57 protein-coding genes, 1 tRNA gene, 1 other RNA gene and 1 pseudogene (2 of these 60 cut by a window edge) are annotated in these 55567 nt (G+C 58.7%); 26 read left to right on the top strand and 34 right to left on the bottom strand.

Annotated elements, in window-relative coordinates; all coding sequences use genetic code 11:
* From ACR0AJ_RS04500 to ACR0AJ_RS04485, 4 genes are all read right to left on the bottom strand, one after another.
* Positions 1-411, bottom strand: the beginning of a protein-coding gene (locus tag ACR0AJ_RS04500; RefSeq protein ID WP_170347914.1) for a carbohydrate ABC transporter permease. 429 nt of this gene lie to the left of the window's left edge; only the first 411 of its 840 coding nucleotides appear in the window; the start codon lies at positions 409-411; the stop codon falls past the left edge of the window.
* Between the two features lie 10 nt (positions 412-421).
* Entirely contained in the window at positions 422-1336 is a 915-nt protein-coding gene (locus ACR0AJ_RS04495; protein WP_480740184.1) for a carbohydrate ABC transporter permease, read from the bottom strand.
* A gap of 65 nt (positions 1337-1401) precedes the next feature.
* Positions 1402-2655 (bottom strand): ABC transporter substrate-binding protein, encoded by a 1254-nt coding sequence (locus tag ACR0AJ_RS04490; protein WP_170347916.1) that lies wholly within the window; start codon positions 2653-2655, stop codon positions 1402-1404.
* A 23-nt stretch (positions 2656-2678) separates the two neighbouring features.
* The gene (locus ACR0AJ_RS04485) at positions 2679-3563 is read right to left on the bottom strand and encodes an N-acetylmuramic acid 6-phosphate etherase (protein WP_480740183.1); all 885 of its coding nucleotides are present in this window, start codon (positions 3561-3563) and stop codon (positions 2679-2681) included.
* A gap of 170 nt (positions 3564-3733) precedes the next feature.
* On the opposite strand from ACR0AJ_RS04485, the gene ACR0AJ_RS04480 reads away from it, so the two are divergent.
* The 8 genes from ACR0AJ_RS04480 to ACR0AJ_RS04445 all read left to right on the top strand — a co-directional run bounded on the left by ACR0AJ_RS04480 (position 3734) and on the right by ACR0AJ_RS04445 (position 12640).
* The gene (locus ACR0AJ_RS04480; RefSeq protein WP_170409023.1) at positions 3734-4609 is read left to right on the top strand and encodes a glucosamine kinase nucleotide-binding domain-containing protein; all 876 of its coding nucleotides are present in this window, start codon (positions 3734-3736) and stop codon (positions 4607-4609) included.
* Positions 4596-5345, top strand: a complete 750-nt coding sequence (locus tag ACR0AJ_RS04475) for a GntR family transcriptional regulator (RefSeq protein ID WP_170347919.1) — start codon at positions 4596-4598, stop codon at positions 5343-5345. Before ACR0AJ_RS04480 ends, ACR0AJ_RS04475 begins: the two co-directional genes overlap by 14 nt.
* An 18-nt stretch (positions 5346-5363) precedes the next feature.
* Complete coding sequence (locus ACR0AJ_RS04470) at positions 5364-6392, top strand: SIS domain-containing protein (RefSeq protein ID WP_480740181.1); 1029 nt, start codon at positions 5364-5366, stop codon at positions 6390-6392.
* Positions 6389-7525, top strand: coding sequence for an N-acetylglucosamine-6-phosphate deacetylase (gene nagA, locus ACR0AJ_RS04465; protein ID WP_480740179.1), 1137 nt, complete (start codon positions 6389-6391; stop codon positions 7523-7525). Before ACR0AJ_RS04470 ends, nagA begins: the two co-directional genes overlap by 4 nt.
* A gap of 108 nt (positions 7526-7633) precedes the next feature.
* Positions 7634-7708: transfer RNA gene (locus tag ACR0AJ_RS04460), tRNA-Gly, on the top strand.
* A 128-nt stretch (positions 7709-7836) separates the two neighbouring features.
* Positions 7837-9657: an ABC transporter transmembrane domain-containing protein gene (locus tag ACR0AJ_RS04455; protein WP_480687154.1), complete on the top strand. Its 1821-nt coding sequence runs from the start codon at positions 7837-7839 to the stop codon at positions 9655-9657.
* Between the two features lie 157 nt (positions 9658-9814).
* Positions 9815-11704: an acyl-CoA synthetase gene (locus ACR0AJ_RS04450; RefSeq protein WP_480740177.1), complete on the top strand. Its 1890-nt coding sequence runs from the start codon at positions 9815-9817 to the stop codon at positions 11702-11704.
* 12 nt (positions 11705-11716) lie between these two features.
* The gene (locus tag ACR0AJ_RS04445) at positions 11717-12640 is read left to right on the top strand and encodes an alpha/beta hydrolase (protein WP_480740176.1); all 924 of its coding nucleotides are present in this window, start codon (positions 11717-11719) and stop codon (positions 12638-12640) included.
* A gap of 4 nt (positions 12641-12644) precedes the next feature.
* On the opposite strand, the gene ACR0AJ_RS04440 is transcribed toward ACR0AJ_RS04445, so the two are convergent.
* The 15 genes and pseudogenes from ACR0AJ_RS04440 to ACR0AJ_RS04370 form a co-directional block, all read right to left on the bottom strand.
* Positions 12645-13481, bottom strand: a complete 837-nt coding sequence (locus ACR0AJ_RS04440) for an alkaline phosphatase family protein (RefSeq protein ID WP_170347925.1) — start codon at positions 13479-13481, stop codon at positions 12645-12647.
* Positions 13482-13631: 150 nt separating this feature from the next.
* Positions 13632-15269, bottom strand: coding sequence for an ABC transporter ATP-binding protein (locus tag ACR0AJ_RS04435; protein WP_170347926.1), 1638 nt, complete (start codon positions 15267-15269; stop codon positions 13632-13634).
* A complete protein-coding gene (locus tag ACR0AJ_RS04430; RefSeq protein WP_170347927.1) occupies positions 15266-16081 on the bottom strand; it encodes an ABC transporter permease in 816 nt (271 codons plus the stop codon). The genes ACR0AJ_RS04435 and ACR0AJ_RS04430 overlap by 4 nt, the downstream gene beginning before the upstream one ends.
* The gene (locus ACR0AJ_RS04425) at positions 16078-17034 is read right to left on the bottom strand and encodes an ABC transporter permease (RefSeq protein WP_170347928.1); all 957 of its coding nucleotides are present in this window, start codon (positions 17032-17034) and stop codon (positions 16078-16080) included. The genes ACR0AJ_RS04430 and ACR0AJ_RS04425 overlap by 4 nt, the downstream gene beginning before the upstream one ends.
* Before the next feature lie 15 nt (positions 17035-17049).
* Positions 17050-18636: an ABC transporter substrate-binding protein gene (locus tag ACR0AJ_RS04420; RefSeq protein ID WP_480740174.1), complete on the bottom strand. Its 1587-nt coding sequence runs from the start codon at positions 18634-18636 to the stop codon at positions 17050-17052.
* A 259-nt stretch (positions 18637-18895) separates the two neighbouring features.
* Positions 18896-19297 (bottom strand): hypothetical protein, encoded by a 402-nt coding sequence (locus ACR0AJ_RS04415; RefSeq protein ID WP_170347930.1) that lies wholly within the window; start codon positions 19295-19297, stop codon positions 18896-18898.
* 51 nt (positions 19298-19348) lie between these two features.
* The gene (locus tag ACR0AJ_RS04410; protein ID WP_170347931.1) at positions 19349-20452 is read right to left on the bottom strand and encodes a glycerate kinase type-2 family protein; all 1104 of its coding nucleotides are present in this window, start codon (positions 20450-20452) and stop codon (positions 19349-19351) included.
* Positions 20452-20889, bottom strand: coding sequence for a D-aminoacyl-tRNA deacylase (gene dtd / locus ACR0AJ_RS04405; RefSeq protein ID WP_170347932.1), 438 nt, complete (start codon positions 20887-20889; stop codon positions 20452-20454). The genes ACR0AJ_RS04410 and dtd overlap by 1 nt, the downstream gene beginning before the upstream one ends.
* Before the next feature lie 25 nt (positions 20890-20914).
* Complete coding sequence (locus ACR0AJ_RS04400) at positions 20915-21583, bottom strand: nitroreductase (RefSeq protein WP_480740173.1); 669 nt, start codon at positions 21581-21583, stop codon at positions 20915-20917.
* A gap of 103 nt (positions 21584-21686) precedes the next feature.
* Complete coding sequence (locus tag ACR0AJ_RS04395; protein ID WP_170347934.1) at positions 21687-22775, bottom strand: TFIIB-type zinc finger domain-containing protein; 1089 nt, start codon at positions 22773-22775, stop codon at positions 21687-21689.
* A gap of 35 nt (positions 22776-22810) precedes the next feature.
* Positions 22811-23959, bottom strand: a complete 1149-nt coding sequence (locus ACR0AJ_RS04390; protein WP_170360424.1) for an SPFH domain-containing protein — start codon at positions 23957-23959, stop codon at positions 22811-22813.
* A gap of 22 nt (positions 23960-23981) precedes the next feature.
* Positions 23982-24908: a DUF2927 domain-containing protein gene (locus tag ACR0AJ_RS04385; protein ID WP_480740172.1), complete on the bottom strand. Its 927-nt coding sequence runs from the start codon at positions 24906-24908 to the stop codon at positions 23982-23984.
* A gap of 43 nt (positions 24909-24951) precedes the next feature.
* Entirely contained in the window at positions 24952-26142 is a 1191-nt protein-coding gene (locus ACR0AJ_RS04380; RefSeq protein WP_170347936.1) for a toxic anion resistance protein, read from the bottom strand.
* A 30-nt stretch (positions 26143-26172) separates the two neighbouring features.
* Positions 26173-27087: a 5-bromo-4-chloroindolyl phosphate hydrolysis family protein gene (locus ACR0AJ_RS04375; protein ID WP_170395538.1), complete on the bottom strand. Its 915-nt coding sequence runs from the start codon at positions 27085-27087 to the stop codon at positions 26173-26175.
* A 177-nt stretch (positions 27088-27264) separates the two neighbouring features.
* A pseudogene (locus ACR0AJ_RS04370) lies at positions 27265-28071 on the bottom strand (pseudouridine synthase); the annotation flags it as partial.
* Positions 28072-28132: 61 nt separating this feature from the next.
* Here ACR0AJ_RS04370 and ACR0AJ_RS04365 point away from each other — a divergent pair.
* The gene (locus tag ACR0AJ_RS04365) at positions 28133-28594 is read left to right on the top strand and encodes a nucleoside deaminase (RefSeq protein ID WP_170347939.1); all 462 of its coding nucleotides are present in this window, start codon (positions 28133-28135) and stop codon (positions 28592-28594) included.
* Here the strand turns inward: ACR0AJ_RS04365 and ACR0AJ_RS04360 are convergent.
* Entirely contained in the window at positions 28584-29276 is a 693-nt protein-coding gene (locus ACR0AJ_RS04360; protein ID WP_170395542.1) for a metal-dependent hydrolase, read from the bottom strand. The two genes, ACR0AJ_RS04365 and ACR0AJ_RS04360, sit on opposite strands and share 11 nt — an antisense overlap.
* Before the next feature lie 60 nt (positions 29277-29336).
* Here ACR0AJ_RS04360 and ACR0AJ_RS04355 point away from each other — a divergent pair, with 60 nt between their 5' ends.
* On the top strand, positions 29337-29993 hold the full coding sequence (locus tag ACR0AJ_RS04355; RefSeq protein WP_170360414.1) for a ceramidase domain-containing protein: 657 nt from the start codon (positions 29337-29339) through the stop codon (positions 29991-29993).
* Here the strand turns inward: ACR0AJ_RS04355 and ACR0AJ_RS04350 are convergent.
* On the bottom strand, positions 29984-30547 hold the full coding sequence (locus ACR0AJ_RS04350) for a DUF4202 domain-containing protein (RefSeq protein WP_480646070.1): 564 nt from the start codon (positions 30545-30547) through the stop codon (positions 29984-29986). The two genes, ACR0AJ_RS04355 and ACR0AJ_RS04350, sit on opposite strands and share 10 nt — an antisense overlap.
* A 149-nt stretch (positions 30548-30696) precedes the next feature.
* Positions 30697-30855 carry a hypothetical protein gene (locus ACR0AJ_RS04345; protein WP_170347943.1) on the bottom strand — a complete coding sequence of 53 codons (159 nt, stop codon included), beginning with the start codon at positions 30853-30855 and terminating at the stop codon, positions 30697-30699.
* A gap of 228 nt (positions 30856-31083) precedes the next feature.
* Here ACR0AJ_RS04345 and gatC point away from each other — a divergent pair, with 228 nt between their 5' ends.
* The 5 genes from gatC to rnpB all read left to right on the top strand — a co-directional run bounded on the left by gatC (position 31084) and on the right by rnpB (position 34734).
* The gene (gatC, locus tag ACR0AJ_RS04340; protein WP_058280141.1) at positions 31084-31371 is read left to right on the top strand and encodes an Asp-tRNA(Asn)/Glu-tRNA(Gln) amidotransferase subunit GatC; all 288 of its coding nucleotides are present in this window, start codon (positions 31084-31086) and stop codon (positions 31369-31371) included.
* Between the two features lie 3 nt (positions 31372-31374).
* Entirely contained in the window at positions 31375-32862 is a 1488-nt protein-coding gene (gene gatA / locus ACR0AJ_RS04335; RefSeq protein ID WP_480662406.1) for an Asp-tRNA(Asn)/Glu-tRNA(Gln) amidotransferase subunit GatA, read from the top strand.
* A gap of 40 nt (positions 32863-32902) precedes the next feature.
* Positions 32903-33616, top strand: coding sequence for a hypothetical protein (locus ACR0AJ_RS04330; protein WP_480740169.1), 714 nt, complete (start codon positions 32903-32905; stop codon positions 33614-33616).
* Positions 33600-34274 (top strand): N-acetylmuramoyl-L-alanine amidase, encoded by a 675-nt coding sequence (locus tag ACR0AJ_RS04325; RefSeq protein ID WP_367648176.1) that lies wholly within the window; start codon positions 33600-33602, stop codon positions 34272-34274. Before ACR0AJ_RS04330 ends, ACR0AJ_RS04325 begins: the two co-directional genes overlap by 17 nt.
* Positions 34275-34318: 44 nt before the next feature.
* An RNA gene (gene rnpB / locus ACR0AJ_RS04320) (RNase P RNA component class A) lies at positions 34319-34734 on the top strand.
* Positions 34735-34743: 9 nt separating this feature from the next.
* Here rnpB and ACR0AJ_RS04315 read toward each other — a convergent pair.
* The 3 genes from ACR0AJ_RS04315 to ACR0AJ_RS04305 all read right to left on the bottom strand — a co-directional run bounded on the left by ACR0AJ_RS04315 (position 34744) and on the right by ACR0AJ_RS04305 (position 36630).
* Positions 34744-35076 carry a GYD domain-containing protein gene (locus ACR0AJ_RS04315; RefSeq protein ID WP_170347947.1) on the bottom strand — a complete coding sequence of 111 codons (333 nt, stop codon included), beginning with the start codon at positions 35074-35076 and terminating at the stop codon, positions 34744-34746.
* An 85-nt stretch (positions 35077-35161) separates the two neighbouring features.
* Entirely contained in the window at positions 35162-35983 is an 822-nt protein-coding gene (locus ACR0AJ_RS04310; RefSeq protein WP_480646074.1) for a DUF2182 domain-containing protein, read from the bottom strand.
* 11 nt (positions 35984-35994) lie between these two features.
* The gene (locus ACR0AJ_RS04305; protein WP_480740167.1) at positions 35995-36630 is read right to left on the bottom strand and encodes a DUF1326 domain-containing protein; all 636 of its coding nucleotides are present in this window, start codon (positions 36628-36630) and stop codon (positions 35995-35997) included.
* A gap of 280 nt (positions 36631-36910) precedes the next feature.
* On the opposite strand from ACR0AJ_RS04305, the gene rpmG reads away from it, so the two are divergent.
* Both rpmG and ACR0AJ_RS04295 read left to right on the top strand, forming a co-directional pair.
* The gene (rpmG, locus tag ACR0AJ_RS04300) at positions 36911-37078 is read left to right on the top strand and encodes a 50S ribosomal protein L33 (RefSeq protein ID WP_037309480.1); all 168 of its coding nucleotides are present in this window, start codon (positions 36911-36913) and stop codon (positions 37076-37078) included.
* Between the two features lie 206 nt (positions 37079-37284).
* On the top strand, positions 37285-37791 hold the full coding sequence (locus ACR0AJ_RS04295; protein WP_480740165.1) for a hypothetical protein: 507 nt from the start codon (positions 37285-37287) through the stop codon (positions 37789-37791).
* A gap of 167 nt (positions 37792-37958) precedes the next feature.
* Here the strand turns inward: ACR0AJ_RS04295 and ACR0AJ_RS04290 are convergent, their stop codons facing one another.
* The gene (locus tag ACR0AJ_RS04290; protein ID WP_170347951.1) at positions 37959-38738 is read right to left on the bottom strand and encodes a Bax inhibitor-1/YccA family protein; all 780 of its coding nucleotides are present in this window, start codon (positions 38736-38738) and stop codon (positions 37959-37961) included.
* Positions 38739-38920: 182 nt separating this feature from the next.
* Positions 38921-39130 carry a DUF1127 domain-containing protein gene (locus tag ACR0AJ_RS04285; protein WP_170347952.1) on the bottom strand — a complete coding sequence of 70 codons (210 nt, stop codon included), beginning with the start codon at positions 39128-39130 and terminating at the stop codon, positions 38921-38923.
* 127 nt (positions 39131-39257) lie between these two features.
* Here ACR0AJ_RS04285 and ACR0AJ_RS04280 point away from each other — a divergent pair, with 127 nt between their 5' ends.
* Positions 39258-40139 (top strand): LysR family transcriptional regulator, encoded by an 882-nt coding sequence (locus ACR0AJ_RS04280; protein WP_170347953.1) that lies wholly within the window; start codon positions 39258-39260, stop codon positions 40137-40139.
* On the opposite strand, the gene ACR0AJ_RS04275 is transcribed toward ACR0AJ_RS04280, so the two are convergent.
* Complete coding sequence (locus ACR0AJ_RS04275) at positions 40136-41092, bottom strand: NADPH:quinone oxidoreductase family protein (protein ID WP_480646076.1); 957 nt, start codon at positions 41090-41092, stop codon at positions 40136-40138. The genes ACR0AJ_RS04280 and ACR0AJ_RS04275 overlap by 4 nt on opposite strands.
* A 338-nt stretch (positions 41093-41430) precedes the next feature.
* Between ACR0AJ_RS04275 and ACR0AJ_RS04270 the strand changes: the two genes are divergently transcribed.
* The 3 genes from ACR0AJ_RS04270 to ACR0AJ_RS04260 all read left to right on the top strand — a co-directional run bounded on the left by ACR0AJ_RS04270 (position 41431) and on the right by ACR0AJ_RS04260 (position 44089).
* Positions 41431-41802, top strand: a complete 372-nt coding sequence (locus ACR0AJ_RS04270) for a helix-turn-helix domain-containing protein (protein WP_170347955.1) — start codon at positions 41431-41433, stop codon at positions 41800-41802.
* 46 nt (positions 41803-41848) lie between these two features.
* A complete protein-coding gene (gene hisN, locus ACR0AJ_RS04265) occupies positions 41849-42640 on the top strand; it encodes a histidinol-phosphatase (RefSeq protein ID WP_480646078.1) in 792 nt (263 codons plus the stop codon).
* A 114-nt stretch (positions 42641-42754) separates the two neighbouring features.
* Positions 42755-44089, top strand: a complete 1335-nt coding sequence (locus tag ACR0AJ_RS04260) for an 8-oxoguanine deaminase (RefSeq protein WP_480646079.1) — start codon at positions 42755-42757, stop codon at positions 44087-44089.
* On the opposite strand, the gene guaD is transcribed toward ACR0AJ_RS04260, so the two are convergent.
* Entirely contained in the window at positions 44086-45375 is a 1290-nt protein-coding gene (guaD, locus tag ACR0AJ_RS04255; protein ID WP_480646081.1) for a guanine deaminase, read from the bottom strand. The genes ACR0AJ_RS04260 and guaD overlap by 4 nt on opposite strands.
* 140 nt (positions 45376-45515) lie before the next feature.
* Here guaD and mgtE point away from each other — a divergent pair, with 140 nt between their 5' ends.
* Both mgtE and ACR0AJ_RS04245 read left to right on the top strand, forming a co-directional pair.
* Positions 45516-46910, top strand: coding sequence for a magnesium transporter (mgtE, locus tag ACR0AJ_RS04250; protein WP_170347958.1), 1395 nt, complete (start codon positions 45516-45518; stop codon positions 46908-46910).
* A complete protein-coding gene (locus ACR0AJ_RS04245) occupies positions 46907-47470 on the top strand; it encodes a 5-formyltetrahydrofolate cyclo-ligase (protein ID WP_170347959.1) in 564 nt (187 codons plus the stop codon). Before mgtE ends, ACR0AJ_RS04245 begins: the two co-directional genes overlap by 4 nt.
* Before the next feature lie 5 nt (positions 47471-47475).
* Here the strand turns inward: ACR0AJ_RS04245 and ACR0AJ_RS04240 are convergent, their stop codons facing one another.
* Positions 47476-47709, bottom strand: coding sequence for a putative hemolysin (locus ACR0AJ_RS04240; protein WP_170347960.1), 234 nt, complete (start codon positions 47707-47709; stop codon positions 47476-47478).
* 89 nt (positions 47710-47798) lie between these two features.
* Between ACR0AJ_RS04240 and ACR0AJ_RS04235 the strand changes: the two genes are divergently transcribed.
* The 3 genes from ACR0AJ_RS04235 to ACR0AJ_RS04225 all read left to right on the top strand — a co-directional run bounded on the left by ACR0AJ_RS04235 (position 47799) and on the right by ACR0AJ_RS04225 (position 51319).
* Positions 47799-48614 carry a TIGR00282 family metallophosphoesterase gene (locus ACR0AJ_RS04235; RefSeq protein WP_170347961.1) on the top strand — a complete coding sequence of 272 codons (816 nt, stop codon included), beginning with the start codon at positions 47799-47801 and terminating at the stop codon, positions 48612-48614.
* A gap of 90 nt (positions 48615-48704) precedes the next feature.
* Positions 48705-50483: an SLC13 family permease gene (locus tag ACR0AJ_RS04230; RefSeq protein ID WP_480646083.1), complete on the top strand. Its 1779-nt coding sequence runs from the start codon at positions 48705-48707 to the stop codon at positions 50481-50483.
* Between the two features lie 95 nt (positions 50484-50578).
* Complete coding sequence (locus ACR0AJ_RS04225; protein ID WP_170347963.1) at positions 50579-51319, top strand: YbaY family lipoprotein; 741 nt, start codon at positions 50579-50581, stop codon at positions 51317-51319.
* Positions 51320-51328: 9 nt separating this feature from the next.
* On the opposite strand, the gene ACR0AJ_RS04220 is transcribed toward ACR0AJ_RS04225, so the two are convergent.
* The 4 genes from ACR0AJ_RS04220 to ACR0AJ_RS04205 form a co-directional block, all read right to left on the bottom strand.
* Positions 51329-52990, bottom strand: coding sequence for an FAD-binding dehydrogenase (locus tag ACR0AJ_RS04220; RefSeq protein ID WP_480740162.1), 1662 nt, complete (start codon positions 52988-52990; stop codon positions 51329-51331).
* Positions 52991-53001: 11 nt separating this feature from the next.
* A complete protein-coding gene (locus ACR0AJ_RS04215; RefSeq protein ID WP_170347965.1) occupies positions 53002-53859 on the bottom strand; it encodes a bile acid:sodium symporter family protein in 858 nt (285 codons plus the stop codon).
* 72 nt (positions 53860-53931) lie between these two features.
* Positions 53932-54666 carry a glutamine amidotransferase gene (locus ACR0AJ_RS04210; protein WP_170347966.1) on the bottom strand — a complete coding sequence of 245 codons (735 nt, stop codon included), beginning with the start codon at positions 54664-54666 and terminating at the stop codon, positions 53932-53934.
* A gap of 16 nt (positions 54667-54682) precedes the next feature.
* Positions 54683-55567, bottom strand: the final stretch of a protein-coding gene (locus ACR0AJ_RS04205; protein WP_170347967.1) for an SLC13 family permease. The gene runs 888 nt beyond the window's last position; 885 of the gene's 1773 nt are visible here — the last part of the coding sequence; the start codon falls outside the window, past its right edge; the stop codon is at positions 54683-54685.

Genomic DNA, 55567 nt, shown 5'->3' with positions numbered 1-55567 from the left:
CCCGGTCGCCACCATCATCTCAAGGATCGCCACAGTGCCGATGCGGATAGGGATCATGATCCCCAGCGCCAGATAAAGCCCCATGAGCAGGTTGCCTTTGAACTGGTATTCAGACAGCGCATAGGCCGCCATGGCGCCAAGCAGTAGGATGAAGAACAGCGATGCGACCGTGACGATCATCGAGTTCTGGAAGTAGAGGAAGAAATCCCCCTGCTTCATCACCGTCTCGTACCCGATCAGTGAAAAGCTGTCTGCGCTGGGTAGGGCCAGGGGTTCGCGAAAGATCGCGCGGCGGGTTTTGAAGCTGTTGATCAGAATGACAAAGACCGGGAACAGGGCGATCAGCGTATACAGGATCAACGCACCGTGCATCGCGGTGGTGTTGAAGGGATTTTGGCGTGCTTTGTTCATCCGTTCACCCTCACAGTTGATACCGGCGCATCCGGGTCTGGATGCCAAACAGATAGAAGCAGACACCCACCAGGATGATGGCAAACATGGCCCCGGCGATGGCTGATCCCATATGGGGATCGCCCAGTTGCAATTGGAAGCCAAAGAAAGTGCGATACATGAATGTACCCAGAATATCTGTCGAGAAATCCGGCCCGGCCAGCGCGCCTTGAGACGCATAGATCAGGTCGAACGCGTTAAAATTGCCCACGAAGGTCAGGATCGAGATGATCCCAATCGACGGTAGGATCAGCGGCAGCTTGATTTTCCAAAAGGCCGAGGCCCCGGTGATGCCGTCAATCTCACCTGCCTCAAGGATTTCTTCGGGTATGGTCAACAAGGCGGCATAGATCAGCATCATCGGTATGCCCACGAACTGCCAAACCGAGATCAGCGCCAGCGTGGTCAGGGCGTATTCCTCTTTTCCCAGCCACGGAGCGAACAGGGATTTCAGCCCAATCGCGTCCAGCATTGACGGAGCGATGCCCCAGATCGGCGACAGGATCAATTTCCAGGCGAAGCCGACAATCACGAAGCTGAGGATCGTAGGGATGAAGATCGCCGACCGGTACAAGGCCGCAAATCGAAGCCGTGGGTGGCTGAGAAGCGCGGCCAGTGCGATGCCAATGGGGTTTTGCACCAGCATATGGATCAGGAAAAACCAGAAGTTATTCCCCAGCGCATTCCAGAACTGTTCGGACCAGATCGGGTCAAAGAACAGCGTTCGAAAATTCTGTAGGCCTACGAACACACGGGTCTGATCGACCTCGGTAAACAGCGCCAGACGCAGCGTGTTGAACAGCGGAAAGATCATAACCGCGGTATAGACCAGCACGGCCGGTGCCAGAAACACGACGATATGCCAGCGGAAGCGGGGGCGGTTCATTGGACTGCTTTCAATGGGGTGTCGGGTTTACCCGGGCGATCACCGCCGCCCGGGTATGATTGGGTTTACTGGTGTGGTGCGTACCAGGAGGCGAGACCTTCCTGCAATTCTGCACCCAGATCCTCGGGGGATTTGGCGCCTTTGATGGCGGCAACCGATGCGCCCCAGGTTTCATTTTCAAGGTTCGGTGTACCGCGCGACAGGATTTGATAGGTCGAGCGGATGGTCGATTCACACTCGTCGCGCCAGCCCACGATTTCCTTGGCCAATGGATCTTGCAATTCGACAGGCGTGTTGGAAAGTGGGAAGAAGCCGGGGAGGGCATTGCCGAAAATTTCTGCAAATTCCGGGCTTGCGACCCAGGTCAAGAATGTCTCGGCGGCCTCGGGATGTTCAGTCGCGGCGTTCATGCCGATGCCGATATCGGTGTGGTCCGAAATATAACAGGTGTCGCCAGCGTTACGGACTGGCGGCTTGAATGCACCCATCTCAAAATCGGCCTGTGTGTTGAAGCCCGAGATTTCCCATGAGCCTGCGGGATAGATCGCCGCGCGACCTAGTGTGAAGATGTTCTGACTATCGGGATAGGTCTGTGCCTCATACCCGTCGCCCAGATACTCACCCCAGCGTGCCAATGTGGCATAAGGGGCTGTCCATGCCTCATCGGTAAGCTTTTGCTCACCCGCGATCAGGGCCTGACGGCCTTCCTCGCCCTTCCAGTAGTTCGGGCCGATGTTGTTGTAACCCATAGTGGCGGCTTCCCACTGGTCGTTGGTACCCATTGCCATCGGAATATAGGTGCCATCTTCCCGAATCTTGTCGAGCGCGGCAAAGAACTCATCCTCGGTCGTTGGAACTTCGATCCCAAGTTCAGCAAATGCGTCTTTGTTATATATGAACCCATGAATTACCGAAGCCATCGGAACGCAGAATGTGACCGCGCCATCATCCGTCTGCCAGGCCGATTTTGCCACGTCCGAGAAGTTACTCATCGCATCGACTCCGGACAGATCGGTAAGGTGTCCTGCATCATACAGCGCCAAAGAGGCGTCAAAGGGGCGGCAGGTGATCAGATCACCGGCTGAACCCGCATCCAGTTTCGAGTTCAAAACGGCGTTATACTCTGCCGGTGCTGACGGGGTGAAATCGATCTTGATTCCGGGGTGCTGCGCTTCGAACGCGGGAATGATCTGGTCCTGCCACAGGGTCAGGTCATCATTGCGCCAGCTTTCGATGGTCAGGGTTACGTCTTCGGCATAGGCAGTTGTGGCCATCAGGGTTGTCCCCAATAAGGCCAGCTTAAGGCTTTTATGTTTCATCTCTCTCTCCCGTTATTTAGTTGTTAATCCTTAGCCAATGCTGCGGTCAGAACTCCGTTCGTGGTTCGCAGGCGAGCATCCGCTTGCGCCAACGACAGGTCTTGTGCGGCAATCAGAATGGCGGGTTTTACGTCGCCATGCGCAACGTTCAGTGCGTTTTGCGCCGTTTCTGTATCCACTTCGGCGATGCGGGCGACGATCCCGGCGGCGCGGCCCCGCAGTTTGTCGTTGTCGGCACGTAGATTGACCATCATGCCGCCATGCACATGGCCAAGCTCAACCGCCATAAGCGAAGACAGCATGTTCAGCGCAATCTTCTGTGCTGTTCCAGCACCCATGCGTGTGGAGCCTGAGATCAACTCGGGCGGCGTGGCCAACAGGATGGGAATGTCAGCGCCGAGCAGCAAGGGGCTGCCGCCGTTATTGGCGATACTGATCACAGTTGCGCCCTTGGCGCGGGCGATGTTCATGGCAGCCACTGTGTACGGCGTAGAGCCGCTTGCTGAAACCGCAATCACCGTGTCTTTGGCTTGTAAGCTGTCCAAGGCTTGTTCCAACCCTTCGGTCGCATCCTCGGCCCCGCCCGGCATTTCAACCCCGGTGGGCAGGCCACCTGCCATATGTATGCGCAGACGGGCAGGGGGGATCGAGAATGTGCCGCCCAGCTCTTGCGCGTCAGCAGCTGCCATCAGGCCAGATGACCCGGCGGCCACAAAGTGCAATATCCCCTCTGCGCGCATGGTTTCTGCCATGGCCTTGGCGCCCCGGACGATGTTGTCCTCGGCGTCGCGAACGGCTGAGGCAGCTTTGATTTGACCTTCGGCCAACGCGCGAGCCGAAGTGGCCAGATCGCCTGGTGACAGGCGCGCGGCATCAGGGTGTAATTGTTCGGTTGACGGCAGCGTCAAGAGAATCCTCCCACGTTTCCCCAATACAATACCTATCTAATACCACTTGTCTAGAATTTTATTTCTGACTGAGACTTATCGAGGTAATTCATCCGTTTAGTTGATGATGTGGCCCTTCAGTGCTGAATTTGGCCTTTTCTATCGCTGAAAGGTATTATAATGGTATTGTCATGAATGAGTCTCGAGATAATGCTGTGTTGGCCGTTGATGGCGGGGGGACGCGATGCCGCGTCGCCTGTGAAATCGGGGGTGTGGTCCACAGTGTCGAGACCGGAGCGGCCAATGTTTCGACCGATTTTGACAGCGCGCTGGCGCAGATTCGGGCTGGGCTGGATCAATTGTCGCGTCAGATCGAGGTGACCATAGGGGGTATAATCACTCTGCCTGCTTTTGTGGGACTGGCGGGCGTTACTGATGCCGCGATCGCAGGGCGGTTGCGGGATGCGCTGGGCCTGACCTGCGCGCGGGTCGAAGATGACCGCCCCGCCGCCGTTCGGGGGGCATTGGGCGCGCGGGACGGTTTGATCGCGCATTGCGGCACCGGGTCTTTTCTTGCGGTGCAGGCGGATGGCGCGATGCGTTTTGCCGGAGGTTGGGGTTCGATTCTGGGGGATGAGGCCTCGGCCCAGTGGGTTGGGCGCAGAGCCCTGGCTGAGACGCTGCGTGCATATGATGGCACGCAAGCCGAAACCGATCTGACGCAAATGCTGTTGGCTGACCTTCAGGGCCCGGCTGGTATTGTGCGCTTTGCTGGAACGGCCACGCCCGCACAATTCGGAGTGCTCGCACCTACAGTGACGTCCGCTGCGAAAAAAGGCGATGCGGTTGCCGCACATATTCTACGAGCGGGGGCTGGCTATATCTCGGATACCGCCAAACAGTTGGGCTGGCAGGCGGGTCAGACGATCTGCCTGACCGGTGGGATTGCGGGGCAATATGCGCACTATTTACCTGATGACATGCAATCGGCCATTCGCCCCTCGCTGGGTGAGCCGCTGACCGGGGCCTTGGCCCTTGCGAAGGAGATCCGACATGAGCATCTCTGACTTCCTGCGTGCCGATTTGTGGCTGAGCCCGGACAAAGGGCCGCGCTATGTTCAGCTAAGGCACAGGTTGCAAGAGGGGATCGACACCGGCGTGTTGCCTCCGAATTCCTCGCTGCCGTCGGAACGTGAGCTGGTTGAAATCACCGATCTTTCGCGCGTTACCGTTCGTAAAGCGATTCAGGAACTGGTGCAGGAAGGTGTGATCGAACAACGTCAGGGGTCAGGATCGTTCATTCGCGAACGTGTGGCGCGGGTCGAACAATCGCTGACTCATTTGACCTCGTTCACCGAGGACATGTCGAGCCGCGGTATGCAGACCACCTCAAAATGGCTGGAACGCGGCGTCTTTGCACCTACCCCCGAGGAGGTCCAGGCCCTGAGCCTGAAAGAGGGCGAGCAAATTTCCCGAATCTATCGCCTGCGCGAGGCAAATGGCCGCCCGCTGGCGCTGGAACGTGCTGCGCTGCCGCTGGATATCCTGCCAAACCCGATCGAGGTGACCACCTCGCTCTATGAGGTGCTAGACGGTCTGGGGCGACGACCAGTGCGCGCGGTACAGAAGATATCGGCCCTTAACCTCGCAGCGCGAGAGGCTGAGTTGCTGGAGGTGCCCGAAGGGGCCGCCGGACTGAACATCGAACGCGTTTCATTTCTTAAAAACGGGCGGGTCGCGGAATTGACCCGATCCCTCTATCGAGGCGACACCTATGACTTTGTCGCCGAGTTGCGGCTGTAGCCGGAAAGGCAAGTGAGCATGTCAGAACACAGTTCGAAAATGCGTCAGGAGGTTTTGGAAATCCCCGACGCCGTTGACCGATTGCTAAGCCAGGGTGCCGCCAATATTCAGGATGCGGCAAGGCGGGTGAAAGAGGCCGATCCCCGGTTTCTGATTACAGTGGCGCGGGGGTCGTCGGACCACGCTTGCGCGTATTTGAAATACGCTGCCGAATTGTTGCTGAACCTGCCTGTGGCCTCGGTCGGGCCGTCGGTCAGTTCGATCTATGGGGCTGATCTGCGTGCGGCTGGGGCGGTGTGCCTTTCGGTGTCGCAATCGGGCCAAAGTCCAGACATTGTAGGGATGACCCGAACGCTGAAATCTTCGGGCGGGGTGACGGTTGCGATCACCAACAACACGGCCTCGCGCCTTGCTGAAGTAACGGATGCGGTCTTGCCCCTGCACGCAGGGCCGGAACTGAGTGTCGCTGCGACCAAAACTTTTGTCACGTCGCTTGTGGCGGGGTTGTGGTTGTTGGCTGAAATCAAGGGGGATGGTGATTTGACGGCCGCGATCCGATCCTTGCCCGGTCATTTGGGGCAGGCCGCGCAATGCGATTGGTCGACGGCGGCTGATGCAATCACCGGCCGGTCACTGTTCACGCTGGGCCGTGGTCCGTCCTTTGCGATGTCCAATGAAGCTGCTCTAAAAATCAAGGAAACCTGCCAGATTCACGCCGAAAGCTATTCGGCGGCCGAGGTTCTGCATGGTCCGGTCTCAATCGTTGAACAGGGGTTTCCCGCCATCGTTTTTGCCGCCGCAGACGCCGCCGAGCAAACGACAGCCGAGGCGGCTGATGCGTTGGCAGGCAAAGGTGCGGCTGTTTTCGCGGCCACTGATAAGGTCACCAAAGCGCATAGCCTACCGGTAACCCGAACCGATCACTGGATGACTGATCCCATTGCCACGATCACGTCTTTTTACAGCATGGTCGAAGCCGTGGCGCAGGCGCGCGGGATCGACCCAGACACTCCGCGCCATCTGAGAAAGGTGACAGAGACGGTATGACCTCAGACTCCATGACATTTCGCAATGGTGCCCTGTTCGATGGAGAGCGCCTGCATTTTGATCAGGTCATGACCTTTCGCAACGGCGTCCTTGCCGCGCTTGCGGCTGAGGAGACCGCACAGATCGAAGGGCAAGTCATCGACCTGAACGGGGATATCTTGTGCCCCGGCTTCGTCGACCTGCAGGTGAACGGCGGCGGCGGCGTGATGTTCAACGACGCCCCCTCGGTTGACTCGATCCGGCAGATCGCCGAAGCGCATCGCCGTCTGGGTGTGGCTTCCTTGCTGCCGACACTAATCACCGACACGCCCCAGAAAACCGAAGCCGCCGTTGCAGCCGCGATAGAGGCGGTTCGCGCGGGGGTTCCGGGTGTGGCTGGGTTGCATCTTGAAGGGCCACACCTGTCGGTGGCGCGAAAGGGCGCGCATGACGGGGCGCTAATTCGTCCGATGGAGGACGCGGACCTGACCATGCTGATTGCGGCAGCAGAGCAATTGCCGTGCCTGAAGGTGACTCTTGCGCCCGAATCCGTGTCCCTGCAGCAAGTGCAAGCTTTGTCGGACGCCGGGATTCTGGTGTCGCTAGGGCATAGCGATGCAGATTTCGAGACGTGTCAGCGTTATGCCGCGGCGGGCGCGCGCTGCGTCACACACCTTTTCAACGCCATGAGCCAACTGGGCAGCCGGGAACCCGGTCTTGTTGGCGCGGCGCTGGCGACGGGCGGGCTGTCGGCGGGGTTGATCGCCGACGGTATCCATGTCCACCCCGAGGTTATCCGCTCGGCCTGGGCTGCCAAGAAAGCGCCCGGCCAGATATTTCTTGTCAGCGATGCCATGGCTGTTGCGGGTACGGATCAGGCCGCGTTCGAACTGGAGGGTCGCCGGATCACGCGGACGGACGGACGCCTGACACTTGAGGATGGAACGCTGGCTGGGGCCGATTTGGACTTGACCACTGCGATCCGCATTCTGGTCACACATGCTGACGTGCCGCTTCAGGAGGCGCTGGCTGCAGCCACGACTTATCCGGCGTCTCTGATCGGCCAGCCGGTTGCGCAACCGCTGCGTGCCGAGTCGATGATTCGGATTTCCTCGGACCTCGAATCCTGTTCTTGGATATGTTCACAGGGTTGAGGGAAGGGCGTCTGTCTTCTGCATTAGAACGCGATTACAGAAATTGATTTCCTGCGCCGAACGGCGCTTGACGACACCAGACGCATCCCTTAAACCGACCTGCGCTGAGCGGGCGTCGTATACTGGCTATTACCTCAGCCTTCCAAGCTGATGAAGCGGGTTCGATTCCCGCCGCCCGCTCCAAATCAGCCCCGAAATTCTGCGTCAAATGGCCCTTACAGGCTGTGAATTGGTGACGCGCTGCTTGACCCCGCCGTCTGCTGCCGCCAAGAAGCGACCACCTGATTGCGAATTTGAACTAAGGGCCACGCATGGCAAGAACCGCCCCAGCCAGTCCAGCACAACAACCCGCACCCGGCGCCAGTGAAGAGCGCGCCCGGTCCAAGAAAATTGGCGTTCTGGCGTCGTTGTGGCCCTTCATGCGCCCCTATCGGATGTTGATGGCCGGGGCGACACTGGCGTTGGTGCTGACGGCAAGCATGACCCTTGCCCTGCCACTGGCCGTGCGCCGTGTGGTTGACAATTTCCGCATCGAAGATGGCGAGTTGTTAGAGTGGTACTTTCTGGCCGCGCTGGGCATCGCCGGGGTTCTGGCCGTGGGCACCGGCCTGCGCTATGCGCTGGTGACCCGGCTGGGCGAACGGGTGGTCGCCGATATCCGCGAGGCCGTGTTCGACCGCGTCATCGGAATGAGCCCCGAATTCTACGAACGTATCATGACCGGCGAGGTCCTGAGCCGGATAACCACCGACACGACGCTGATCCAGTCAGTGCTTGGCTCGTCTGTGTCCATCGCGCTGCGCAACATGTTGTTGTTCTTCGGCGGGCTGGTGTTGATGCTGCTGACATCGGCCAAGCTGACAGGTTTGGTTTTGTTGTTGATCCCGGTGGTGGTGGTGCCGATTTTGGTGCTGGGGCGCCGCCTGCGGGTGATCAGCCGCGAAAATCAGGACTGGATCGCAGCCTCGTCCGGTAATGCTGGTGAGGCACTGAGCGCGGTGCAAACGGTGCAAGCCTTTACTCATGAACAGGCCAGCCGCAAGCAATTCGCGGATATGACGGAAACGTCCTATGTCGTTTCGCTGCGGCGTATTCAGACGCGCGCGGTTCTGACCGTTATCGTCATCTTTTTGGTTTTTTCGGGCATTGTCGGTGTGTTGTGGATGGGCGCAAATGATGTCCGCAACGGCGTGATGACCGAAGGCGTACTGATCCAGTTCGTGATCTATTCGATTATCATGGCGGGTTCTGTGGCGGCCTTGTCTGAAATCTGGAGTGAATTGCAGCGCGCCGCAGGCGCAACTGAACGACTGGTGGAATTGCTGAATGCACAGGACACCGTCACCGATCCGTCCAATCCCAAGACGCTGCCATTACCGGTTCGGGGTGAGATCCGCTTTGACGATGTGACCTTCCGCTATCCGTCACGCCCCGATGTTGTCACGCTGGAACATCTGTCATTGCAGGTTAACCCCGGCGAGACGGTTGCATTTGTCGGCCCCTCGGGGGCGGGGAAGACAACCGTCATCCAGATGATCCAGCGGTTTTATGATCCGGTCTCGGGGCAGGTCAGTCTTGATGGCGTCGATCTACGTGACATCGACCGGGCCGAGTTCCGCCGCCACATGGCGCTGGTGCCTCAGGACCCGATCATCTTTGCCTCTTCAGCGCGTGAAAACATCCGGTTTGGTCGTCTGGACGCCACCAATGCCGAGGTTGAGGCCGCCGCCCGGGCCGCCGCCGCACACGATTTCATTTCGGCTTTGCCCGAAGGTTACGACAGTTTCGTTGGTGAACGGGGTGTGATGCTGTCTGGCGGGCAAAAGCAACGTATCGCCATCGCTCGTGCGATCCTGCGGGACGCGCCGGTACTGCTGTTGGACGAGGCGACCTCGGCGCTGGATGCCGAAAGCGAGCGTGCGGTTCAAGGCGCTGTCGATCAGATGCGCGCCGGGCGCACCACGTTGATCGTGGCGCACCGGCTGGCGACGGTAAAAAAGGCTGACCGGATCGTGGTGATGGAGGCCGGCCGTATCGTGGCGCAGGGCACCCATGACGATCTGGTGGCACAGGACGGCCTGTATGCCAGATTGGCGCGTCTGCAGTTCACCGACGGCATGGCGGCAGAATAAAGTGACGCGGGGGCAGGGCAATTCGCTCCGCAGCGTAATTCTACCTCTTTCCGGGCTTCACAGCTAAGCCCTTTCTTGATCATGCACAGTTTTGCTTCCATCTTGGCGGTGGATACAAAACCCGTGCCGGACACGGGAGAGATAAGGGAGGAGTCATATGGCCTTTGTGGGTTTGGAAGACAAGGCAAGGATGGAGCAGGAAATGCCGTGGGAGGACCGCGATGTTCCGGTCACCTTCCATCAGTTGTTGTCGCGCACGGCAAGCAAGTTCCCCAACAGCAATGCGATCAGTTTTCAGCTTTTGTCCGGGCCGACCGACAAGGCTGAAACGCTGACCTGGTCCGAGCTGCAGGGTAAGGTCAACCAGGCCGCCAACCTGTTCCGCTCGCTCGGGGTCGGTGAAAAGGATGTGGTGGCCTACGTGCTGCCCAACAGTAACGAGACGCTGATCACCATGATGGGTGGCGCGATTGCGGGGATCGTGAACCCTATAAACCCGTTGCTGGAGCCCGAGCAGATAGCCGCGATCCTGCGCGAAACCGGCGCCAAGGTCGTGGTTACGCTGAAATCCTTCCCCAAGGCCGATGTGGCGCAAAAGGTCGAAGAGGCCGTGCGCCATGCGCCCAACGTCAAAACCATTCTTGAGATCGACCTCAACCGCTATTTGACGCCACCGAAATCTTGGCTGGTTCCGCTCCTGCGTCCCAAGATGGGCGACAAGGAACATCTTGCGCATGCGGATTATAAGAGCTTCAACAAGGAACTGGCCAAACAGCCTACTACGCTGACCTTCGAGGACAGCACCGAAGATCGTGTCGCCTGCTATTTCCACACCGGCGGAACCACCGGTATGCCCAAGGTGGCGCAGCATAAATACTCGGGCCTGATCTACAACGGCTGGCTTGGAAACACGCTGTTGTTCTCGGACGAAGACGTGATCATGTGCCCATTGCCCATGTTCCATGTCTTTGCTGTGCATGTGATCGTGATGGCCGCGGTGTCGTCGGGCGCGCATGTGGTCTTCCCGACCCCTGCTGGGTATCGGGGCGATGGCGTGTTTGATAACTTCTGGAAGTTGATCGAGCGCTGGAAGGTCAGTTTCATCATCACCGTCCCCACCGCGATTGCCGCCAAGATGCAACGCCCGGTGGATGCCGATATCTCAAGCGTGAAAACAGCCTTCTCGGGTTCGGCCCCGCTGCCGGTCGAACTGTTCCGCCGGTTCGAAGAAGCGACGGGTGTGACCATCGTCGAAGGCTATGGACTGACCGAGGCAACCTGTCTAGTGTCGTGCAACCCGGTGGATGGCGAAAAGAAAATCGGATCGATCGGGATTCCATTCCCCTATACGGATGTGAAAATCCTGCAGGACGGGCCGGACGGTCCCAAGGAATGCGGCGCGGATGAGATCGGCGAAATCTGTATCTCGAATCCCGGCGTCTATGCCGGCAACACCTATACCGAGGCGGACAAGAACGTTGATCTGTACCATTTCGACAAGTACCTGCGCACAGGCGATCTGGGTCGGTTTGACGACGATGGGTATCTGTGGATCACCGGCCGCGCCAAGGACCTGATTATTCGCGGCGGCCACAATATCGACCCAGCCGAAATCGAAGAGGCTTTGCTGGGCCACGATGCCGTTGCCTTTGCCGGCGCTATTGGTCAGCCCGACGCGCATTCGGGCGAGGTGCCCTGCGCCTTTGTAGAACTGGTCGACGGGGCCAGTGTGACCGAGAAGGAATTGATGGAGTATTGCGGCGTGCATGTTCACGAACGTGCGGCAAGACCCAAGCACATGACCATTCTGGACGAATTGCCGAAAACCGCCGTGGGCAAGGTCTTCAAACCCGAACTACGCAAGCAGGCAATCACCCGCATCTATAATGGCGCGCTGGAAGAGGCCGGGCTGGACGCGCGCGTCGTATCCGTGCTTGACGACAAAAAGCGCGGGCTTGTCGCGCAGCTTGACGCGAACGGCTGCTCGGACGACGATGTCGGTAAGGTGCTGGGAACGTTTACCCGGCCATGGGAATGGGCTGCCTGACCGGGAGGGACAATGGACTATGAACGTCTGATTGATGAAGAGACTTGGGCGTTCATTAGACGAACGGCTGAAAGCTATCCTGATGACGCTGTCGACCTTTCGATCGAAGATCAGCGCCGTGTCTACAACAAGATGTGTCAGGACTTTCGCCAACCCCGGCCTGCAGGTCTGGATGTGCAGGACAGGTCCGCCAATGGCGTGCCTGTCCGGGTTTACACCGCCGGAGATCCGACCCGAACCGTCGTCTATTTTCATGGCGGCGGTTTCGTCGTTGGTGGGCTGGATAGCCATGATGACGTTTGTGCTGAGATTTGCGTTCAGACCGGGTATCGGGTTTTTGCCGTAGACTATCGCCTGTGCCCCGAACATGTGCACCCGGCACAGTTTCAGGATAGCTGGACCGCAACGAATTGGGTGGTGCAGCAATACGGCGACCCGTTGATTTTGGCCGGTGACAGCGCGGGTGGCAATCTGGCCGCCGCGGTGGCGCAGCACGCACGGGGGCGGCTTGATGGAGTGCTGGGGCAGGTCCTAATTTATCCCGGTCTGGGCGGGGACACATCCACAGGGTCATATATCGAGCACGCCCAGGCACCGCTTTTGACGCTGGAAGAAATCCGGTTCTACGAAAAAGTGCGCTGTGGCGGACCTGCGCCGCAGAACGATCCCACGTTTGCGCCGCTGCAGGATCAAGATTTCTCGGGCCTGCCGCCTACTGTGGTGGTCACCGCCGATTGCGATCCGTTGCGCGACGATGGCCTGGCCTATTGCACTAAGATCACCGAAGCGGGCGGGAGGGCGCATTGGGTGAATGAGCCCGGCCTTGTGCACGGGTACCTGCGGGCGCGCACCTCAGTGAAACGCGCTGCAGACAGTTTTGAACGGATATCAGTTGCGATCGAGGCGCTGGGCCAGCAGATCTGGCCCTACGATTGATCCGTTACTTCAGGAAAGGCTTGGCTTTCATCGTCTCGGCGATCGGTGCGCCCATGCGGTTCAGGATCGTGGGTGCCAGTTGCAGCTGGTCGATCACCGCATCAGCCTCGGGGCCTTCGGCATCGCCGAAATAATACAATGCAGTTTCCTGCTGAAGCGGGCTGCGCCCGCCATGATGGCCACGTTCGTCCTGACCGTGATCGGCGGTCACGATGACCTCATACCCCAGTTGCCGCCAGCGCGGGATGAAAGGGGCCAGCATTTCGTCCATGACAAAACAGGCGTGGTCCATTTCCTCGCAGTCGTGATGAAACCGGTGACCCATACTGTCCAGCGTGCAAGTGTGCAGGACGCCGTAATCCAGCCCAAAGCGCAGGCACAGATTGGTCAGAGTGCCAAACAGATCAACGTCCGACGGCGTCATCTGGTTCACTTTGCTGTAGCCGGTCATTGAGTGGAACCGGCCATGGTTGATCGTTTTGCTCTCGGGCTCGTCATATTCGACGTCACGGACATAATCGAACGGGTGACGGTTGAAGAATTGCGACCAAAAGCTGTGGGTCACCGCCCCGGTCACGCCGCTCGCTTCGCGGACTTGGCTGAAGACGTCCTTGTGGCTTAGGCGGAAGACGTTGCCGTTGCCGGTACAGCCATGTTCCTGCGGCGTGACGCCGGTGTGGATCGAGGCATAGCAACTGGCCGAGATCGATGGCAGCACCGCGCGATGCTTCCAAACCTGCGCCTCGCCACTGTCGACCCACCCTTCCAGATTACCGAACAGGCGGCGAAAATTGCGCCACGGAACACCGTCTAGAATGATGAGGAGGAGTTTTCGGTCCATTCCCTGACCCTTTCTTAAAGTCCCTCAGGCGACCCTAGGGGATTCGTTGCATATGGGCTGCCTGTTCCCGCCCCCAATAGCAAAATCCCGACACCTGTCATCAGACAAAGCGCCGGGATTTTCAGTTTTTTCAACCTGTCGCGAACCGGGTCAGTTCCCCGCACTCTCCATCTTGCGATGGGCGACAACCTCTTCCAGCCAACCCAGATGCATCTCGGGCACCGAACTGAGCAGCAGGTCGGTATAATCGTCGAACGGTGGGCTCAGCACCTGGCTTTTGGGACCATAGCGGACCACGCGGCCCTGATACATCACCGCGATGCTGTCGCTGATCGCTCGAACCGTCGCCAGATCGTGGGTGATGAACAGATAGGCCACGTCCTCGATCTTTTGCAGGTCAAGCAACAGCTTGAGGATGCCGTCCGCCACAAGTGGATCAAGCGCCGAGGTGACCTCATCACAGATGATCATCTTGGGCTTGGCTGCCAGCGACCGCGCGATACAGACACGCTGTTTCTGACCACCGGACAGCTCGGCCGGATAGCGATCCATGAACTTTTCGCCCAGCTCGATCTCATCCAGCAGTTCGATGATCCGCTTGCGCTTTTCCGCGCCGCGCATGTTGAAGTAGAACTCCAACGGACGCCCGATGATCGTGCCGACGGTCTGGCGTGGGTTCATCGCCACGTCAGCCATCTGATAGATCATCTGCAACTCGCGCAGGTCTTCGCGGGTACGGCCTTTCAGATCGCCACTGAGCTTGCGACCGGCAAAGGTGATCTCACCATCGCGCGGCGGCAGCAGGCCGGTGATTACTCGCGCCAGCGTGGACTTGCCCGAACCGGATTCGCCCACAACAGCCAGCGTTTGCCCCGGATGAAGCTCGACATTTACGTTGTGCAGCACATCGAAATTCAACCCTTTGTAGCGCGCGGTGATGCCGTCGACGCTCAGCACGGGATCTGGTGTGGGTTTCTTTTCTTCGTGCTCGATCGAGCGGACCGAGACCAGAGCCTGCGTATACTCTTCCTGCGGGTTGTTGATGATCTGGTCGGTATTGCCATACTCGACCGTATTGCCCATCCGCAGCACCATGATGTCGTCACTTACCTGCGCCACGACCGCAAGGTCATGGGTGATGTAAAGCGCGGCAACGCCGGTGTCTGCAATGGCCTCTTTAATGGCCATCAGAACGTCGATCTGAGTCGTCACGTCCAGCGCGGTGGTGGGTTCGTCGAACACCACCAGATCAGGTTCGGGGCATAGCGCCAGCGCCGTCATGCAGCGCTGCAGCTGACCGCCCGAGACCTGGTGCGGATAGCGATCACCAATGTTATCCGGATCGGGCAGACCCAGCTTGGCGAACAGTTCCCGGGCGCGGCCTTCGGCCTCTTTGCGGCTGAACTTTTTCTGTTCGACCGCGGCTTCAACCACCTGATCCATGATCTTTTTAGCGGGATTGAAGGAGGCTGCGGCGGATTGGGACACATATGTGACTTCACCCCCGCGCAGCTTGCGGATATCGCCATGGGATGTCTTGAGGATATCGCGCCCGTTGACCCAAACCTCACCACCGGTGATTTCCACGCCACCCCGGCCATAAGCCATCGAGGCCAGGCCGATGGTCGATTTACCGGCACCGGATTCGCCAATTAACCCCAGCACCTTGCCAGGCGCGAGGTCAAAGCTGACCCCGTGCACGATTTCGATGTCATGGGGTTTTTCACCCGGCGGGTAGACGGTCGCGCCGATTTTGAGGTCGCGGACCTTAAGAAGGGCTTCTGTCATCCCCGGCCTCCTTTCAGCGATGTGGTACGGTTCAGGACCCAGTCAGCCACAAGATTGACCGAGATCGCCAGCGTTGCGATGGCGACAGCAGGGTAAAGCGCTGCGCCGATGCCATAGACGATGCCATCCTTGTTTTCCTTCACGATGCCGCCCCAGTCCGCCAACGGCGGCTGAACGCCCAGACCCAGGAACGACAGGGTCGAGACAAACAGAACCATGAAGATGAACCGCAGGCCCAGTTCCGCAACCAGCGGCGACAGGGCGTTGGGCAGGATTTCACGGAAGATGACCCAGACCTGGCCCTCACCACGTAGGCGCGCGGCCTCGACATAGTCCATGACCGCAATATCCACGGCAACGGCGCGGGCCAGACGATAGACACGGGTGGCGTCCAACAGGCCCATGACAAGGATCAGAACCGGGATTGTCACCGGCACCATGGCCAGAACAACCAGCGCAAAGATCAGTGTCGGGATCGACATGATCAAATCCACCGCGCGCGACATGACCTGATCGGCCCAACCACCCAGCACCGCGGCCAGGAAACCAAGGATGGACCCGGTCACGAAGCTAAGGATCGTGGCCGCCGTGGCGATAAAGATCGTCGTGCGCCCGCCATAGATCATCCGGCTAAGAAGATCGCGGCCAATGTTGTCGGTACCCAGCCAGAATTGCGAGCTGGACGGCTCCCATACATCTCCCACGACCTCTGCCATGCCATAAGGAGCCAGCAGAGGGGCGAGGAGGGCGATGATGAAGTACAGGGCTGTAAAGGCCAGCCCGATCATTGCAGAGATAGGGATGTTCTTCATTTCGGATGCCTCAGCCTTGGGTTGGCCAGAATGGCAACAATGTCTGCAATCATGTTCAGTCCGATATAGATCGCGGCAAAGATGACGCCGCAGGCCAGAACCACCGGAACGTCACGCTTGGTCACGTGGTCCACAAGGTACTGCCCCATTCCGGGATAGACGAACACCACCTCAACCACGACGACGCCGACGACCAGATAGGCCAGGTTCAGCATCACCACGTTGACGATGGGCGCGACGGCGTTCGGGAAGGCGTGGCGATAGATAACTTGAAAATTGCTCAGACCCTTCAGCTCTGCGGTTTCGACGTATGCAGACTGCATCACGTTCAGGATCGCGGCGCGGGTCATGCGCATCATATGCGCCAGAACAACGAGCGTCAGAACGATAACGGGCAGAGCGATCGAATTCAGCTTTTGCCAAAAGGACATGCTGTCATTGATCATCGCCAGCGGCGAGAACATGCCCAGCTTAACGGCAACGAAATAGACCAGCACGTAACCGATCAGAAACTCGGGGATCGAGATGGTTGTGAGTGTAACCGCTGAAATCAGCTTGTCCGGCCAGCGGTTGCGATAACGCACGGCCAGCAGGCCCAGAAAGATGGCCAGCGGAACCGATACAACGGCGGCCCAGAAGGCCAGAAACAGCGTGTTGCCCAGACGACTGCCAATAGAGTCAGCAATATCCAGTTTATTGGTCAGGGATTGACCAAGATCACCCTGAACAATGCCGCCCAGCCATTCGAAATAACGGGTCAGGGCGGGCCGGTTGAGGCCCATTTCCTCGCGCAGGTTTGCCAGCGCCTCGGGGGTTGCAGCTTGGCCTAGGACCGCTTGCGCAGCGTCCCCAGGAAGGGCTTCGGTGAGGCCGAATATCAGAGCCGATGCACCGAAGAGAAGCAGGAATCCCAGCGCAAGGCGCTGGGAAACCAATTTAATGATAGGATGCATTATCCGTGGGCCCTATCAGGAGAACCACATCTTGCGCGACATGTTGCCATTCATCATCTCTTGGGTCGGATCGTTTTCCCAACCTTCCAGCTGATTAGTGACGCCTTCGACAAAGTCATTGAACATTGGGCAGATCAGGCCGCCTTGGTCACGGACCATCATGCCCATCTTGCTGTAGATGTCCTTGCGTTTGTCGTTGTCCAACTCAGCGCGCGCCGCAAACAACATCTCGTCGAATTTTGGAACCTTGAAACGGGTATCGTTCCAATCAGCACTAGACAGATAAGCGGTTGAGTACATCTGATCCTGCACCGGACGACCGCCCCAGTAGGAAGCACAGAAGGGCTGCACGTTCCAGACTTCGGACCAGTAGCCATCGTTGGGTTCGCGCTTGATTTCCAGAGGGATACCGGCCTGTGCTGCTGTTTGCTGGAACAGGGCCGCAGCATCCACGGCACCTGGGAAGGCGCCATCTGCAACGCGCAAGATGATCGGCGAACCGTCATGGCCCGACTTCTTGTAATGCTCAGCCGCTTTCTCAAGGCTGAACTCGCGCTGAGGAATTGAACCATCAAACAGCGGGTATGCCGCGTTTACAGGCATATCGTTACCAACTGTGCCGTACCCGCGCAGAACCTTGTCGACTAAGTCCTGACGGTCAATGGCGTGTTTCAGTGCCAGACGTAGTTCGTTGTTGTCGAACGGCGCGGTGTCGCAGTGCATGATGAACACATAGTGCCCGCGTCCCGCCGTCGAATGTACGGTCAAATTCGGTGCACGACCCAGCAAGTCAGCAACCTTCGGCTCAACGCGGTTGATCGCGTGAACCTGCCCACCCTGGAGAGCAGCCGTTCTGGCGGTCGCATCGTTGATGACAATTACTTCGACGCTGTCGAAATTTCCGAAGTCGGGATTCCAGTGGTTTTCAAACTTCGTGTACAGGTGACGTACACCGGGCTCATCCACTTCTACCTTGTATGGTCCAGTGCCGATACCCGCACCTGGGTTCTCCATACCGCCGTCTGGCTGAATGATCAGGTGATAGTCGGCCATTAGATAGGGAAGGTCGGCGTTTGGTTCTGTCAGGGTGACTTGGAAGTTATCGCCATCGGCCTTCATTGACTCGATGCCTTTCATGATGCCCAGAGCACCGGACTTCGAATCTTCGTTTGAGTGGCGCTCCATGGTCTTCAGCACGTCTTCACTGGTCATGGTCTTGCCGTTGTGGAATTCGACGCCCTGACGTAGTTTGAAGGTCCAGACTTTGGCATCCGCGCTGCCTTCTACGCTTTCTGCCAGACGAGGTTCGATCGAACCGTCGGGTGCAACCTCTACCAGCTGGTCACCAAATTGCTTGCCGTTCTGGAATGGCACCGAGCTTGCATAGGTTGCTGGGTCAAGCGAGTTGGTGGATTCACCGCCCTGAAGACCGAACTTCAGATCACCGCCTTTTTTCGGGCCTGCCGCACGCGCGGCATCTGCAAACATGGTGCTTGCCATCGCTGCGGTGACACCCAGAGCCGCCGCTTTCCCCATGAATTCGCGGCGGGTCAGCTTGCCCGCTGTGACCTGCTTGGTCATGTGAGTGAGTTGTTCGTTCATTCAAAGATCTCCCAGTTGATTGGATTACTAGCCCTTTGCGGGCTTTTTATTGACGCATGAGTCAAAGTAGGCGCATTTCGGTCAGCCGAGCAAGGGTAAATGTCTGTCTCAATCCGGCGAATGATTTATATTTGATCGCGTGAATTGGTATCCTCCACCTGCTTTGTTGATAGCAAGCATTCACCATCAAAGGCTTTCATTTCTGCCAAAGGGTAGAATGTCGGTTCTTCTTCCTGCAATTCGCAAGACGTCCCTTTTCTCAAATCGATACCAAGCCGACTGATTTCCTGCCTGCGGCGGCATTATTCATGGCTTTGATTGCCCCGAACCTTTCCCAGACCGAGCAGCGCCACCTATTGTTGCCTAGCGCTTGGCGGGTGTAAACTTTTCTTATCAGGTCTTCACTGCTGTCATTGCCGCGCATATCCAAACGAATGTGACCACAGCCGTGTTTCGCGAACTGCAAAGGGGCCAGCGTATCCCATATCGAGACGCCGTCGCGTTTCTCAAAAAGCAGAATGCCAAAAATGGCGGGGGCAGAGGTTTTCAGAGCATGCGAGGGGCGAGACACGCGGGCCGACCGGCGACAATCATCGCGCACACTAGTGCCTACGTTGGAAAGGTCTTGCATGTTGTGTAGCGCGTTTGAGGGCGGCGTCATTCAGATATTGTCCGGGTGTTTTATAACCCGGGCAGTCCGAAAACCGTCAAATCATGTGCGGATCGCGACAAGCAAGTCCATCACGTTTGTTCCGGTCGGACCCGTCACCAGCAAGGCGCCAACGCGATCCAGATAGCTGCCGCTGTCTGCCTGTTGTAACGCCAACTCGGCGCCGTCGCCCCAAGTGGTGCCGTCGACGACAGCTCCGGCGGCTTGCGTCGGCCCGTCTGTGCCGTCGGTGCCGCCGACTACCACCGTGATTCCGTCGTACCCTGCAATCTCGCGCGCGAGTGCCAGTGCCAGCGCCTGATTGCGCCCGCCGCGCCCCGGATTGTCGGGTAGTACGACGGTTGGTTCACCGCCGAAGATCAATGCCCCTTTGGGCATGGTGCGGATACGTTCGCCAAGCGCTTCGGCAATTTTCAGGAAATCATCGTGCAGGCATTCTTCGTTGGCGTGTACCGGGATGCCGTCGTCTTTTGCCAATTCAGCAGCGGCTGCGCGGGCGTGGGCGTTTGAGGCCACGATCTGAGTCGTCGCCGCAAAGTCAACCTTACCCGGCAGCGCTCCGATGCCAGACCCGACAACATTCAGATCATCGCCCGGTACATCCGAAATCGCCAGAACGGTCGCCCTGTCGCCCTGGAAATGGGACAGCAATCCGCCCCCTTTGATCCGCGACAGCTTGCGCCGTTCCGCATTCATCGTGGTGATGTCCAGCCCTTCGGACAGCAGTTTTTTGTTCAGCTGTTCCAGATCATCCAATGTCTTACCCGGCAGCAAATCCTCGGCCAGCGAGGATGCCCCGCCCGAAACCAGCAACAACAGATGCGAGCCCGGCTTCATTACCTCAACCGCCTCGCGCAATGCCTGACCACCCTGAAGGCTGCGCGCGTCCGGAACGGGGTGCGAGGCTTCGATCACAGTCACATAATCCGGCAGATCACGCCCGTGGTCATCCTTGGTGACAACCAGTGTTGGGCGCGGGCCGAAATGCTCAAGGGCCGCACGAGCCATGGACGCGGCGGGTTTGCCGACCGCCAATATGTGATCGGGTTCGGGGACGTCCTGCAAAACCTTGGTGGTTGCTACGTGGCCACCCACAGCATCGACTCCGGCCTGCCAGATGCGAATTGCCTGTTCTTTCCTGTCCATCAGCTTTCCATCCAAATCGTGACGGGCCCGTCATTGACCAGTTCCACGGCCATATCAGCACCGAATTGTCCGGTCTCTACCGGCACACCATGCCCCTGCAACCGCTGGGCAAAGACCTCATACAAATGTTTGCCGACATCCGGTGCGGCGGCTTCGGAAAATCCCGGCCTGTTCCCGCGAGAGGTATCGGCCGCCAGCGTGAACTGGCTGATCACCAGCGCGGACCCTTCGATATCTTTCACGGACCGGTTCATTTTTCCGGCGTCATCCTTGAAGATGCGCAGCTTGGAGACCTTGGCGGCAAGCTGATCTGCCTTGGCTTCATCGTCGCCTTGCATGGCACAGATCAAAATCATCAACCCCGGTCCGGTCTGACCGATCACCTGACCGTCGACCGAGACGTTGGCTCGTGAAACTCGTTGTAGAACAGCGCGCAAAATCGTTCTCCGCTTGGTGTGCTTGTCATCCGACCCAGTTTACGATCTCACTCAGATCGGCGCGGTCGGTGCGAAAGCCGTTGGCGGGATGATCTGTATCCGCATAGCCAAAGGAAATCGCGCATAAAATCAACCGGTCTTCCGGGATATCGAAATACCTGCGCAGGAACGGGCTGTAGGTGGCAAGTGCGGCCTGCGGGATTGTGGCGATGCCAAGCGCCTGCGCGGCCAGTGAAAATGCGGTGATGAACCCGCCGCAATCCAGCGCGCCATAGGTACCAAGCTCAGCCGGGCTTGTGACGATGGCGCAATGGGGTGCCCCGAACAGAGAGAAATTCTGCATCATCTGCCTGGCCGAAGCAGTGCGGTCACCGCGCTCAACCCCGACAGCCTCGTACAAAGCCCAACCACAGGTTCGACGGCGATCTTGGTATACACCGGAATAAGAGGTTGGAAAGGGAATGTCGGGGCAGGGGGTGCCCGTTGCGGCCTCGGCCTGTATTGCCGTGCGAAACCGGTCTGTTTCTGCGCCGCTGGTGATAGTGACGTGCCAGGGTTGAGCGTTGCACCAGCTAGGCACACGCGCGGCGCTGTTCAGGATTTGTTTGATCTGTTCCTTGGGCACCGGATCGGGGCGAAAGGCCCGGCAGGAATACCGCGAGGCCAGCAACCGGTTCAGATCGGATAGTGTCACTCTGGCCTCTCCCGTTAGGCGTCGACGCCGTGGAGGATGGCGTTACGAAGCGGGAAGTTCAAGCGCTAACATCGACTGATTTCTTGGCTTGCCGACAGCTCTATCATTGTTGGCCGGTTGCCATCAGATACCCGACGCCTGCCGCCACAAGCAGGCCAAGTAAAACGGCAATGGTGATCTTGATGGCGGACCAGGGGCGCTCTCCCTGAACGCGGCCTGTGCGTCCGTTCACGACGAACCGATAGGTCTGCCCACGGTATTTGTAGGCCGCCATCCAGACCGGCAGCAGGATATGTTTGAAGGTCACGTTTCGCACATCGGTGTCAATCGCGTGTATCCGCTGACGGTCGCCACCGATATCAAAGCGCACGTCGCGTTCGATCACCCGCGCCATGTACCCGCGGGCCTCGGTGTAGCCCTCCTGCAGTTCCACAGTGTAGGCCTCGGCGCGGAATCCGGCCAGATATTCTGGCTGATAAGGTTCCAACGCCGGCAGGTCCCAGGGCTCCAATGCGTCGGTATAGCTTTTGGGCAAAGACTGTGATGCCAACACCAACACGTCGTCAAAGAATCGCGCGACCCGCCCGGATTTCGGAGACCACCGCACCTTGGGCACTTGCTGTTGTACGCGCTTTCCGTCGCGCATAACGGTGCGGGTCTCGTAATAAACAACGCCCCGCTCACCGCGATAGTTGGACGTGGTGTCCGCATCAAAGGTCCAATACGGCACATAGATGCCCTGCATTTTGCGACCTTTGCGGGCATATTCTTTCAACCCGTTGGGCGCGAACCAGAGCCGTCCCAGCCAATCCCCCATCGCCTTGTGCGCCGTGCGTTCATCCTGCGCAAAGGGCAGCACACCGCGCGGTTTGATATGCCGGTTGACGCCGGTATCCGTTACTACGGGTGTCGCGCAGAACGGGCATTCGGCGGCATGGGTGGCGGGGTCGAACTCGACCTGAGCCGCGCAATTGGGGCAGGACAGAACACGCGTTTCCTCGATCTCGCTGTCCGGAAGCTGTTCCGCGATGGCGGCGTTGAAATCCAGTTCTTTCAAACTGGCACCGCCCCAGGGGCCTGCGCCAATCGCTTCGGAATGCCCGCAATGGTCACAGGTCAGGCTGCCATCGCCGGGGTTGAATCGGTAGTCTGAGCCGCATTGCTCGCAGGGAAATCTGTGTTCTTCGTTCATCGTGTAGCCTTATTCTTACGCCGGTGACTGGCGCATTAGGCTCCAGGCGGTGGCGGCGGCAGGATGGTGAACAGCTGCGCCAGTTCCTGCACGTCTCCGGCCTTTTTCCAACCGTCCTGACCGGCGGTCCAGACATGGGTGTCGCGGGTGATCTCTCCGTCCGTTGCCATACGTCCCATCTTGGCTTTTGAGAACGGCCCACTGGTTTGCCCGTCCACCGCGATATGCCACACATGTTCGACCGGAGGTGGAGGTGGCGGTGCGGCATGTGCTGCCGGTTGCGGTGCAGCGGGGGCGGAACTGCCCCACGGGCCGCTGGGTTGACCCGCTGCCATATTCGACATCTGTTGCGCCATCGCCATTCCCATACCCATGCCGAGACCGGCGCCCATACCGCCGCCCTGACCGGGGTTGTTGGCCGCGGCTGTCATCGCCTCGGCGGCGGAATACTGAGTGAATTTGCCAAGATCGCCCGCCAACCCCATTGAGGTCCGTTTGTCCAGGGCCGCCTCAACTGCAGGCGGAAGTGAGATATTTTCAATGTAGAATTCCGGCATCTCCAGGCCGTAGCCATCCAGCACTGGGGAAACCTCGGCTGCAATCAGCTTGCCCAGATCGGCGGTGTTTGCGGCCATGTCCAGAACCGGAATGCCTGATCCGGCGATTACTCGGCTGAATTCTTGCACGATGATGTTGCGAATCTGAAAGCTGATCTCATCCATCGTGAATTCACCGTCGGTGCCCACGATCTCGATCAGGAACTTCGCGGCATCCTTTACCCGTACTGTATAAGTGCCAAAAGCCCGGATGCGCGTCGGGCCGAATTCGGGGTCCCGCAGCATGATCGGGTTCTTGGTGCCCCATTTCAGGTCATTGAACCGGGTCGTATTGACGAAATAGATCTCGGACTTGAAGGGCGACTGAAAGCCATGATCCCAGTGCTGCAAGGTCGTCATGATCGGCATATTGTTGGTCTCAAGCATATAGAGACCCGGCGTGAACACATCCGCCAACTGCCCTTCATGCACGAACACGGCGGCTTGACCTTCGCGCACCGTCAGTTTAGCGCCGTACTTGATTTCATGGCCCTCACGCTCGAACCGCCAGACCATCGTATCTCGGGTGTCGTCGACCCAGTGAATGACATCAATAAATTCTCCGGTCAGAAAATCGAAAATACCCATTTGGGGTCTCCTTTCCTTGGGCTCAGAGCTGCTGGCCCATCAATTCGCGTGCAATGATCCGCACCACGGGGCGGGCGTCATCCGCCGTCACCCCGGGCTGAAGGCGCGGGTCGTAAAGCATGGTCAGTAGTTTTTCGTCATGGCTGGTCAGCAGCGCAAACTCATCATCGTCGTTGAAAATCGAAGGCCGCGCTGCGGGGCTGTCGTTTGGAAGGCCAAGTCCCTGCGCAATTTCTTCGTGGATGCAACTCAACCGCAGCAGATTGGGTAGTTCTGCACGTATGTAAGCTACGGCACGGATTACGGTATTGGTGTCCTCTTGGCCGGAAAACGTAAAGACAAAACAATAAAACGGCCGGTCCAGCGTCCTCAGCAAATTCAACCTGTCATCAGGGATACCCGGAACAAGTGATTTTAATCTATCCTGAGCGTAAGCCACGTCGTCCTGACCTGCTATGAAAACAAGAAAGTTCCCGTCACCATTTACACTTCGAACGTTGTGCCCGGTCGCTTTTTGCAGCCGTTTGGCATAGTTTTGAATGGTTTGCCGATCAGCTTCGCGGCTTTCCATAGAAACACTCGGACCAAACTCAGTCCTGATGCGGATTGGGCTCTTCCAGCGATTTAACTTAATCTCGCTCGGGCCGCTGACAAATGCGGCGGATTTGCCGGAGTGTTCGTTGATGAAAGCAATTTTGCCAAAATTGCGAGCTAAATCATCAGCGTCATACGGTGTGTCAGGGCCTCCTCCGTCTGTTCGCAGCAAACCGCGGGTCAGCAGATCTCGCTCGACCCGCTGATAGAACCGGGCCAGGTCCTGACTGGCAGCGGATGGGGGGACATAGGCATTGGCGGCAGGCGCCAGTGCCTCTGGGCGCGGTTGCGGAACGACAGAGGATGTCAGCGTTTCATCGCAATTGACCAGAGCCAATAGCAATAGAAAGCCCATGACCGGCTTCAGATATCCCGAAAACCGCACCCTTCGCCCGCCGTCAACCCGGTACTGCCGTACCGGCATTGTCGCCAATACCATCCTTGCGGGCTTTGGCTGCGGCCAGCGTATCGCGCAGTTCGGCCTCCATCTTCTGAAGCTCTTGCTCGGCGGCGGCACGCTTGGCCTTGCCCTCGTCGGCAATGGCCAGACTTTCATTGATGGTGCCGATAAGGTCGGCATTGGCTTGTTTGACCGCTTCGATATCGAACACGCCGCGTTCCATTTCCTCGCGGATCATCTTGTTCGATTCACGCAAGTTCGCAGCATTCGAAGTCAGCAATTCGTTGGTCAGGTCATTTGCATCGCGCACGGCCGAGGCGGCCTCGGCGCTGCGTTGGATGGTCACGGCTTGGGCCAGCTGGGTTTCCCACAGTGGTACAGTATTAACCAGCGTCGAATTGATCTTGGTCACCAACGACTTGTCGTTCTCCTGAACCAACCGGATCGAGGGCAACGATTGCATTGTCACCTGCCGCGTCAGTTTCAAGTCATGCACGCGGCGTTCCAGATCGTCCCGCGCAGCGCGCATGTCGCGCAGCTCCTGCGCTTTCATCACTTGTTGATCCTCGGGCGCAGCCTGAACCTCAGCCTCTTTTTCAGGGATATCCTGGCTGTCCAGTTCAGTCAGCTTTTCCTCACCCGCCGCGATATAAAGCGCCAGCTCATCGTAAAACCCAAGGGTCTTTTCATACAGCAAGTCCAGTGACTTGATATCTTTCAACAGCGTGTGTTCATGACCCAGCAAGTCGTCAGTGATCCTGTCGATCTGGCTCTGAACTTCTTCGTATTGTGCGGTAAACTTGGCGAAGGGCGCAGCTTTGCCGATCAGCTTTTCCCACCAGCTGCGTTCACGGCGCACATCCAGTTCACTGACCGAAAAGCCCCGGATCGAGGTGACGATATCGCGCAGGCTGTCACCAGCGGGCCCCACATCCTTGTTGCGCACATCTGCCAGCATGGCCTGGCTGATTTCCTGCAATTCTGCCTGAGCGGACGAACCGAATGATACGATCGAATTCGTGTTGCTCATATCCAGCTCGTCCATGCGTTTGCGGATTTCAGCGCCGACAGGGTCGTCTGCGTCTTCCAGCGAGATGACTTCGGCCGTGGGTTCAGGCAACGCAACGGCGGTCACTTCCTGTACCAGCGTTTCTGCTTCGACCGCCTTGTTCTTGATCTCATCGGACATGGAGTAATCCTTTCTCAAAAAATGGGCCGGTTAGTCCAACCGGACGCCTTCGCGCTGCAGCCGTTCGCGCAACACGTCAATTTCAACCGTCAGATCACTGCGGTCATCCAATAGCATCTTGCGGGTGCGGGCCGCGAAATTCTGTTCCAGATCGTCCAGCAGGGACGAATAGTCAGCCAATGCCTGCGCATCCCGCGTGCGTGCATAGACATCGGCAAACTTCACGGTCGCATCACGGGCACCCTGCAGGTAGACAGTCAGGTATTTGCGGGCACCGGCCAAATCGCGCGGGTCTTCTTCGACCGTGCGAAACAGATCGCGGGCGGTGTCCTGAAACCGTTCGACGCGCGCCTCGATCCGGCGGTCGCCCGCACGTTTGATGGCGTCGGTCATCTCTGTCAGATGGGTTTCGGCATCTTCAACCACACGGGCCACGCGGTCTTGCTGAAAGGTATCGATCCCTTCCATGCCCTTGTCTTTCATCGGGTCCAGACCGAAGGACACTGAATGCAGGACCGTTGCCACCACCCCGAACAGGATCGGGGCCAGCAGGCCGGCCTGAGCAGCAGTTTCGGCATCTAGGTATTCCGTCCGGTACGCGGCCACAGCGACACCAATACCGGTCAACACGCTAGCGAAAATCTTGCGTGGAAAGGCCGGGCGTCGCGCGGTGCGACGTGTGTTAAATTCGGCCTCGGCGCGCAACCCTTCGCGCAACAGAAAGGCAGCGGCGGTCAGCAGGCCAGCGGCGACCAGCCCAATCGTCATCCCGACTGCACCATCGTTCAGCGACAGAAACACCAGGGGAATGGCAGGCAGAAACAGGATATTGGCCCGCGCACCTGCCGGTTCGACGCGCGCGCCATGAAATTGCCCGCGCTGCGGTTGGTCGTCGTCAGAGCTGCCGCCTTCGGGGCTGAATTTTCCGCCATACCGCTTAGCCATGCGCTACAGGCCCCCCAGCACGCCGGAGCAAACACCAAACATCAGCACAAGAAGGGCCGCATAGGCCAGTTTTTGCACTCCGGTCCCTGACATGGCGTTCCCCCGTGGAATAACTTACGGAAAATTTAGGCGATACGTGGGCTTGGCGCTAGGGGGAAGGTTGCTAAACCCGCGTCACTTGCGAGATTTCTTGCCGACCGGCGGTCGTTTTCGTTGCGGACGAGCAGGGCGTTTGGGTTTGGATTCGGGCTCAGCGTCCAGACCCAGTTGGTCGCGCATAACGCGGCGGCGGATCTCTTCAACCTCGCCGGGTTTCAGACTGCCCAGCTGGAACGGTCCGTAAGATACCCGTAGCAGGCGGTTCACGGCATAGCCGATATCCTCCATTGCGCGGCGAATCTCACGGTTCTTGCCTTCGCGCAGGCCGATGGTCAGCCATGCGTTTGCGCCTTGCTGGCGGTCCAGAGACACGTCCATCGGCAGAAAGCGTTCTCCGTCGATCACAAGCCCCCTGCGCAGCGGTGCAAAGTCTTCGTCCTTGGGGCGGCCATTCACACGAACGCGGTATTTGCGCAGCCAACCGGTCGAAGGCAGCTCAAGCTTGCGTTTGATGCCGCCGTCATTGGTCAGCAGCAGCAACCCTTCGGAATTCAGGTCCAGCCGCCCCACGCTCATGACGCGGGGCATGTCCTCGGGCAGGTTGTCGAAAATGGTGGCGCGGCCTTTTTCGTCGCGGGTCGTTGTCACCAGACCGGACGGCTTGTGATACAGCCACAGACGCGAGGGTTCAGGTTCCGACACAGGTTTGCCGTCGACGACGATCTTGTCTTTGGCGGTTACGTTTAGGGCTGGGCTATCAATAAGCTTACCATTCACTGCCACGCGGCCAGCTTCGATCATGCGTTCCGCTTCACGGCGCGAGGCAACGCCCGCGCGGGCCAGCACTTTGGCGATCCGGTCGCCGGGAGGAGGGGTTTTTGTCATCCGCAGCCCATAGCGCATCCCGCCCGCTTGCGAAAGACAGGTTTCTGATGCAGTCAGAGGCATGACGTTCAAATCACATATGGATAAGGCGTTGGTCGAGGCGCGCGCTGCGGCAGATCGCGGAGAGGTTCCGGTTGGGGCCGTAATTGTCGCGCCTGACGGCCGGATCGTGGCTGCGGCGGGCAACCGGACACGCGAAATGAACGACCCCACTGCCCATGCCGAGATTTTGGCCCTGCGCACAGCCTGCGCCGAGGCCGGGTCCGAACGGCTGCCGGATCACGACCTTTACGTCACGCTGGAACCCTGCGCCATGTGCGCGGCAGCTTTGGCCGCGGCGCGTATCCGGCGCATTTATTATGGGGCTGCCGATCCGAAATCTGGCGGTGTGGCCCATGGAGCGCGGGTTTTCACCCACACACAGGCGCACCATGTCCCCGAGATTTACGATGGCATCGCAGCCCAAGAAGCCGCCGATCTTCTGAGAGCCTTCTTCGCTGCACGCCGTGATATTAAAGAGTGATAGGTTTCATCAACTCAGGTTCGATCACGTCCACCCCCGGCAACCCATCAATCAGCGCCTGAGCAGACTGTTCCAGAATTGGGAAAGTTTTGTAGTGACAGGGAATCACCGTCTTGAAGTTGAAATACCGTCTGGCCGCATAGGCCGTGCCCTTCATGTCCATGGTGAAATGTCCGCCTGCTGACAGGATGCCGATGTCGGGTTTGTAGTAATCGCCCATCCACTCCATATCCGCCATGATGTCGGTGTCCCCTGACACGTAAAGCATGTGATCTTCCGAGGCGATCATGAAGCCGACCTCGCTGCCTCCGGTCCGCAGGCCGTCCGGCGTTGAAAAGGTCGAGCTGTGCGAGGCAGGCACCATGGATACCTTGACCCCGTTCAAATCCACTGTGCCGCCTTTGTTGAAGCCGACGGTTTCCAGCCCTTCGGTCTCGCTCCAATACCCCATCAGGTCGTATTGGCCGACCACGGGAACCTTCAGATGCTTGGCCAGCGACACCACGTCTGCGACGTGATCGAAATGTGTGTGCGTCAGCAGAATGTGCGTCGCACCATCCAGCGCTTTGTCATGGTGGTCCTCGGACAACACCGGGTTACCGGTCAGCCACGGGTCGATCAACAGCACCTGCCCACCGGTTTCAATACGGAAACTACCGTGGCCCAGCCAGATGATATTCATTGAAAAAATCCTCCTGATCATACTGTTGGCATCAACCTAGCATCGGCTATGTAAAAGTGCATGGACTGGTTTCAGGAAATTGACGGCTATTGCGAGCGTCTGTCGCCCGCCTATTGGGCCGAGCCGATCAACGCTGTGACAAACGCGGCGTTTCTGATCGCGGCGTTTGTTATGTGGCGGCGCGTTCAGGGGCGGGGGATGCCGCTGGCAATGGCGCTTGTGGTCATTCTGGCCACCATCGGTGTTGGCAGTTTTCTGTTCCATACCCATGCGCAGACCTGGGCGGCCATGGCGGATGTCGTGCCGATCCTGCTGTACATTCTGGTCTATATCTTTGCCATCAACCGGGATGTCTGGCGGTTTAGACCGATGATCGCTGCAATCTTGACGGCCCTGTTCATACCTTACGCGGCGCTGACCGTGCCCGTGTTCCAACTTGTTCCGGGGCTGGGCGGATCAGCGGCTTACGCTCCGGTTCCGCTGCTGATCCTGATTTATGCATTCCTGCTGCGCAATCGGGCGCCGGATACAGCGCAGGGACTGGCCATCGGGGCGGTGATCCTTATCGTCTCGATTGCATTTCGTGCGCTCGATGACCCCATTTGTGCGCAGGTGCCGCTGGGCACGCATTTTATGTGGCACATCCTGAACGCCACCATGCTGGGATGGATGATCGAGGTCTATCGTAGGCATCTGGCGCGCGTGTCTCAGACCTGAAACGCGGCGGCCAGATGTTCCGGGAGGTTAAATTCGGACAGCACCCGCGTCCGTCCGTCGCCTGACATCTTGCGCGCGGTTTTCTCCACAATGCGTTGAATTTTCTCGGCCGAGTGTTTTTCCGCGAAAGGCGCGAAATACCACTTGAGGAAAACGAAACAGATGACGTCTTCTAGCGCCTGAACCTCGTCATCGCGCTTGATGCCCTGTTTGCGCAGCATGCGACCGGCGGATTCGGCCTCGTCTTTGCTGTATCCAGCTTGCTCCATCAGCCCCATGACAATCTCGGCGTGATGTTCAGCCTGTGCCTTGCGCCAGGTCAGGTATCCGGTTCGGCCTTCGGGGTATTCGCTGCGAGCCAGCTTCCAGCGTTCCACATGCTGACCGCGTGCCGCGATCTGCAATGGGTCCGACGCGTCTGGAAACAGCCGGTCCAACTCGGCGCTCATCCTCTGGCCGTACAGCAGGGCAGCGGGTTGGCCATCTTCGATTGTGGGGTCTTGCCTGTTGGCCGCATCTATTGCGTCCAGAACCGCTTGCTTGCGTGCGCTCATCTTCCGCTCCGTTGGGTTTCGCCGGATTTACGATGCAATCCGACCGGTTAGTTCGCACCATCGTAGCGGTTGGTTTCATCGGATGCAGCAGTCAATTGCACCCTGGCCGGGCCAGTCGGGGGGATTCTGGCCCGGCGGCAAAAGGCACCTTATTTGCCGACTTTGGCGCTATCCTGTGTCACCGTCTCGGGCGAGGGGGTCGGGAACGAGACGTCGGGGATCAGGGTTTGCGTCGTAGGGCCGAAGGCCATGGCGGGGGTGCTCAGAATGGTTGCGGTCAAAAGGGCTGTGGTAATGAAGGTTTTCATTTTCTTTCTCCGGTTTCTGGCTGTGCCATGGATCATGAGGTGAACAGTTTGGTTCACTTTTTCAAGTCGAAAACTGAACTAATTGGTTTACTTTTGCGTATACTGGTTATTCAGTTTTGAATGGCTGGACGCGCCGACGACGGAAACAGCGTCACATCCGCTCTTCGGCGGACTTGCGACCCGGGCATCAGACGGGTAAATGCCCCCTAACGCATATGAGGTTTTCCGATGTCGATTGACCAAAGCACCGCCGCCAAGGTGGCCAAACTGGCCCGGATCAAGGTCGAGGATGACGCGCTGCCCGCGCTGGCATCCGAGTTCAACACAATCCTTGGGTTCATCGAGCAACTGAATGAGGTCGATGTCGAAGGCGTCGAGCCGATGGTCTCGGTCGAGCCGATGCGCCTTAAACGTCGCGAGGATGTGGTCACCGACGGCAATCAGCAGGCCAAGGTTCTGGCCAATGCCCCCGACGCACGCGAAGGCTTTTTCGCAGTCCCCAAAGTGGTGGAGTAAGACATGAGCGATCTGAACAAACTTGGCCTGGCCGAGGCCCGCGACGCGCTGCGTAAGGGTGATGTGACCTCGGTCGAGCTGACCGAATCCTGCCTTAAGGCTATTGATGACGCGGACGCGCTGAACGCTTTTGTCCATAAAACGCCCGAGATTGCGTTGGAACGCGCCAAAGCGGCGGATGAGCGGATCAAGGGTGGCGACGCGCCGTCAATGTGTGGTCTACCGATTGGTATCAAGGACCTGTTCTGCACCAAGGGCGTGCCTTCGCAGGCCGCGTCAAAGATTCTGGATGGCTTCAAGCCTGAATACGAATCCACCGTGTCGCAGCAACTGGCCGATGCGGGTGCCGTGATGCTGGGCAAGCTGAACATGGACGAATTCGCCATGGGTTCGTCCAACGAAACCTCGGTTTATGGCAACGCGGTCAGCCCGTGGCGTCGCGGTAATGATGACGCGAAGCTGACACCGGGTGGCTCGTCGGGCGGGTCCGCTTCGGCTGTTGCAGCCGACCTGTGCCTGGCCGCAACAGGCACCGATACAGGCGGCTCGATTCGTCAGCCTGCCGCCTTTGTTGGCATTACCGGTATCAAGCCGACTTATGGTCGTTGTTCGCGCTGGGGTATCGTGGCCTTTGCATCCTCGCTGGATCAGGCCGGTCCGATGACCAAGAACGTACGTGATGCGGCGATCATGTTGGAAACCATGTGCGGCCACGACGCCAAGGATTCGACAAGCGCCGAATTGGCCGTTCCGAATTTCGAGGCGATGCTGACGGGTGACATCAAAGGCAAGAAAATCGGTATCCCAAAAGAGTACCGCATGGATGGCATGCCCGCCGAGATCGAAAAGCTGTGGTCTGAAGGGGCCGAAATGCTGAAAGCGGCAGGGGCCGAGATCGTCGATATCTCGCTGCCGCACACCAAATACGCGCTGCCTGCGTACTACGTGATCGCACCGGCTGAGGCCTCGTCGAACCTCGCGCGCTATGACGGTGTCCGCTATGGCCGCCGCGCGCAGTTGGCGCAGGGCGACGGCATCACCGAGATGTACGAAAAGACCCGCGCCGAAGGGTTTGGTCACGAAGTGCAGCGCCGCGTCATGGTCGGTACATATGTGTTGTCCGCAGGTTTCTACGACGCTTACTATAATCGCGCGCGTCGCGTCCGTACCCTGATCAAGAAAGACTTCGAAGATGTCTTCGCCGCAGGTGTCGACGCGATCCTGACCCCGGCAACGCCGTCGGCCGCTTTCGGCCTGGGTGAAATGACCGAGGCGGACCCGGTTCAGATGTATCTGAACGACGTCTTTACGGTGACAGTGAACCTGGCCGGTCTGCCGGGCATCTCTGTGCCTGCCGGTCTGGACAAACAGGGCCTGCCGCTGGGTCTGCAGCTGATTGGTCGCCCGTGGGAAGAGGGCGATCTGCTCAACACGGCCTATGCGCTGGAAAACGCCGCCGGGTTTGTGGCCAAGCCTGGCAAATGGTGGTAATCCTCAAGTCAGGCAAGACAACGCAAGACGGAGCAGCTGGATGCGCTTTACGCTTCTGATCCCCGCAATCGGGTTCGTGGCCGCCTGTAATACGGTGGCCCCGATAGGTGGCACGGATTTCAACACCCCCACCTATCAGGCACAGCGTGAGGCCCAGTTGGCGGGGCAGGGATATACTGGTAACCCGCTGCTTGGCCCGCCCGACGTGTCAGAACAGCAGCTGGGCGCGCCTGGCACAGTAGCCACGTTGCCAACCGGCGAAAATGCCGACATCGCTTCGGCGACCGCGGCTGCGCTGGCTGGCACCTCAGGGCAAGGCGCGATCACTCCGGCACCGCCGCCCGTCGAAGACCCCACCAACAACGCGATTTCCGATGAGCAGGATTTTGGAGCGGTCTCTGACCGTCGCACCATCGAATCCGACGCCGCATTGATCGAACAGAACCGCCAGACCTATGAGGTGGTCGCGCCCACCGCCGTTCCGGAACGTGGAACGGATGGTCAGCCCAATATCGTGCAATACGCGCTGAACACATCGAACCCGGTCGGGACCCAGCTATACAGCCGTGCAGGTCTGAACCTGCAAGCCAAGGCGCAGCGCAATTGCGCCCGCTTTCCATCCCCGGATCAGGCTCAGATTGAGTTCCTGTCCAACGGTGGACCGCAACGCGACCGCAAGGGACTTGACCCGGATGGCGATGGCTATGCTTGTGGCTGGGACCCCAGCCCGTTCCGCAGTGCCGTCAACAACTGAGCCACTGACGCCTAACTGGCACCCGTCCCCTAACTTTGGCGAACGCAGGGATGGGCTGACCCCGTCGCTGATCGTGCTGCACTATACCGCGATGGACAGCGCAACCGAGGCGCTGGACCGGCTGTGCGACCCTGCCCATGAAGTATCCGCGCATTACCTGATCGGTGGGGATGGTACACTCTGGCAGATGGTGCGCGAGGAGGATCGGGCCTGGCATGCCGGGGCGGGTGAGTGGCATGGCCAGAGCGATATCAATTCCCGTTCGATCGGAATTGAACTGGACAACACCGGCGCGCACCCTTTTTCCGAGCTGCAGTTGGACGTTTTGGAAACCCTGTTACACCAGATCATGAACCGGTGGGCTATCCCCCCTGAACATGTAATTGGCCATTCCGACATGGCACCGGGCCGTAAGTCCGATCCCGGTCCGCGCTTCCCTTGGCAGCGGCTGGAACACATGGCCCTTGCCGGAAAGCGCTCTCAACACGACCCCGGCAAAACCCCTTTAAATACGTTCAATGCGTTGGCGCGCGCCGCAGGCTACTCGGCGGAGACGGACCATGACACGCTTCTGGCCGCGGTGCGCCTCAGATATCGTCCATGGGGTGACGGCCCGTTGGAACCGGCTGACCTTATACCCTTGATCAAGAAAACCTGATCCACCCTTGACGCCGCCGTACCCAAAGCATACCCACACCCCGCGCGGAGGGCCGGATGGCCGCTGGGGCGTATGCCCGAGAGGAAAGTCCGGACTCCACAAGACAACGGTGCCGGGTAACGCCCGGGCGGGGCAACCCGACGGAAAGCGCCACAGAAATCAGACCGCCGCACCATTGCAGAGGTTCGCCTTTGGCAAAACGCGGTAAGGGTGAAACGGTGGGGTAAGAGCCCACCGCGCCGCTGGCAACAGCGGCGGCACGGCAAGCCCCACCGGGAGCAATGCCAAATAGGGTCCCCGCGCGGGCCGGTCGGCGTCAGCCGATACCGCCGCTAAGCGCGTCTTGGCCGAGAGGGACCGGGTTGGCAGCTTGAGCCGCGCAGCAATGCACGGCCTAGAGGAATGGTCATCGAAGGGGGTAACCCTGGAACAAGATCCGGCTTACAGGCCCTCCGCGCGTAGATCCCGATTAACGGCCCGGCGCCTTGTAGGCTCCGGTCAGTTTTGCGGCTTTTTTGGTCACAGCGACAAAGTCTTTTGCCTTCCATGCTCGCACGGTTTCAACTTTTGACACCGCGCCTGATGCTGCAACGGCCATGCCTATAGCAACTGCATCCGTGCTTTCCGGCAATTCGCTGACAACCACCACGTCATTGTCGCCAGAGGTCATGTAAAACGCCACCAGCTTACCGCCGGCTTTTTTCAGCAATGCCCTGACCGCGCCCGAACGGTCCACGGGTTTCTTGAGCATTCCCTTAACGCCTTCCGGCGAATAGGACGCGTAGGTGATAAAAATAGGCATGACTACCTCCTGTCAAAAAAGTTAATGCAGAACCCGAAATTTGGCCGGTCCTTCAGCCCTTATGAACGTTTCAGCCTGTCGCGATCTATGAGATTGCGATCAGCCAAACGCCCACGACGATCAACGCAACACCAGTGAGCGGAACGAACCACCGCACCCGCGGCATCAGCTTTTCCAACGCGACATAAACGGCAATGCCCACAATCCAATAAAGGTTCATCACTCCGCCCACGAACAGCAGCAACATCAACGCCCAGCAACATCCCAGGCAAAACGCACCATGCAGCGCGCCAGTACGAAACGCGCCATAGGCACCGGGCCTGTTGTGGTCGGCCAGGAATTGGGCGGGGCTGCGGCAGTGACGCAGACAAGCGGTTTTCAAGCTGGACAACTGGTACAAACCGGCAGCGACCAGTACGCATCCGGCAAAAAATTTCGAGTGGATCGTCATCATCGGCCCATCGGAAAGTCCGACGCTTTCCATCGCCCATTGCGCCCCGGTTGCAATGATGCTGAACACCGCCCAGGCAACCAGATAGCCCGTCAAAAAAAGCAGGCTGAGACGCGACGCCCGCAACTTGTCCGGCCCCATTCGTTTGATCGCCGTATACAACAGAACGGTGGGGGCAGCGCTGGGGGTCATCATGGCAATCATCATGACCCACCACATCAGGAAAATCAGAACGGCGTAGATCGGTGTCCAGCGTGTCTCAGTCGCCATATTCATCGGCTCGCCAATCGGGCCAGCCATTCGGGTCATGTCGATGGCGGACATGTTCATACCGATGCCCGCAATCGTGTACCAGGACGCGCCCAGAATGATCAGCAGAACGCAGAACACAACGATGCCGCTGTCGCGCCGCAGCACCCGATCTACGACTCCGGGACGGGGAGGGGACGTGCTCATGTTAGCCTCCGCTATGCGCCGAGGACTCCGTGGCCTGAGATGTTGAGATGCGCCAAATGCGCGTGTGTCGCGTCAAAGGTTAGGCTGATCGCGCCGCCTGTTGTCTTGGCGGTCCCCGAGGCCGCCTCGGCGTGGCGATACTCGAACCCGTTGGGCAATTGTATCGAGGCACGATGCGGCATGCCCGAGACGATATGCGGGATCGGGCTGACCTCTACATCGAAGATACCCGAAACTTTGGCGTATCCAGCACGCTCATCCCGGTTCCACTTCAATTCGATCGGGGCATACAAAGTCTCATGTTTTGTCGGGGCCATGGCGCTATAGACGTACCACATGGTCGCCATTTCGTCGGTGTCTTCACCTTTCATTATGGCCTCAATAGCGGCGCGCTGGTCGGCGCTGGTGGCTTCGTCAATGATCAGCTGCATCTGGCCGTTGCCTTCGTGAATGGGGCCGGGCCAGTGGTACACGCCAGCCGCGCGCACTCCGGCAAGATCGGTGTCGCCATAGTTCCCGGACTCAATATCGAACACGACAACAGCCTCGCAATTGCCATGGCTTGGAAGGACGCTGAACTGACACGGGCAACCAAAGTTGCAATTGCAATTGGCCAATTCTTCACCCTGAAGTTTCCATTCCGTCATGATAGCCCCCCAAAAACATGCTTAAAACCTCTGCTCGCAGAGGGTTTCGCCTGTTGCTGCCGTTTCGAAATACGAGCCTGTCGTCGGCTTCTTTGTGGGATAGAACGGCGGGACCTTATCACAGAACCGTGATCGCGCCAAACCGGGGCAGGGTGCGACTGCAGGAATTGTGCGCGTTGTGCGCGGAATCTGGTTGACTCGGCTGCGCGACCGAGTAAAAGCGCACGCTCATAGGAATTCAACCGAAAGGCCCCTGCCTTTCCGGACGCAGGAGATAACCATGGCGAAGCCGACGACAATCAAGATCCGTCTGAACTCGACCGCGGGCACGGGCCACTTCTACGTGACCAAGAAAAACGCGCGCACCATGACCGAGAAAATGACCATTCGTAAATACGATCCGGTCGTTCGGAAGCATGTCGAGTATAAGGAAGGCAAGATTAAGTAATCTGCCGTCCAGCTTGGACAGTTACGAAGGGTTCTGCTGTGGCAGGGCCCTTTTTCTTTGCGCATGACCCACTGGGGTCGGGCTTGTGGCGCTTCGCGCCGTTGCAACGAAGCATCAGCGATTGGGGCAATCGGATCGTCGACGGGTTGCTTTTTGCAAGAGCTTGCCTCTACGCTTCAACAACTCGTTCCAAAATGTTGGCCGTCATGAAAAAAATCTTGTTTTCCTCTACGATCATTCTGGCCCTAGCGGCCTGTGAAGATCCCTATAACCGCGAAGGCATCGGATTCACGGGTATCGATGGTGAACCGCGCTCGCTTTCGGATGTACCCGGTGCAGTGGGCATCCTTCCGCCTGCAACGAATGTGCCGGCTGAACTGGCCGTTCTGCCTGCCGTGACCGTCACGACGGATGAGACTGAGGCAGAGAAAGTTGCCCGAGTTGCAATTGAAAATGGTGGACGCAGCGATACGGACTCGGTGGTTCTGACCGGGCAGGACACCAATCTGTTCCTCAGCACCGTCAATGTGAACGGCACCCTCTATGGTGTTCTGCGCACCCCGAACAACAGCACGCGCGTCGATAATCAGATCGGTGCCAACTTTGGTCGCAACGCGGAACAGTTTACCGGCTGTTTGCCTGCGGGTGACGTCTACCGCAAGGGCTCTTCCGACAGCAGCTCGGGTTTTGCGGTGCCGCTGAACTGCAGCTAAGACCCCGTTCATTCTATCTTCCTAGGCCTCGCCATTTGAGCGGGGCCTTTGTCTTTTTGGGGCACCGGTCGAGGTGTCAACCGGGCTGTGAAACGGCTAAATAGGCAAAAGAAAAGGGCGGGTCGTTTTGGACCCGCCCTGTTTAATTGGTGCAGTGTTGAAGCGCGTTATTCTTGCTGCCCCATGAACATCAGCAGGAACTGGAACATGTTCAGGAACGAGATGTACAGGCTCAGCGCTCCGTCAATTGCGGCTTTGTTCAACCACTCCTGATCACCATGGGTTGCGTGCGCAATGTAGGTGTTCTTGATGTCCTGCGTGTAGAACGCGGTCAGACCAGCAAAGATCAGTACACCGATTGCCGAGATTGCGAACATCATTGCAGGCGATTGCAGGAAGATGTTGATGACCATCGCCACTAGCAGGCCGATCAAGCCCATCATCAGGAACGTGCCCATGCCGCTCAGGTTGCGCTTGGTGGTGTAGCCAAAGAGGCTTAGGCCAGCAAAGGCAATCGAGGTCACGATGAACGTCTGCGCGATCGAGTAGGGGGTGTAGATCATGAACACCGAGCTCATCGACACGCCCATTACGGCGGCGAAGACGAAAAAGCCCAGCTGTACGGCTGCCGCCGATCCGCGCCGCATAAGTGCGCCCCATCCGAAGATTAGGAAGGCCAGAGGCGAAAAGATCACAACCCATTTCAGCGGCGACATAAATAGTGCCCCACCCAGGCTGGTCAGGTAACGGTCAGCGCCGATCTGGGCTACTGCGTTGGTCGGATCAGACGTCACAGCAAGACCGGCAATCGCCCATGCGGCGAGCGCCGTGATCAGCATGCCCACAGACATCGTGCCGTAGACTTTGTTCATATGGGCGCGCAGGCCCTCGTCAATCTGGGCAGCGCGCGTACCGGCAGCCGTCCGGATCGTGTCAAATTGTGCCATTAAAGGGTCTCCCTTCACATAATTCTTTTCGCGGTCCGAAACCCGGACCCCGTTCCCAGCAAATATCGGCAACTGCGGGCCGTGTTTCAAGAGTTTAGAGTGGGAAACCGGTTAAAACATGCAACAAAATGGCGACCTGCGTCTGCGGGCCGCCATTCAGTAGGAAAACATGAGTGTCAGGGTCATTTTTGCCAGAATTCCGGTGCATCCCAGAAGGGGCGAGCGGCTTCGGCATCGGCCTGTTCGCGGGTGATTCCGATATCTTCTAGTGCTCGCGCATCCAATCTGGCAAGCGTGCAACGCTGGCGACGCAGCGAGAACGCATCCAACAACATGGTCAGGCCAAAACGACGACGGGGCGGGCAAGGTCTGTGAATTGCAATTTGGGTCATAATGTATGTCCTTTCATCGATCCTAGATGAGTTTTCGATCTCTCATCAAGTTCCTTGATTTATATGGCGCACTATGACACATTTTAAAAATGAATGTTTTTGAAGTGATACATAAGGATTCGTGAACATGCGGAATTTGGACATTACGACATTGCGATCGTTTGTGGCGGTGGCGGATCAGGGTGGAGTGACACGTGCCGCCGGGTTCCTGCACCTGACGCAATCCGCCGTTTCAATGCAGCTGAAGCGTCTGGAAGAGCTGCTGGGACTGGAACTGCTGGATCGCAGTGGCCGAACCATCGCGCTGACAGCGTCCGGAGAACAACTGTTGGCTTATGCCCGCCGGATGATTGCGTTGAACGATGAGGTGATCTCGAAACTCACTGACCAAGCCTTTGAGGGTGAAGTCGTTCTGGGTGTGCCGCATGACATCGTTTACCCGGCTATTCCGCGTGTCCTGCAGCGGTTCAACGTGGATTTCCCGCGGGTGCGGGTGCAGTTGATTTCTTCGTACACGATGCAGTTGAAGGAAATGTTCAAACGCGGCGAATGCGATTTGATCCTCACAACTGAGGCAAGTGCGGGCGAGGGGGGCGAAATCATCGCCGAATTGCCGTTGCGCTGGATCGGGGCGCCGGGTGGGTCGGCGTGGCGCAAGCGGCCGATCCCAATAGCGCTTGGCCGTCGCTGCATGTTCCGGCCACAGGTCATCGCGGCATTGGATGAGGCTGGCATCCCGTGGGAGCTGTCGGTTGAAACCGAAAATGATCGCACCATCGAGGCGACCGTTGCCGCTGACTTGGCCGTCCACGCCATGCTCGACGGAACCGAGGCTGCGCATTTGGTTCAAATCGATGATGGCGGTGTATTGCCTGAGCTGCCCGAACATATGATCAACCTGTACGGAGGCGATACCGGACGCGGGCCGTTGGTTGAGGCACTTGCAGCTTTGGTTCGACAGAATTTCCGCATGCTCGGCAGTGCGCCCTTGAAGGCTGTGGTCGGTTAGGGCGTAATCACGACCTTGCCGGTTGCCGCACGGTCGCGCAACAATTGCAGGCCTTTCTCGGTATCCGACAGGGGCAGCACGTGGCTGATATGCGGCTTGATCCGCCCTTCGGCACACCACCGAAACAGCGTGTCAAAACTGTCCTGAACGATCTGCGGCCGAAAGGTCAGATAGCCACCGATGTAAAAGCCGATCACCGTCAGGTTCTTAACCAGCAGATGATTGGCCGGAATCTGCGGCACATCTCCGCCTGCAAAACCGATAGGCAGCATGCGGCCTTCGGGGTTGGTGGCGCGAAAGGCGGCTTTGAACACGTCGCCGCCAACGGCGTCATACACCACGTCCGCTCCGCCCAGTTCCTTTACACGCGCGCGTAAATCCTCGGACGCATCAATCAGGTGATCCGCCCCCGCTGCCTGAGCGACCGCCAGTTTGTCTGCGCCGCGCGCCTGCGCAATTACGGTTGCCCCCATCAGCTTGCCGATTTCGACGGCGGTCAGCCCAACACCGCCAGCCGCGCCAGTGACCAGCAGGGTTTCTCCGGGTTGTAATTGGGCGCGGTGATCCAGGGCGATGTGACTGGTGCCATAAGCGATCTGAATCGCGGCGGCATCCTCAAAGCTGACCGAATCGGGCAGGGGAATTGCGCGTTCAGCGTCAAACACCCCGAATTCTGCCAGGCCGCCCTGACCTGAATAGATCGCAATGCGATCACCGGTGCTCAGATGCGAAACGCCGGGACCTGTTGTTTCGACCACGCCAGCGATTTCCATTCCTTGTGTGAACGGCGCGGGCGGCGTGTCCTGGTACGTTCCCTTCTGCATCAGCAGATCGGCAAAGTTCAGACCGCATGCCTTGATCGCGACACGGACCTGGCCTTCTTGTGGGGTCGGCACGTCAATGTCGCAAAGCTGGGCGGCGGCGTCCGTAGATGAAATTCTATAGGCCAGCATGGTCGGGCTCCTGTGGTTTGGCGCATAGGTTCGTGCTGACCGGGGAATGTCAATCGCTTACCCGGCGGGGCGGAAAGGACTGTGTGGATGACGTCTCAGGCTTGCCGACGGTAACTGCGTGTGCGGGATCGAAAGGGCACAACCTTAGTCCTGTGCATGGTGAAACAGATTCAACCTTCTTGAAAAAAAACCCAAAAAGAGCAATATTGTCCCAGGTGCTGATTTGGGGGGCATGTTCCTGATTAGGGAGTGGTTAAGGGCGGCTCGCTAGTGTTGCGGTAGTACATGCATGTCGCACACCCGAATTAGTTGTGTGTGTAGGTAAGAGGAGAATACCAATGACCCATCACGTCGATGTCCATGTGGGCAAACGCGTCAGGCATCGCCGCTGGCTGATTGGCATGACCCAACAGCAGTTGGCGCAGCAGGTTGGTATTAAGTTTCAACAGATTCAGAAATACGAGACCGGGGCCAACCGGATCAGCGCGTCGCGCCTTTGGGACATTGCCGAGGCATTGGATGTTCCCGTCAGCTTTTTCTTTGAAGGTCTGGAAGAATCTGAAAAGGAAACAGCCGGCAAAAAATCGGTTCCGGCCGATCTGATGGGGGACAAGGAAGCTCTGGATCTGGTGCGCTCTTACTATGCGATTCCGGAAAACCAGCGCCGCCGCTTGTTCGAACTTGCCCGCGTCCTGAGCGACGTCGCCTGAGAGAACCGGGGTTGACTCTGGCACGTGTGATCCGCACGGGTAGCGCATGCAAGAGACAACTTTAAGTGATCTGGATGTAGCGGAAGAAATGGCCGACGCGGCGCGCGCGGCCATTCTTCCGTTTTTTAGACAATCAAATATTGAGACGTCGAACAAGCTGGTCGACGGCTTTGATCCGGTCACGGTCGCGGATCGGAACGCAGAAAAGGCCATGCGCGAGGTTCTGGCCAAGCACCGCCCCGATGACAGCATTTTCGGCGAGGAGTTCGGCCAGACGCAGGGCAGTTCCGGCCGGACGTGGGTGTTGGACCCAATCGATGGCACCCGCGGTTTTATCAGCGGCACACCGACATGGGGCGTGCTGATCGCGCTGAGCAACCAGAACGGGCCGTTCTTGGGCGTCATTGATCAGCCCTATATCGGCGAACGTTTCCTTGGATCAGCGGATGTTGCACAGGCGACTGGGCCGACCGGAACTATGCCGCTGAAATCTCGCAAAACCTCCAGTCTGGATCAGGCCATTCTGTTCACGACCTTCCCCGAGGTCGGCACCCCTGAAGAACGCGCCGGGTTCGAGGCTGTGGCCCAACAGGTGCAACTGACCCGGTATGGCATGGATTGCTACGCTTACGCTTTGCTGGCGGCGGGGCAGGTCGATCTGGTGATCGAAGCGGGCCTGAATGCTTATGATGTTCAAGCCCCCATTGCGGTGATCGAGGCCGCAGGTGGTATCGTGACAGATTGGCAAGGTGGTCCAGCCCATGAGGGCGGACGGGTGTTGGCTGCGGCAAATGCCGAATTACATGCGGCGGCGCTAAAGCTTCTGCGCAACTACTGAAACAGCTTGTCGGGTTAAGGCTGGTCAGGTAATCTCTGCCCGGCTGGTTCTTATGCCCGTTTTCCGCCAGCCCATACCTTCTTGCACGAAACGGGCGGATGCAAGGAGGGCGACATGACCGAAATCCTGATCAAGAACGCAGACACCATCCTGACGATGGATGACACACGCCGCGAGCTTTCCGGCGCGGATATCCTGATCCGCGGTGGACAGATCGACCAGATCGGCCACGGACTGCAAACAACCGGAAGGGTGCATGACGCCACAGGATGTGTCGTCACGCCGGGTCTGGTGAATACCCATCACCACCTTTACCAAAGCCTTACCCGTGCGGTGCCCGGTGGGCAGGATGCGCTGTTGTTTGGTTGGCTTAAGACGCTGTATCCCATCTGGTCCCGCTTTGGGCCCGAAGAAATGTTTGTCTCGGCCCAGATCGGGTTGGCCGAGCTGGCGCTGTCAGGGTGTACACTCAGTTCCGACCACCTTTACCTGTACCCCAACGGTGCCCGGCTGGATGACACGATTGCTGCCGCCGCCGAGATCGGAATGCGATTCCATCCGACGCGCGGTGCGATGAGTATCGGGGAAAGCGACGGAGGTCTGCCGCCCGACGCCTTGGTCGAAAAAGAGCAAGCGATTCTGGACGACATGATCCGTGTGGTCGATACGTTTCATGACCCGTCTGAGGGCGCAATGTGCCGTGTAGGGCTTGCACCGTGTTCGCCATTTTCCGTCAGCCGTGACCTGATGCGCGATGCTGCGCTTCTCGCTAGGAACAAGGGCGTTATGCTGCATACTCATCTGGCGGAAAATGACGAGGACATCGCCTATTCGCAGGCCCAGTTTGGCTGCCGTCCGGGCCAATATGCCGAGGATTTGGGCTGGACCGGCACGGACGTCTGGCACGCCCATTGCGTCAAACTGGATGGGGTGGAAATAGACCTGTTCGCCAAAACACAAACCGGCGTCGCGCATTGCCCCTGTTCCAATTGTCGGCTGGGTTCGGGCATCGCGCCGGTGCGCGAGATGCGGGATCACGGCGTGCCTGTTGGACTGGGCGTGGATGGTTCAGCGAGCAATGACATTGGCAACATGATCCTCGAGGCGCGTCAGGCCATGCTGTTGCAACGGGTAGCCAACGGCGCGGATGCCATGTCGTCGCGCGAAGTTCTAGAGATTGCGACACGCGGTGGTGCAGATGTGCTGAACCGTCCTGATTGCGGACGTCTGGAGCCCGGAAAACGCGCTGACATCGCGATTTGGGACACAAGCTGTATCGAAAGCGCCGGCAGTTGGGACCCGGCGGCTTTGCTGTTGGCCGGACCGGTGAAGGTCAAGCACCTGTTCGTCGAGGGCCGCCAGATCGTGTGTGACGGGCATGTCACCAGTTTGGACATGCCCCGCGTGATCGAGCGGCAGAACCAGCTGGCCCGCGCCCTGCAAGTCTAGTTGGAAACGCGTTGACCGGCGATCCAGACCTCTGCGATCGCCCGGTCATCGCCCATCATGATGGTGGGAAAGATGGCCTCCCACAGGTTCTCGGCGCAGGCTTCGCGCTGGGCAATGGCGGGGGTCGAGGCGAGGTCGAGCACGATCAGATCAGCCTCCATCCCCGGTGCAACGTTGCCGATGCAATCGTCCATCCGCAGCGTGCGTGCTGAGCCAACCGTGCTTAGCCACAAAAGTTGCGCGGCGTGCAGCGGCGCCCCGCGCAGTTGTCCGATTTCATAAGCTGCTGCCATCGTTCGCAGCATCGAAAAACTGGACCCGCCGCCGGTGTCCGTCGCCAACCCGACGCGATGGCCGTCACGCATCAACCCCGCCATATCGAACAAGCCAGAGCCGATGAATGTGTTCGAGGTCGGGCAGTGGATTAGCGCCGCGTCGACCTCGCGCAGGCGATCGCGTTCGCGTGCTTCAAGATGGATAACGTGGCCATACAGGCCGTTCGACCCTAATAGGCCAAATTTTTCATAGGTATCCAAATAATCGCGTGCCTCGGGGAATAGCTCGCGGACCCAGGCGATCTCATCGGTTTGTTCGCTCAGGTGGGTTTGCATCAGGCAATGCGGGTAATCGGCCCAGAGCGCGCCCATGGCTTCCAGTTGTTCCGGCGTGGACGTGGGCGAAAAACGTGGGGTGATGGCATAAGACAGGCGATCTATGCCGTGCCAATTCTCAAGCAGCTTCTGGGACTGATCAAAACCCGTTTGCGCCGTGTCCCGCAGCCCCTCGGGCGCATTGCGGTCCATGCAGGTTTTGCCCGCCACAACCCGTTGGTTGCGCTTTTGCGCGGCGGTAAAAAATGCATCAACGCTTTCGGGGTGAATGGTGCAGAAACTGCACATGGTCGTGGTTCCATGCGCAGCTGTCAGGTCAAGATAGCGGTTGGCGATTTCAGAGGCATAGACCGGGTCGCTGAACTTCATCTCTTCGGGGAAGGTATAGGTGTTTAGCCAGTCGATCAGACGTTTGCCCCAACTGGCGATCATTGCGGTTTGGGGATAGTGGACATGCGCATCGACGAAACCTGCCATGATCACGTTCTGGCCGTGATCCACAACGTTGGCCTCGGGGTTGTCGGCGCGCAGGCTTTCGGCATCCCCAACAGCAGATATTCGGTCGTCTTCAACCAGAACGGCCCCGCTGATTTTCACGGCCTCGGTCGGATCTCCTTCAAAAGGGGAACCCGTAAAGCTCAGAACACGACCTTTCAGCAGCGTTTTTTGCGCCATTTTCATCCATCTCCGCCTGAATAGGACTGTGAAACAGCATAGGCGGGCGAAACTTGCCGGTAAATCGGCGCATTGTCATTGTTTTCCGGTAGCTGCTTCTTCTAATTAGGGGGCAATGAGCGCGCGAAACGGGGGCAGACATGACAACAGGCTTTGATGAACCCGTAACCGAGTCCACAAGTGACGAAGACGTCTATGCGCTGGATCGCAAGACTGTGGCGGATATCCTGTACGCGGTCGAAGTGGATGATCGCGACAAACTGATCGAGCTGATGGATCCGCTGCACGCTGCGGACATCGCCGACCTTCTGGAACAGATCAGCCCTCAGGAACGCGCCCAACTGATCCGTCTGTACGACAAGGAATTCGACGGCGATATCTTGTCGGAACTGGATGAGGCCGTTCGTGAAGAGGTTATCGAGGTTCTGCGCCCGGACGTTCTGGCCGACGCTGTACGGGACATGGAAAGCGACGATGTTGTCGACCTTCTGGAAGACCTCGAAGAACCGCAGCAAGAGGCCATCCTTGACGCGCTGGAGGATTCCGAACGGATCGCGGCTGAGCAGGCGCTGTCCTACCCCGAAAACTCGGCCGGCCGCCTTATGCAGCGCGAGGTTGTCATGGCCCCCGAACATTGGACCGTTGGGCAGGCCATCGACTTCATGCGGGCCAATGACGACCTGCCGGAACAGTTCTATCACGTTGTTTTGGTCGATCCCCGGTTGAAGCCGGTAGCGCAGGTCATGCTGGGCAAGCTGATGGCCGCTCGGCGTGAGGTGCCGCTGCACGACATCGCCGAAGAAGAGTTCCACACTATTCCTGTCGATCAGGACGAAGAGGACGTGGCATATGCGTTCAACCAGTATCACCTGATCTCGTCGCCCGTGGTCGATGCAGACGGGCGACTGGTCGGTGTGATCACCATCGACGACGCGATGGTTGTTCTGGATGAGGAATACGAAGAGGACATGCTGCACCTTGCGGGTGTCAGCAACGAAAGTTCGCTGTCCGACAGCGTTGCCGCGACCAGTAAGCGGCGTCTGCCTTGGCTGGCGGTGAACCTGTGTACGGCGATTTGCGCCTCGCTGGTGATTTCCCAGTTCGAGGCGGCGATTGATCAGTTGGTGGCGCTGGCCATTCTGATGCCGATCGTGGCGTCGATGGGCGGCAATGCGGGCACTCAATCGCTGACAGTTGCGGTGCGGGCTTTGGCGACGCGCGACCTTACGGGGTCGAACGTATTGCGCGTGATCCGGCGGGAACTGCTGGTGGGGATGTTGAACGGCCTGTGTTTCGCCATCGTTTTGGGAACCGTAGGGATGATGTGGTTCGATTCTGCGATGCTGGGTGTCGTGATCGGCGCTGCCTTGGTCGTGAATATGATCATCGCTGGGTTCATCGGTACGGTAGTACCTGTGGTGCTGGACCGATTGGGCGCTGACCCGGCGCTTGCCTCCGGCACCTTCGTGACGACCACAACGGATGTCATGGGGTTCTTCCTGTTCCTTGGGCTTGCCAGCGTGGTGCTACTGTGACCGATCTGACCGAAATCAAAGCCGCTGCGCGCAAGGCGGCTTTTGCACGCCGCAAGGTTGCTTTTGACACCCGCCTGCCCGGTGCTGCGGGGCGCTTGTCCGAGGTTCTGGCCGGACACCGTGGCGTGCCTCTGTCCGGTTATATGCCGATCCGTACCGAGATTGATCCAGTGGCGGCGATGGCAGAAGCATCGGCCTATGGTCCGGTTGGTGTGCCGGTCATTCAGGCTGCCGGTCAGCCACTAAAGTTTTCGCGCTGGACGCCTGAAGGCACGCTGAAGGACGGCCCGTTTGGGGCCAAGGTGCCCGAGGTCGACGATTACTTCGACCCCGAAATTCTGATTGTCCCATTGGTTGCTTTCGATGCGCTGGGCGGGCGGCTGGGCTATGGCGGCGGTTTTTACGACCGCACGTTGCAGGGTCTGCGTGCCAAGCGCCCGACACTGGCCATTGGCTTTGCCTTTGACGCGCAAGAGGCCAAAGAGCTGCCGTTAGAGCCCACGGATCAACCGCTGGATATGGTGATTACCGAAAGCCGGGTTCTGACGTTCTCGGGCTGATCGCCTTAGCTCGGGTGGTTCTCACGGAAGAACTCCCAGGCATCCACCTCGCGCCCATCCGGCAGAATGCAAACGCCGGTTTGGCCGTTGTCACCGTCGCGTATCTCGTACTGTGCGCCGCTGTCGATGCAATAGGTCGCCGCGGGGTTCGCCAGTTGCGTGGTGGAATCGGTTGCTGGGGTTTCGTCGCAGGCGGCAAGTGCGAATAGGCCAGCAACGGCCAAAAGGATGCGAGTCATCAAGATTCTCCTGCTTTAAAGGCTTTGGCAGATTATGCAGGCAGCTTAATCACTTGTGCTTGGTCATTACCACACTTAGGACAGGTTGGATGAGGATACTTTTTCTGGGTGACGTCATGGGCCGTGCGGGACGCATGGCCATTCAGCAACATTTGCCGCGTTTGCGCGACGAATGGCGGCTGGATTTCGTTGTGGTCAATGGCGAGAATGCCTCGAACGGGATGGGTCTGACCGGCGATCATGCCAAGCTACTACTGGACGCGGGCGCGGACTGTCTAACGCTGGGCGATCACGCGTTCGATCAGAAAGATATGCTGCAATTCATCGAGAGCGAACCGCGTATCGTGCGCCCGGTGAATTTTGCGAAGGGTGCGCCGGGGCGGGGGCATCGGTTGTACACCGCGCCGGGCGGGCGCAAGGTTCTGGTGGTGCAGGTTCTGGGGCAGGTCTTTATGAAACGGCCCTTTGACGATCCGTTCTCGGCGGTTGAGCCCATTCTGAAGTCCCACCCGCGTGGCGGGCAGGCCCAGGCGATCATCGTCGATATGCATTGCGAGGCCACGTCTGAGAAGATGGCGATGGGCCATTATTGTGACAAACGTGCAAGCCTAGTGGTCGGCACTCATACGCATGTTCCAACTGCGGATGCACAGATCCTGCCGGGTGGCACGGCGTATCTGACCGATGCGGGGATGTGTGGCGACTATGACTCAGTGATCGGGATGGACAAGGTCGAGCCGATGCGCCGCTTTATCACCGGCATGCCAAAGGCGCGGTTTACCCCGGCCAATGGCGAAGCAACGCTGAGCGGTGTGTTCGTTGAAACCGATGACCGCGACGGGCGGGCAAAATCTGTGCAAATGGTGCGCGTCGGTGGGCGTTTGCAGCAGGCCGGGCCGCAATAAGGCGATGTCAGGCTTGCTCTGCCGCGCGCAATGCGTGAAACTGGCTGCCGGGCGCGTAAGCCAGGCTAGGGTTCGGACAGAATACCAAGAATGCAACTCCTTCAACTGACAGAAACAGGCAGCGCAATACTGGCGCTTTTGGTCGTCGCGGGCATGTTCGTCATGTTCCTGCGTGAGGTCTACCCGACCGAAGTCGTTGCCATCGGCGGTGTCGCCATCATGCTGGTGACGGGTATCTTGCCGTATCAAAGCGCGCTGGCGGTTCTTTCCAACCCGGCGCCGTGGACGATTGCGGCGATGTTCATCATCATGGGGGCTCTGGTGCGCACTGGCGCGCTGGACGCATTTACCTCGACCGCGCAAAAGCAGGCACAGGTAAACCCGCGTTTCGCCATCGGGTTGCTGATGGCGTTTGTTGTGCTGGCGTCGGCCGTGGTGTCGAATACGCCGGTGGTTGTCGTGATGATCCCGGTATTTGTGCAGATCGCGCGCACGCTGAATGTTCCGGCCTCGAAATTGCTGATCCCGTTGAGTTATGCAGCGATTTTAGGCGGCACGCTGACGTTGATCGGAACCTCGACCAACCTGTTGGTGGATGGTGTGGCCCGTGCGCAGGGGATGCCCGCCTTCACCATTTTCGAGGTGACCCCGTTGGGCATCGCTCTGGTGATCTACGGTATGGTCTACCTGCGCTTTATCGCGCCGCGCCTGCTGCCGGATCGGGACAGCATGGCAACCTTGCTGTCCGACCGGTCCAAGATGAAGTTCTTTACCGAAGCCGTCATTCCGCCTGAAAGCAACCTTATCGGTCGAGAGGTCACAGGGGTTCAGCTGTTCAAGCGCCCCGGTGTGCGGCTGATCGACGTAATCCGCGGGGATGAGTCGCTGCGGCGTAATCTGAAAGGTGTTGAGTTGAAACTTGGCGACCGTGTCGTTCTGCGAACTGAAATGACCGAATTGCTGAGCTTGCAAAGCAACAAGGAACTAAAGCGCGTCGATCAGGTCTCGGCCGTTGAGACCAAGACGGTCGAGGTTCTGATCACCCCAGGTTGCCGCATGGTGGGTCGGACGCTGGGTACGCTGCGTTTGCGGCGTCGGTATGGTGTCTATGTGCTGGCTGTACACCGACGGAACCAGAATATCGGGCGTCAACTGGATGATCTTGTGGTGCGGGTCGGCGACACGCTGCTGCTGGAAGGATCGCCCGCTGACATTCAGAAACTCGCCGCCGACATGGACATGGTCGACGTTTCGCAACCGTCGGCACGTGCGTTCCGGCGAAGCCATGCCCCCATTGCGATTGGCGCGCTGGTCGGTATCGTCGCCTTGGCCGCGTTGGGTGTCGCACCGATCCTGTTGCTGTCGGTTCTGGCAGTTGCGGTGGTCCTGATCACGCGCTGCATCGACGCGGATGAAGCATTTTCTTTTGTCGAGGGCCGCTTGCTGGCGTTGATCTTCTCGATGCTGGCCATAGGGGCCGCGCTGGATAAATCCGGTGCTGTATCGCTGATTGTCGAGGCGATTGCTCCGGGCCTCAGCTCATTGCCGCCCTTCCTGATCATCTGGGCCGTATACCTGCTGACCTCGGTGCTGACTGAACTGGTATCAAACAACGCGGTGGCCGTGGTGGTGACACCGATTGCCATCGGGTTGGCTCAGGCGGTCGGGATTGACCCGCGCCCGCTGGTGGTGGCGGTGATGGTGGCGGCCTCAGCCTCGTTCGCGACGCCGATCGGGTATCAGACCAACATGATGGTTTATGGTCCGGGCGGGTACAGGTTTGTCGATTTCATGAAGGTCGGCATTCCGCTGAACCTGACTGTTGGGCTGCTGGCGTCGTTGTTGATCCCGCTGATCTGGCCCCTGTAAATCAGGCGTGGAATCGCCGATTTGGATCACTAGGTCTTGTAAATACTGATCTGGCCACGATCTTTTCACCAAAGTGGAAGTGAAAGGATTGTGTCATGCCATTTCCAAAGCTCGGCCAGGCCATCGTTGTCTGCGCTCTTGTCCTGACTATTTTGGGCAGCCAAAGCCATGCTGGAACCGTAACGGGAACCGCTGCCTATCGCGAGCGGATTGCCGTGCCGCCCGATGCGACGCTATATGTCGAGCTTCAGGATGTCTCTCTGGCCGATGCACCGGCAGTGTCCCTTGCTGCAAAACGCTATGCAATGGACAGCGTTCCCGCGCAGTTCGAGCTGACATTCGATGACGCGCTGATCAAGGACGGGCACCGCTATGTGGTGCGGGCCTCGATCAGCCAGGGGCAAGACCTGCTGTTCACCACCGATACGGCCTATCCGGTTCTGACCGATGGGGCAGGAAATTCCGCAGACCTTATGCTGGTGCAAGTGCAGGGGGGAAACATGCTGGACAACACGCAGTGGACGGCCGCCGCCCTGAACGGTGCACCGATTGAAGCAGAGCGCCGCCCAGAGATTAACTTTGCCCAAGATGGTGCCTTTTCAGGCAGCGGTGGCTGCAACCGATTCAACGGGCAGGCCGACATTTCCGGTGCGACTATCACATTCCCTGACAATATGGCTGCCACGCTGATGGCGTGTCCTCCGGCCTTGGAAGAGGTTGAGCGGCAATTCTTTCAAGCCTTGCAAAGCGTCACCACTTACGCGGTTGAAGGCGATGCGCTGGCCTTTCTGGATGCCGCAGGCGAACCGGTTATCAAATTCGTGCGCACCCGGTAGGCGGGGCCGTCAGGCGACGGCCCTTGATCGCCCGGCATTGCGGCCCGAAAATATGCAGCCGCCCAGAAACGAGCCTTCCAGCGCGTTGTAGCCGTGATAACCGCCGCCGCCAAACCCGGCGACTTCGCCTGCGGCAAACAGGCCGGGCACAACCTGACCATCCGCGCCGATCATCTGGCTGTCGAGATTGGTCTGCAATCCACCCAGCGTTTTGCGTGTCAGCACGTGCAGTTTCACGGCGATCAGCGGGCCGTTTGCGGGATCAAGAAACTTGTGCGGCTTGGCGGTGCGGATCAGCTTGTCGCCGCGATAATTGCGCGCGGCCAGAATGGCGGCCATCTGCGCGTCCTTGGTAAAGGGGTTGTCGACCTGGCTATCCCGCGCCTCGATCTGGGCGCGCAGATGCGCCTCGTCAATCAACCCACCGCCCATTTGGTTCATACCGCTGACCAGTTCGGTCAGAGTGTTGGCGACAATGAAATCCTCACCATGTTCCTTAAAGGCCTCGACAGGCGCGGTGGCTTTTGAGCCGGTCAGGACGCGCTGGAACAGCACCTCGCGCCAGCCGCCATCAGTCATGTCTGGGTTCTGCTCAGACCCGGACAGGGCGAATTCCTTTTTGATCACCTTTTGGGTCAGCACAAACCAGCTGTATTCATATCCTGTTTTAAGGATCTCCTGCAGCGTGCCCAGCGTGTCGAACCCCGGCATGAAGGGCGGTTTCAACCGATTGCCACGCGCGTCAAACCACAATGAGCTGGGGCCGGGCAGGATACGGATGCCATGCGCGGGCCAGATCGGATTCCAGTTCCGCACACCCTCAGTATAGTGCCACATCCGGTCGCCGTTGATGACGTGCCCGCCGGCCTTTTCGCTTATGGGAATCATACGACCATCCACGTGAAACGGAACGCCCGCCACCATATCTTTGGGCGGCTCACCCAACCGATCGCGGGGCCAGCTTTTGCGCACCATCTCAAAATTGCCGCCGATCCCACCCGAGGTAACGATGACCGAGGGCGCATAGATCTCGAACTCACCCACTTCATCGCGGTTGGTTTTGGCACCGTGGGGTGCCGTGTCATCGGCTAGAACCTCGCCCGAGACCCCTTTGGCGCGCCCGTTCTGCATAATGATGTGGCTGACCTGATGGCGGAATTTCAACTCGATCAGACCGGCGCTGACATGTTCGCGCACGCGGCGGACAAAGTTCTTCAGAACGCCCGGTCCGGTGCCCCATGTGATGTGAAACCGCGGCACTGAATTTCCAAGACCATCCGCATAGGACCCACCGCGTTCAGCCCAGCCAACGATAGGAAACCAGCGCAGGCCCATCTCATACAGCCACGGACGCATTTCACCTGCGGCAAATTCCACATAGGCCTCGGCCCATTTGCGGGGCCATGCGTCTTCTTCGCGGTCAAACTGCGCGCTGCCCATCCAGTCGCGCAGCGCAAGGTCCTGACTGTCTTTGATGCCCATCCGGCGCTGTTCTGGCGTGTCGACCATGAAAAGACCGCCCAAACTCCAATGCGCTTGCCCGCCCAGAAAATGCTCAGGCTCCTGATCCAGCACGATCACCTTCTTGCCACGATCCCCCAACTCAGCCGCAGCGGCCAGCCCGGCCAGTCCAGTGCCCACGACAATGGCGTCAGCAGTAGTGTTGGTCATGTCTTGTCCTTTCAGCGGCTGCGGAGCCAGGCGATGTAGGGCAGGGCCACGACATACATCATGATCCCGTAGACGGCCGAGGGCAGAGCCAGCGGGCTGAACCCGCTGTCTGTCCCGGTGATCAGCGCCGCCAACGTGATCCCCAGCGTCGAATTCTGAATGCCGGTTTCAATTGAGACCGTTTTGCTTTCCGTCCACGACAGCTTTGCGGCACGGGCAATTCCCAATCCAATCGCCAACAGCGCAACGTTCAGCGTGATCAGACTCGCGCCCATGATCCCAAGGTTGTCGACGAACAACTGCCAGTTCCCGGCAAGCGCGGCGATCACGATCAGAACGAAAAGAACGGTGGCCGTCTTGGACAGCGGTGCGTCGATCCGTTCGGCAAATCCGGCTGCGAAATGGCGCAGGCTGACGCCGATGGCGACGGGCAGTGTGGTGATCAAGAACATTGCAATTGCCAGCCCGGTGATCGACACGTCGGGCGCGTCTTCGCCCATGAAGTGAGCGATGGTCCAAGCCGCCAAAACGGGAACGGTAATCATGGACAACAGGCTGATCACGGCAGTCAGGCTAACCGACAGCGCGACATCGGCCTTGGCCAGTTTGGACAGGATGTTGCTGGTGACCCCTCCGGGGCAAAAGCTAAGCAGCATGAACCCCACCGCGATCTCGGGCGGCAAAGCGAAGAGTTTGACTATGATGAAGGCTGCGACGGGCAGCAAAACAACTTGGCTTAGCGCGCCTATGGTAAAAGGATAACCCCGGCGCAGCACCCGTTGGAAGTCAGATACCTGAAGCCCAACACCAAGGGACAGCATGATAATGGCCAACGACAACGGCAGCCCGACATTTATTAGCAAATCCAAGAACAACTCCTCCCTCAGCCGTTCGGATCAGCCTAAGCGAGTGTTCAAGGCGCAGGCAACCGCGCCGTTAGGTCACATGTAGCGTTGGGCGAAACGGCGCAGGATTTCGCCGGGCTTGGTGACCTCGGCGGCGTGACAGATATCGATCAGGCGCTGGGCGTCTTCGGGCGGGAAATAGCCGAAATCCTTGTAGATATTGATGCGCTGTTCGAAATCTTGCGCGTTGGCCTCGGGGTGGAACTGCGTAGCATACACATTTTGACCCCAGCGGATCATCTGAAACGGACAGGGGTCCGAGGCCAGCAAGTGGACACATCCGTCGGGCAGGGATTGCACAGCCTCTTTGTGGCCGACGAAAGCCTCGAAACTGTCGCCCAGTCCGGCGGTCAGCGGGTCAAGCGCACCTTCATCTGTCAGTTGGCAGGTCGAGGGGCCGACGGGTTCTCCGAACTGTTTCTTGCTGACATCGCCGCCCAGATGCGCCGCGAGAATGCCCAATCCGTAGCAGCAGCCCATAAAAGGGTGATCATTCGCGGTGATCTGCGGCATCAAACCCATGATGGCCGCTTCGATACCTGCATCCATCTCGGATTTCGTCGCCGGATCATCACTGACACAGCCGGGGCCTCCACCTACGATAACACCGGCATAATCTGTCACATCCAGACCCGCGGGCAGGTCCTGACAATCCAGACGGATACGATGGGTCTGGTTCGTCGACAGACCGGTCTTGTCCAGAATCGAGGCGTATTCGGCGTCCGAAGCTTCGGTCTCGGGACGCAGTTGCAGGATCAGAAATCGTTTCATGCAGAGCCCTTACCCATCAAAGCGGCCAGAAGACAAGGATGGCAGGAACGGAAACTGCAACGATGAGGATTTCCAGCGGCAGCCCCATGCGCCAGTAGTCCCCGAACCGATATCCGCCAGGCCCCAGCACCAGCGTGTTGTTCTTGTGCCCGATCGGAGTAAGGAACGCGGCCGAGGCTGCCACGGCAACCGTCATCAGAAACGGATCGGGAGAGACTTCAAGCGTGCGAGCCATTTGGATGCCAACGGGGGCGGCGACGATGGCTGTGGCGGTGTTGTTCAGCACATCCGACAGGGTCATTGTAACAACCATCAATACCGTCAGGATCGCCCATGCGGGCAGGCCATCCGTCAGTTGCACTAGCGCATTGGCGATCAATTCGGTGCCGCCTGATGTCTCCAGAGCACTGCCCAGCGGGATCATCGATCCCAGCAGCACAACGACCGGCCATTCTATATGGTTATAGAGATCGGCAATCGGCAAGATTTTGGTCAGCACATAGGCGACTACGACAAACCCCAGAGCAATCGGTAGGTAGATCAGCCCGACACTTGCGGCCAATACCGCAGCGACAAACAGCCCGATGGCCAGCCAGGCCTTGTCATTAGCGGTGACGTTCAGGCCACGCGTGGCCAGCGGCAGGCAGCCCAGCCATTCGGTCACGTCGGCACTGCGGTCACGAGGGCAGAGCAGCAGCAGAATATCGCCTGCCTCGACTTCGGTCTTGCGGACCTGTTCGGTGATACGGCGACCCTGGCGCGAGATGCCCATCAGCACAGTGCTTTGCCGCCAGGCAAGCCCTAACCCTTGCGCGGTGCGTCCGGTGATGCGGGCGCTTTCGGTGGCAACAACCTCGATCACTTCCAGCCCGTCGCCCTCGGCCGTCAGCAACTCCTGCCT

The organism is Ruegeria sp. CJ9 (assembly GCF_056536625.1).
This window is presented reverse-complemented; position numbering and strand designations above follow the sequence as displayed.

Bases quoted from the DNA above. Each gene is read 5' to 3' on its own strand.
- ACR0AJ_RS04495 (WP_480740184.1), bottom strand. From the start codon at position 1,336: ATGAACCGCCCCCGCTTCCGCTGGCATATCGTCGTGTTTCTGGCACCG.
- ACR0AJ_RS04490 (WP_170347916.1), bottom strand. From the start codon at position 2,655: ATGAAACATAAAAGCCTTAAGCTGGCCTTATTGGGGACAACCCTGATG.
- ACR0AJ_RS04480 (WP_170409023.1), top strand. From the start codon at position 3,734: ATGAATGAGTCTCGAGATAATGCTGTGTTGGCCGTTGATGGCGGGGGG.
- ACR0AJ_RS04475 (WP_170347919.1), top strand. From the start codon at position 4,596: ATGAGCATCTCTGACTTCCTGCGTGCCGATTTGTGGCTGAGCCCGGAC.
- ACR0AJ_RS04470 (WP_480740181.1), top strand. From the start codon at position 5,364: ATGTCAGAACACAGTTCGAAAATGCGTCAGGAGGTTTTGGAAATCCCC.
- nagA (WP_480740179.1), top strand. From the start codon at position 6,389: ATGACCTCAGACTCCATGACATTTCGCAATGGTGCCCTGTTCGATGGA.
- ACR0AJ_RS04455 (WP_480687154.1), top strand. From the start codon at position 7,837: ATGGCAAGAACCGCCCCAGCCAGTCCAGCACAACAACCCGCACCCGGC.
- ACR0AJ_RS04450 (WP_480740177.1), top strand. From the start codon at position 9,815: ATGGCCTTTGTGGGTTTGGAAGACAAGGCAAGGATGGAGCAGGAAATG.
- ACR0AJ_RS04445 (WP_480740176.1), top strand. From the start codon at position 11,717: ATGGACTATGAACGTCTGATTGATGAAGAGACTTGGGCGTTCATTAGA.
- ACR0AJ_RS04440 (WP_170347925.1), bottom strand. From the start codon at position 13,481: ATGGACCGAAAACTCCTCCTCATCATTCTAGACGGTGTTCCGTGGCGC.
- ACR0AJ_RS04435 (WP_170347926.1), bottom strand. From the start codon at position 15,269: ATGACAGAAGCCCTTCTTAAGGTCCGCGACCTCAAAATCGGCGCGACC.
- ACR0AJ_RS04430 (WP_170347927.1), bottom strand. From the start codon at position 16,081: ATGAAGAACATCCCTATCTCTGCAATGATCGGGCTGGCCTTTACAGCC.
- ACR0AJ_RS04425 (WP_170347928.1), bottom strand. From the start codon at position 17,034: ATGCATCCTATCATTAAATTGGTTTCCCAGCGCCTTGCGCTGGGATTC.
- ACR0AJ_RS04420 (WP_480740174.1), bottom strand. From the start codon at position 18,636: ATGAACGAACAACTCACTCACATGACCAAGCAGGTCACAGCGGGCAAG.
- ACR0AJ_RS04415 (WP_170347930.1), bottom strand. From the start codon at position 19,297: ATGACGCCGCCCTCAAACGCGCTACACAACATGCAAGACCTTTCCAAC.
- ACR0AJ_RS04410 (WP_170347931.1), bottom strand. From the start codon at position 20,452: ATGGACAGGAAAGAACAGGCAATTCGCATCTGGCAGGCCGGAGTCGAT.
- ACR0AJ_RS04395 (WP_170347934.1), bottom strand. From the start codon at position 22,775: ATGAACGAAGAACACAGATTTCCCTGCGAGCAATGCGGCTCAGACTAC.
- ACR0AJ_RS04390 (WP_170360424.1), bottom strand. From the start codon at position 23,959: ATGGGTATTTTCGATTTTCTGACCGGAGAATTTATTGATGTCATTCAC.
- ACR0AJ_RS04385 (WP_480740172.1), bottom strand. From the start codon at position 24,908: ATGGGCTTTCTATTGCTATTGGCTCTGGTCAATTGCGATGAAACGCTG.
- ACR0AJ_RS04380 (WP_170347936.1), bottom strand. From the start codon at position 26,142: ATGTCCGATGAGATCAAGAACAAGGCGGTCGAAGCAGAAACGCTGGTA.
- ACR0AJ_RS04375 (WP_170395538.1), bottom strand. From the start codon at position 27,087: ATGGCTAAGCGGTATGGCGGAAAATTCAGCCCCGAAGGCGGCAGCTCT.
- ACR0AJ_RS04365 (WP_170347939.1), top strand. From the start codon at position 28,133: ATGACGTTCAAATCACATATGGATAAGGCGTTGGTCGAGGCGCGCGCT.
- ACR0AJ_RS04360 (WP_170395542.1), bottom strand. From the start codon at position 29,276: ATGAATATCATCTGGCTGGGCCACGGTAGTTTCCGTATTGAAACCGGT.
- ACR0AJ_RS04355 (WP_170360414.1), top strand. From the start codon at position 29,337: ATGGACTGGTTTCAGGAAATTGACGGCTATTGCGAGCGTCTGTCGCCC.
- ACR0AJ_RS04350 (WP_480646070.1), bottom strand. From the start codon at position 30,547: ATGAGCGCACGCAAGCAAGCGGTTCTGGACGCAATAGATGCGGCCAAC.
- ACR0AJ_RS04345 (WP_170347943.1), bottom strand. From the start codon at position 30,855: ATGAAAACCTTCATTACCACAGCCCTTTTGACCGCAACCATTCTGAGC.
- gatC (WP_058280141.1), top strand. From the start codon at position 31,084: ATGTCGATTGACCAAAGCACCGCCGCCAAGGTGGCCAAACTGGCCCGG.
- gatA (WP_480662406.1), top strand. From the start codon at position 31,375: ATGAGCGATCTGAACAAACTTGGCCTGGCCGAGGCCCGCGACGCGCTG.
- ACR0AJ_RS04330 (WP_480740169.1), top strand. From the start codon at position 32,903: ATGCGCTTTACGCTTCTGATCCCCGCAATCGGGTTCGTGGCCGCCTGT.
- ACR0AJ_RS04315 (WP_170347947.1), bottom strand. From the start codon at position 35,076: ATGCCTATTTTTATCACCTACGCGTCCTATTCGCCGGAAGGCGTTAAG.
- ACR0AJ_RS04310 (WP_480646074.1), bottom strand. From the start codon at position 35,983: ATGAGCACGTCCCCTCCCCGTCCCGGAGTCGTAGATCGGGTGCTGCGG.
- ACR0AJ_RS04305 (WP_480740167.1), bottom strand. From the start codon at position 36,630: ATGACGGAATGGAAACTTCAGGGTGAAGAATTGGCCAATTGCAATTGC.
- rpmG (WP_037309480.1), top strand. From the start codon at position 36,911: ATGGCGAAGCCGACGACAATCAAGATCCGTCTGAACTCGACCGCGGGC.
- ACR0AJ_RS04295 (WP_480740165.1), top strand. From the start codon at position 37,285: ATGAAAAAAATCTTGTTTTCCTCTACGATCATTCTGGCCCTAGCGGCC.
- ACR0AJ_RS04290 (WP_170347951.1), bottom strand. From the start codon at position 38,738: ATGGCACAATTTGACACGATCCGGACGGCTGCCGGTACGCGCGCTGCC.
- ACR0AJ_RS04285 (WP_170347952.1), bottom strand. From the start codon at position 39,130: ATGACCCAAATTGCAATTCACAGACCTTGCCCGCCCCGTCGTCGTTTT.
- ACR0AJ_RS04280 (WP_170347953.1), top strand. From the start codon at position 39,258: ATGCGGAATTTGGACATTACGACATTGCGATCGTTTGTGGCGGTGGCG.
- ACR0AJ_RS04275 (WP_480646076.1), bottom strand. From the start codon at position 41,092: ATGCTGGCCTATAGAATTTCATCTACGGACGCCGCCGCCCAGCTTTGC.
- ACR0AJ_RS04270 (WP_170347955.1), top strand. From the start codon at position 41,431: ATGACCCATCACGTCGATGTCCATGTGGGCAAACGCGTCAGGCATCGC.
- hisN (WP_480646078.1), top strand. From the start codon at position 41,849: ATGCAAGAGACAACTTTAAGTGATCTGGATGTAGCGGAAGAAATGGCC.
- ACR0AJ_RS04260 (WP_480646079.1), top strand. From the start codon at position 42,755: ATGACCGAAATCCTGATCAAGAACGCAGACACCATCCTGACGATGGAT.
- guaD (WP_480646081.1), bottom strand. From the start codon at position 45,375: ATGGCGCAAAAAACGCTGCTGAAAGGTCGTGTTCTGAGCTTTACGGGT.
- mgtE (WP_170347958.1), top strand. From the start codon at position 45,516: ATGACAACAGGCTTTGATGAACCCGTAACCGAGTCCACAAGTGACGAA.
- ACR0AJ_RS04240 (WP_170347960.1), bottom strand. From the start codon at position 47,709: ATGACTCGCATCCTTTTGGCCGTTGCTGGCCTATTCGCACTTGCCGCC.
- ACR0AJ_RS04235 (WP_170347961.1), top strand. From the start codon at position 47,799: ATGAGGATACTTTTTCTGGGTGACGTCATGGGCCGTGCGGGACGCATG.
- ACR0AJ_RS04230 (WP_480646083.1), top strand. From the start codon at position 48,705: ATGCAACTCCTTCAACTGACAGAAACAGGCAGCGCAATACTGGCGCTT.
- ACR0AJ_RS04225 (WP_170347963.1), top strand. From the start codon at position 50,579: ATGCCATTTCCAAAGCTCGGCCAGGCCATCGTTGTCTGCGCTCTTGTC.
- ACR0AJ_RS04220 (WP_480740162.1), bottom strand. From the start codon at position 52,990: ATGACCAACACTACTGCTGACGCCATTGTCGTGGGCACTGGACTGGCC.
- ACR0AJ_RS04210 (WP_170347966.1), bottom strand. From the start codon at position 54,666: ATGAAACGATTTCTGATCCTGCAACTGCGTCCCGAGACCGAAGCTTCG.